Raw genomic sequence first — 57,671 nt, forward strand, 5'->3', positions numbered from 1 at the left:
TAGAATCCTGTATTGGCGCCGCAGACCGTATGGTTCATGTAACACCACTGGGCCGGGGTATCATTGTCCAGCATACCCGGTTCCGGAAAATAGCTTTTTATATAATAGGGCGTTCCCAGTCCGCCCGGCCCACGGGCCACATAGACCACGCATCTCTCCCCGGCAGCCTGGTACAGGCTTTTGATGCCATGGTATACAATATTCTCCAGACCGGACAGGGTCAGGTAACCGCTGCTGATTTTGAGAAGGGCTTCCATCCGGTTCTCATTCCTTTGTGCCAGCTTAACCTGCTCCCCCAGGCGTGAGACAAGAAGTCCCGTGATTGCGGACACACCCATGAAAATCCCCATGGCCACCACGTAGTTGGGGTCGTTGACCCGCAGGGTGAACCTTGGTTCTGTAAACAGGAAGTTAAAGGTCAGGATACATACCACGGTATAAGCCGTCCCCCAGATAAATTCCTGTATTTCAATCATCATCACAATCACGCTGATAAGGTAAATCATGATGATATTCTCAGCCCTCATATGGATTCCCCAAAGCCCGGACGCCAGCAGGGTCGCAAGTCCGTATATGACCGCGGCAGCCAGCATCTTCCTCCTGAATCCCTTTACAGCCATTCTGTCACCTGGCATACTTTTTCCATCTCCTTCCCCGTTTCTGCGCTCCATGCTTTATCTCCCTGCCCAGCTGCACCGCTGCAACAAATACCACATATATCTCCAGACGCCCCACAAACATGCCCGCGGTTTCAGTCCAGAGCACTGCCGGCGATGCGTCATAGGAAGTAATGCCCACGGATAATCCCACGGTGCCAAGGGCGGACGCGAACTCAAACATGGAATCCCCGATATCAAACCCGCACATGCACAGCACCATGGTACCCAGCATGAATACGGAAAGGTAGACACCGATGAATTCCAGCGTATCCAGCCTGCCCCGGGCTGTAAGGAACTCCTTGCCGTCCAGCTTCTGGATGCTGTCCGAATAAACCGTCCTCTTCCTGGATATCCTGCTCCTCATGCTCCAGTACAGGCTTTTAAGGGCAATCCAGACACGGATCTGTTTGATGCCTCCGGCCGTGGAACCCGTCCCCCCGCCCACCAGCATCAGCAGCGTCATTACCAGAAGCAGCGGGCTGCTGAATGCCGCAAAGCTGTCCACGGTCTGGAATCCGGTGGTGGTCAGGGCTGTCACCACCTGGAACAGCCCGTCCCTGAATCCCTGGCCCACATTGCCTGAAAGGCCTGCATAGAGCAGCAGCACTGCCATGACCGGCGTGAAAAACCCGCAGATCATCAGCATGAACCTGACCTCGCAGTAACGGAAGAAGGTCTTTAACTTTCCTCTTATGAGAAAGAGATGGGCCAGGAAATTGGTACAGCCTAAAAGCATCAGCACAATTGTCACAAGTTCAATCCCCAAACTGTCATAATACCCAATGCTCTCCGCCTTTGTGGAAAATCCTCCGGTAGAAAGGGCTGCTATGGAGTGGTTCAGCCCGTCAAACCAGTCCATCCCAAAAAACATATATAAAAGCGTGCCGGACAGGATATAACCCATATAGATGGCTATGATCATCCTGGCAGACTTCACAAGATTGGGAAGAAGGCGGTCCGAGTGCCCTTCTGCGCTGTAGAGCCGCATCCCGTGCCGGTCGGACAGCACGGACACCATCACAAGTACCAGCCCCACCCCGCCGAAAAACAGCATGATGCTTCTGTATAGAAGAAAAATCCTGGGGCACCGGGTCACATCCACAACGGAAAGCCCGGTGGTACTCCATCCGCTGGTGCACTCAAACACGGCCTGGGTAAAATCATAATTGCCTGTCATCATGAAGGGGACCGCGCAGAACACAATGGCCAGCACCCAGGACAGCACCACGATCAGGGCATCCTGATGTCCCGTAAGCCGCAGCGCCTCCCTTCCTTTTATTGGAAGGTACATTACATATCCTGCGAAAACAGCCGCCACACCGGGAACCGTAAAATACCGCGCCATGGAAACCTCATCCCAAAAAGCAGGCAGGGCTGCCAGCGGCAGAAGGATAATCCCGCCGATAAGCATCAGGACCACGCCCAGGTACCCGGCAACCAGCTGCCGGCCGCCGATTTCATTCCTGCCATTCTCCATCACGCCTGCTCCCTTCCCATGATCAGGCCAATGACACGGTTCTGGCTATCCGGCGTGGAAAGGACCAGCAGCTTGTCATTGGCCTGTATGCCGGTCTGCCCCTTTGGCACGATGATCTTTGATCCCCGCACAATGCAGCAGATGATTGCATCCTCCCCCAATTCCATGTCGCAGAGTTTCCTGCCGGCCACAGGACTGTTCTGGTTAATCATCAGCTCATTGATGACAATATTTCCCTGGTCCAGCGGAAGGCTGTTGACCAGGCTTTCCACCGTGGACATCTGTTCAATGTACCCGGCTATCATGTAGGTTGCGCTGATTGCAGTGCTTACCCCCAGGCGCTTAAAGATGTCCACGCTCTTAGGATTTCCCACAACCGCCACCGTCTTCCTGATATGGTAAATCCGTTTGGCGGTCTGGCAGATTGCCAGGTTATCCGCATCACTGGGCTTTAATGCAATCATGATGTCAAACCCGTCAATGCCAGCTTCATCCATCACATAAAGTTTGCACGGGTCGCCGTGTATGACCGGTATCCTGTGTGTCTGGCACAGATACGTGCAGTACTCCCTGTCGTCATTAATCACTACAAGCTCATGTCCCTTGCTGAGCAGCATCCTTATAAGGTAATCTGCTTTTGTCTTTCCTCCTGCCACTGCTATCCTCATCCAATCACTCCCCTGTCCCGGATCCTGTCCGGATCCTGTCCGGATTCTGACTAAAATGCAATGGAGCTCAGCTCCTTAAATTTCTCGATGGAAAGGCGGGCCGGATAAATGGCCTTGATATTCAGCCCGCCGATCAGATGTTCCTTGTCCGTATCATTAAGCCTGGCAAACACTTCCCCCACATCATAGATGCGCCTTGCCATCTGTGCCAGCATGCAGTTTATATTATCATCATCCGTGGCAGCCACCACCACGGACGCATTCCCAATGCCCGCATCCTCCAGCAGGTCAGGGTCCGTGACATTCCCCACAATCTGAAATCCGCTGAAGTTAGGCGGCAGCTTGCGGAATGCATCATTATCCTTATCAATGATGATGACATCGTCCCCATGTTCTGAAAGTTCGCCTGCCAGCCCGGCGCCGAACCGGCTGCACCCTGCGATGATGATTGTCTTTTTCCTGTTCCACATCCCCATCCCCTCCTTTTTCCATTCTTTCATGTACGGATAGCGCCATTATATACAATGGATTTTCAGAAAGCAATTATCTTGATATCTTATTTATACGTGTGAAGGAATCTTTATAAAAGCTTGACAGGAACCCGCCTGTACCAGGCAGGAACCCGTCCGGGCGGAACAGCCCGCGCCGCCTGTCACACAAAAAAAGGCTGCCCGGAACCATCTCTTCCCGGCAGCCCTTACTTCCATGCAGGACCATATGTTATCTATATGTTATCCATATCTCATCCATATCTCAGATTCACATAACCCCAAACAACTTGTAAAACGCCCAGATAACGGTTCCTCCCGCGCATGCAATGGAGGCAACCACGCCAACCATGAAAATCGCGGCGGCCAGTTGAAGCACAATACTAGACAACACCGGAAAATGCCGGCATGCGCGGTCTATTTCCTGCTCCATCGGACTTTTGAGTTTTAGGATCATTTTAGCAATCATTGCATGCACCTCCTTTTGATATCTTAAGGATACTGCATATTGCCGTAAAGATTCCATGCATCTCTCAGCCAATCCCATAAATTCCGTGCAAATATCATCTGTGTCCCATGTCCCCCAGCCTGTAGGAGGTTTCCTCCGCAATGATGTTAAGGACGTTCTTGTCATTGGGGTTTATCATGTCGCCTCCTTCCAGTTCCACGCCGATGACCGCGTATACCTTATCGTTTTTATAGACCGGGGTATAACGGGCCCTGGCGCCTGGAAGGGTGTCCGTGGTGGCGCCCGCCTTATGGCGGTTCTTCCTGACCCATGCAGCTACCGCCATCTCATCCGGGGATTTGAACAGGCCGGTGAGACGGGCGGAATCTTCGGATTCAGATGCAGGATAAATCTTCATCTGGTCCATTTTCCCGTTCCTTGTGTCATATATGACAATATTGCGCTTTAAAAGCGTACGCACCAGGCGCCCGCATATGTCCAGGATTTCCTCCCCCGTGGAACCCTTCCTCAGGTTCCTGTTAATATCAAAAAGAATCTGCATATACCTGGACTCGGACTCTCCCTTGGCAGCCTCACGCTTGAGCCTGGCTGCCAGGGAGCTGGTCACCAGGGCGCATACCAGCATGGCTGCAAATGTAAACGGGTAAATGGAGGCATCTGCCTGAAAGGTCAGGCGCGGATCCGTAAAAAAGTAATTGAACAGCAGCACCGACAGTACCGAGGCCAGCAGCCCGCACCACCCGGCCCTTGTCATATATGCCACCAGCATGGTTCCCATCATGTAAATCATGGCCGCATTGATGACCCCCAGCCCATAGTAATCCAGCACCAGGGAACATACGGTGCAGAGCGCCATGACCGCGCCGGTCTTAAAGACATCCGCCCATACCTTGCGTTTCTGGTCCGTGCTTACTTTATACCTGCGCTCCTCTGCCGTTGCGTCGGGAATCACATAGACATCCATATTGGGAACTGCCTTAATCAGACGGTCTATGATGGTGGGACGCATATACAGTATGTGGCGTTTCCTTACGGAGCGCCCTATCACTATTTTGGAAATGCCGTTCTGCCTTGCATAGGAAGCCACCTGTTCCACTATATCATCCCCGTACAGTGTAATGACATTGGCCCTGAACTGCTTGGCCAGGCTGATATTCGCCTCCATGCTCCTGCTGATTTTGCTGTGCTCCCGTTTTAAATGCTCTGTCTCTACCAGCACCGCCGTAAAGTCGGCATGGAACGCGCCCGCCATCCTGGCAGCGGTCCGTATGACCTTGGCGTTGGTAGGGGAAGGGGACAGGCAGACCAGCACATGTTCATTTGTAAAATATTCCTTTCCCGCAGCATCCCGCTCCCGGATTACTTCCCGGTTCACCCGGTCCGCGGTGCGCCTTAACGCGATTTCCCGCAGGGCCGAAAGGTTCTCCAATGTAAAGAAACTGATTTTCGCCTTATCCGCCTGGTTTTTGTGGTATATCTTGCCCTCCTCCAGGCGCTGGCGCAGTTCCTCCGGCGAAATATCCACCAGTTCCACCTGGCTGGCATTGTCAAACACGGAGTCCGGGATGCGCTCGCTGACGCGCACATGGGTAATGGATGCAACAATATCATGAAGGCTCTCCAGATGCTGCACATTAACTGTTGTATACACGTTTATGCCTGCATCCAGAAGCTCCGTCACATCCTGGCAGCGTTTCCTGTGGCGGCTGCCCTGGGCATTGGTATGGGCCAGCTCATCCACCAGGATCAGGTCCGGCCTGCGTATCAGGGCCGCATCCAGGTCAAACTCCCGCAGCACGATTCCCTTATATCCCACGGTCCTGGGGGGCAGGAACTCCAGCCCGTCAAGAAGAGCCATGGTATCCGGCCTGTCATGGGGTTCAATATAACCTGCCACCACGTCCCTTCCCGCTTCTTTTTCCTGGCGCGCCGCGTCCAGCATGGCATATGTCTTGCCTACGCCGGCAGCATATCCGAAGAATATCTTTAATTTTCCTTTCCCATCTGATTCACCTTCCGGGAAATTCTGCCTGAGCAGAAGTTCCGGGTCGGGCCTGCCGTCCCATTCCTTGTCCATATGGTCCCTCCTTACAAACAGCTTAAGAGCTGCCGCATCCGCGGCAACTCCCGGTACTGCGCTGCATCAGGCAGCACGTTTCATCCAATCCTTAAATCAGGCCGTCCAGGGCAAGATTTACCTTCAGCACGTTCACCCTGGGTTCTCCCATGACCCCTAAAAACTTTCCAGTGGTATATTTCCTTATTACGGACTCCACATCCTTAACGGACATCCCCCTTGCGGCGGCAATCCGCTCAGCCTGGTACTCTGCCGCTGCCGGCGAAATCTCTGGGTCAAGTCCGCTGCCTGAACAGGTAACCAGGTCCACGGGAATCGGTTCATCCCCCTTTTCAGGATGGGCTTCCCTGATTTTCTCCACGCGCTCAGCCACCATGGCCTCCAGCTCTTCACCTGCCGGGGTCTTGTTGGATGCCCATGAATACATCAGCGGCTCCCCGTTTTCATCGGTAAATGTAGATGTATCCACATTCATGATCCTGCCCCACAGATACTGGCTGCCTGTAAATTCCTGAGCCAGCAGGGCGCTTCCGTATTTCTTTCCGTCATTGCCTGTAATGATGGAACCTTGGGCCTTACTGCCGAATGCCACATTGGCTGCCGCGGTAATGACCGCCGGGTATATGACGCTTGTAATCACCATCATGATCAGGAAAAATCCTATCATTTTAGGTAAGACTGATTTTATTGTTTTCATAGCTATCCTCTCCTCATTGTGGACACTTTTATGTTACTTAACAGGGTCCGCCCTAGCCGACGAATCCCAAAGCCGTAATCAGCACATCAATGACCTTAATGGCAACAAAGGGTATGACGATTCCTCCAAGTCCATATACCAGAAGGTTACCGCGAAGCATCTGCGCCGCCGACACCTCCCTGTAGCGGACGCCCTTAAGGGCCAGCGGGATCAGGGCCACGATAATCAGGGCATTGTATATGATGGCTGAGAATACCGCGCTGTCAGCGCTGTGCAGGCCCATGATGTTAAGCGCCCCCAGTCCGGGGTATAGCCCCATGAACAGAGCGGGGATGATTGCAAAATACTTGGCAACATCATTGGCAATGCTGAACGTGGTCAGGGACCCCCTTGTCATCAGCAGCTGTTTCCCGATCTTCACAATCTCAATCAGCTTGGTGGGCGAGGAATCCAGGTCCACCATATTGCCAGCCTCCTTGGCTGCCTGGGTGCCTGTATTCATGGCCACCGCCACATCTGCCTGGGCCAGGGCCGGCGCATCATTGGTACCGTCGCCTGTCATGGCTACCAGATGCCCTTTGGACTGGTAATCGCGTATCATCTCAAGCTTTGCCTCCGGGGTGGCCTCTGCCAGGAAGTCATCCACGCCTGCCTCAGCCGCAATGGAAGCAGCGGTCAGGGGATTATCGCCTGTGATCATGATGGTCCTGATTCCCATCTTGCGCAGGTCGGCAAACTTTTCCTTTACGCCCTGCTTGACAATATCCTTTAATTCAACCACGCCCATGACCCGGCCGTTCCTGGCAACCACCAGGGGTGTGCCGCCCTGACCCGCAATCCTGGTCACGGTCTGTGTACACTCACTGCTAAAGGTTCCGCCGTGTTCCTCCACGTACCGCTTCACGGCATCGGCAGCGCCCTTCCTGATTTCATTTCCATTATAATCAATGCCGCTCATCCTGGTCTTGGCCGTAAAGGGTACGAATCTTGCCTGGAGCTCTTCCATGTTCCTTCCCCTGATCCCAAACCGTTCCTTTGCCAGGATCACGATGCTGCGGCCCTCAGGCGTCTCATCTGCCAGGGACGACAGCTGGGCTGCGTCTGCCAGGTCCTTCTCGTCATTGCCGTCAACCGGGATAAATGCATCCGCCTGCCTGTTTCCCAATGTAATGGTGCCCGTCTTATCCAGCAGCAGCGTATCCACATCCCCCGCGGCCTCGATTGCGCGGCCGCTCATGGCCAGTACATTGGCCTGGTTCAGGCGGCTCATGCCCGCAATGCCGATGGCGGAAAGCAGGGCCCCGATGGTGGTGGGGGCCAGACAGATTAAAAGGGCCACCAGGTTTGTTACGGATGTGGGGTCGGCCATGCCTGCCTCCCTGGATGAGAACAGGGAATAGGAATAAAGGGACATGGTAACCAGCAGGAAGATGATGGACAATGCCACCAGGAAAATCTGGAGCGCCAGCTCATTGGGGGTTTTCTTACGGGAAGCGCCTTCTACCATGGCAATCATCTTATCCATGAAGCCCTCGCCCGGATTGCTGCTTATCTCCACCACGATCCAGTCCGATATGACGGTTGTACCGCCTGTTACCGCGCTTCTGTCACCGCCGCTTTCCCGGATTACGGGGGCGGATTCACCGGTAATCGCGCTCTCGTCCACCGAGGCAGCGCCTTCTATTACATCGCCGTCCGCCGGTATCTGCTCGCCGGCCTTTATATATACAATATCACCTTTTTTCAGTTCTGTGGATTTAACCTGCGTTATTTTATCTTTCTGGCCCGGGGATGGTATCCTGGACGCCATGGTATCCCTTCTGCCGGCCCTCAGCGCATCTGCCTGGGCCTTGCCCCTGCCTTCTGCGATTGCCTCGGCAAAGTTGCCGAACAGTACGGTGAACCAGAGGATGACTGATATGGCAAGTATGTACCCGGGATCTGCATCCCTGACCCCAGCCAGGGCAAAGCCGAACATGGCCAGGGTCAGGATGGCTGATACAAACACCATGAACATGACCGGGTTCTTTACCTGGGTCCGGGGATTCAGCTTCAGGAAGGAATCCTTTATGGCCCGGCTTACTATCTTTTTATCGGAAAATATATTCTTTTTACGTTCACTCATGTCTCATTGACCTCCCTAAGCTATCATCTGGAAGAACTCAGCAACCGGTCCCAGTGACAATGCCGGGAAAAAGCTGAGAGCGCCTACTAACAGCACAACAAATATCAGTAAGAATATAAACATGGCATTGTGCGTGGGAAGGGTGCCGGAGCTTACCGCTACCTTCTTCTTGCCCACCAGGCTGCCTGCGATAGCCAGTGTTGCGAACATGGGCAGGAATCTTACAAAAAGCATGACCAGTCCAATGCTCACATTAAGGAATGGGGTATTTGCATTGAATCCAGCAAACGCCGAACCATTATTGCCGCCCGCGGATGAATAAGCGTACAGCACCTCGGACAGTCCATGGGCGCCCGGATTGTTCAGGCTGTCATGGGTGGAAGGAAGCAGGGCCGCAATCCCGCTGCCCACCAGGATGGCAATGGGGGTTGCCAGACACACAAGGACCGCCATCTTCATCTCAAAAGGCTCTATCTTCTTGCACAGATATTCCGGCGTACGCCCCACCATCAGTCCTGCTATGAACACGGTCATGATGGCAAACCCGATCATGCCGTACAGCCCGCAGCCCGTTCCTCCGAACACCACCTCGCCCAGCTGCATCAAAAGCATTGGGACCAGTCCGCCAAGGGGCGTGTAGCTGTCATGCATGGAGTTGACGGAACCATTGGAAGCAGCGGTTGTAAAGGCTGCCCAGGTGGCGGAGGTGGCAATGCCGAACCTTGTCTCCTTGCCTTCCATGTTGCCTCCGGCCTGTCCCTCGGTCCCCATGTATACGGCGCCGTCCTGGGCCAGCTGCGGCGTGCCCGCCTGCTCATTATAACCCACCACCGCAAGGGCCGCTGCCAGCATGATGAACATGGCAAGGAAGATGGCGGTTCCCTGGCGCTTATCCTTTACATTGCGCCCAAAGGTAAAGCAGAGTCCTGCGGGAATCAGCAGCAGGGAAATCATTTCAAATAAATTGGAAAGGGGCGTGGGATTCTCGAACGGATGGGCCGAGTTATTGCCCCAGAACCCGCCTCCGTTGGTCCCCAGCTGCTTGATGGCAATCTGGCTTGCGCCAGGACCCAGGGGAACCACTGCCTTGGTCACTTCCGTGGCGGTGCCATCCTCATTTTCCACTACCACCGGCTCCAACAGCTGTACTTCATCGTATTGCTTAAAGGTCTGCGGCACTCCCTGTGACGCAATGGTAAGGGACACCACCATTGACAGGGGAATCAGTATGTAAAGCACGGTCTTTGTCATATCCGTATAAAAGTTTCCGATGCCTGTTTTCTTTACCCTTACAAATCCCCTGATCAGGGCAAACAGGACCGCAATCCCGATTGCTGCCGAAACAAAGTTCTGGAAATTCAGTCCCAGCATCTGGCTGAAATAGCTCAGGGTGGATTCTCCTGAGTAAGCCTGCCAGTTGGTATTGGTGGTAAAGCTTGCGGCCGTGTTAAAGCCCAGGTGCCAGCTTGTGCCCTCAATCCCTTCCGGATTCAGCGGAAGGAACTTCTGGAAGCAGAGGATGGCCCACAGGACAAACAGGCTCAGCACACTGAACACCCCTGCGCAGACCGAATACTTCTTCCAGTCCATATCCTCTTCGGGGTCTATTTTAAGCACCCTGTAAATCACACGCTCAACGGGCTGCAATACGCCTGAGAGGAAAACATGTTCCCCATTCATCACCTTACCCATATAACTTCCAAGGGGTATTGCCAGCAGTACGAGTATTACGCAGTATACAACCATCTGTACCGTTACATTCATCATTGTTTATCACCTCTCAATAGTATAATGACCAGATAGGCCAATAGGAAAACCGCGGTTACGCCTATGATACCCAACAGTACTGACATAGATTTTTCCTCCTCGTTTTAAGATAGGGGTATGGTATCACACGTGGGAATAAAGATTCCATACCATAGCCGGGCCCTTTTTATAAATAATCTATAAATATGGGGAGGAACAGGGAGGTCTTAATGATAACTTAATGCCGCATCCAAAACTGTATATGGAATCTTTAAGCCTTAAGGACTAGACTGAAGGTATCTCAAAGGAGGTGACCATATATGATGAAAGAACTAAAAAAGGACCTGGGCTGCCTGTGCATAATGACCGTGGTCTCCGCGTTAGCCATTGGGTTAAGGTTCCTTATATGGATGTACTAAAATAGATATAAGTTGAATGTGTAAGTAAGTTTAAGGCAGAGTCCATACAGTACATGCAGTATTGACTGCAGTTACATGGCCTCTGCCTTATTCAGTCCTTATCCATCCCTGATTCAGTCCCAGTCCCGCTTTAACCATCCTCCGCCATCCTCCGGGGCGCCATTGCTATTCATCCGCAAACCTGTACCCCACGCCGATTTCCGTCCTGATGAACCTGGGATGTCCGGCCTGGTCCCCTATCTTTTTCCTGACATTCGCCATGAATACCCGGAGCCTTCTGTAATCCCCCGTATTATCATTTCCCCAGATTTCATGCTGGATGTAGCTGTTTGTCAGGACCTTTCCCCTGTTTGCCACCAGAAGGATCAGGATTTTATACTCCACCGGCGTCAGGTGCACCGGTTTCCCATGGACATAAACCTTCCTTTTTTCAAAATCCATCTCCAGGTAATCCATCCGGAATGTGTCATCCTTTACCGGTCTTTGGTCCTCCCTGTGCCGCAGGGCGGCCCTGATACGTGCCAGAAGTTCCTCTGCATTGCAGGATTTTGCGACAAAGTCATCGGCCCCGCAGTCCAGGGCCTTCACCATGGCGGCTTCATCTGTTTTGGATGTCACGATGATAACCGGGATCCCGGATTCCTGGCGGATCAGCTTCAGCACCTCCATTCCATCCATGTCAGGAAGGACCAGGTCAAGCAGCACCATATCCGGATGCCCTGCATAGAAAAGCGACAGCCCCCCCAGACCGTTCCCAGCCTGGCAGAACCGGTAATTCTCCGTACCTGTGGTATGTTCCATAAGTTTCTGCATGATTTCATCATTATGGATGATAAGGACCGTGTATTGATTCATATTCCTCCCACCTCCTGGATACCTCTTTCTTAAGGTGCGCCCGGACATTCATTCTGCTGTCCCCTGTGTCCGGCCACCCGGCCATCGGGCCCGCGCCAGCCGGCCTGTTTCTATAAAATACCAGAACTGTGTATTAAAAAGCCATATGCCATTTTTCCTATGATATAAATATCCTGTGAATACTTTTCTGCAAAATAAAAAAAGCCGGCCCCGGATGATTTAACAAGGCTAAATCATTCCGGAGCCAGCTTTAATTTTATTATGTCTGACCTGCTGCGGCCATCCCTATTCAATCCCCACAAACCTGGTCTGGTTCATCAGCGGATGCCTCAGATGTATGGCCCCCTTGACCGGGCAGGCCATGACGCAGGAGCCGCAGTAATAACATTCTCCCGGATACAGCACAACAGGATGTTTTCCCTGTTCCGGGGAAGGAACCATGATATCCACCTGGCACACGGACGCGCACCGGTTGCAGCCAATGCACAGCGCATCATCAAAGGACAGGGGGTTCACGCTGCATGACACCGGCCCTGCCTGAAATTCAATTTTCTTCATACAACCCGGCCTCCTCCTTTATATAGTCCTGGTTACAGGCCTCATACTGTGTCTTTACATCCCCATAATACCGCTTTGGTATCCTTCTGCTGCGGATCTCCCCGTCTTCCTGGTAAATGGTGATGAAGCACCGGTCTTCTTCGGGGTCTGTCTGCGGATAATCGCTGCGCTCAAAACAGAGGGGCACGGAGCTGGATTTGCGCAGCAGGCAGGAATGGATGATCAGCCTGCATACCTCTAAGATATCCGTCACCTCATGGGCGCGCATCAGCTCATGGGGGTTTTGGCAGGAAAGGGCGGGGACATATTCCCTTTCATAGCTTTCCAGCAGTTCCAGTCCCTGGGTCAGCAGCATGTCATTCTTCACGCCCCCGCAGTAATTCTGCATGGCCTTGGAAACCGCCTTGTTAAGCTCCCTCCAGTCCATGCCGTCCTTTACGAAAAGCGGGGCATAAAGCCGTTCCTTTTCCCGGTCCACATCCGTCCGGTCCGGTTCCTCCAGTGTAAGGTCCCGGCAGGCCGCCGCTGCCTTCCTTCCCGCATAATAACCGGTTGCCGCCGCGAATCCGCAGCAGTCCGATGCATACAGCTGGTCACCGGCAGCGTAAAGCCCCTCAATATTGGTCTTTAAGTCCCAGTCATGGAAAATGCCTCCGGGCGCACCGAACAGCTGGCGCTCCTGGGCCAGGAAAGCCGCTGACTGCCAGCCCGTCCCATAGGACTGAAGGCGGTGCTTTGCAGGGTCGAACCCGCGCTCCGTAAAGTTATTAAGGACCGGGATCTTGGTCTTTCCTTCCTCGCCCACCATCATGCCCCAGATGACCCGGCGCTCTTCGTCCGGCATCCTGCTTAAATCAGCATAGAACGGCAGCTGGTATCCGCGCCTCATCAGCTCCTCAAATTCCAGTGTCTCAGGCCCGCGGTACTCATACTTGGGATTGTCAATCACCCCGCCCTTCAGGAAAAACTTCTGCCCCTTAGCCGGATAATACCGTTCTTTTACAGTCTTAAGCTCATTTCCATCCCGGTCCACGTATGGGATTTCCCGGCCCGTGGCATCCACCATGGTGGCCGCGTACCAGGTATTGTGGTTATTTCCCGTGCTGTAGGGCGGAAAACTCCTGCCTGCGGCTGAAAATTCCCCCCGCACGGATTTTTCCATCATAGTAAACTCAACCCCTGCCCGGTAGCCCATGGCATGACCGCTGCCAATGCTCTGGGTGGGCCGGAATTCACTTAACCCCACCTGGTCCGAATCAAAGAGCCAGATCCTGGCAGGCCTTGACATGGCAAGGATTGTTGTCCTGGAACAAAACACCAGGAACCTGCCCGTATGTACGTCCATCCCCATGGCGCCGATGCAGCGTTTGCTGCCCTTTTCCTGTTTTACCAGTAATGCCGTTGCCTCGGTCCTGTCATGGATTTCCACGCCCAGACGCTTTAACTCCTTATAAAGAGCCGGTTTAAAGGTGCTTCCCCAGACGCGGACCGTGAATTTATTCTCATAGTCATAGGCAAACATCAGCCCGGTCTTTTCATCCCGGAAATCCGCCCCTGCAAACTCACCCTGGGTATCCCTGATCTTGCCTCCAAAGGACTCCATGTCCTTAAGCCTGTGCCAGCCCTCCTGACATTCTATGTAATGGGCAATCCCATTGCTGTATCCGTCCTGTTCATCTATGTAGGCATTGGCAATCTCCTCTGCCGTCACCTTGGAGCAGGGGTTGGTGCAGGCCGACTCCCAATGGTCAAAACCGCTTCCCGCTGCGCCGCTCCGGATTGTGGCTCCTTTTTCTACTAATACTACCTTTTTTCCCTTCCTGGCCGCTGCAATGGCCGCATAGCAGCCCGCCATGCCGCCGCCCAGGACCAGGACATCCCCTGATACCTGTTCTTCCTGGTCCATTTCATTGGGATAAGGCCATTTCATATCTGACATATTACCTCTTTTCCGTGTTCAAATACACTGACATCCAACCCGTTTTATAATCTAGTGCTCCATCCGTTCAGAAACTACAGTGACAGTGCTGTATATTTTGTCAGTCTGCAAGGCGGAGGAGGGAAGCGGAGTGGTTCCTCCGCTGACTGACGACAACGCGGCAGATGGCAAAATAGGCAGTGCTGTCGCTGTAGTTTCTGGCCGGATGGATCACTAGTGCTTTCCCTTCCTGTCAGCCATGCTGAACAGAATCAGGAATACGGCTGAAACCGTATATGCAATCAAAAGCGAAAGGTCTGTGTTCATTTTCCCATACAAAGGTCCTGGTATGCCGAACAGGAAGGACACTACCCCCACGACGCCGCCCGCAATGGCTGCTGCAAACGCACCCTTTCTTGTGGCCCCTTTCCATACAAGCCCGCCCAGCAGCGGGATCAGAAGGCTGCCCATGTACGGATAATTGAAAATGATCATGGCATCCAGGATGTCGGTCATATGGAAGGCAAAGAAAATGCCTGCCAGGCTGCCCAGGAACACCGCTGCCTGTGAAATCAGTTTTGATTTTGGAAGCTTATCCAGGTCCTCCACCTCCGGATGAAGGAATTTATTATAAAAATCCCTTGCAAAGGACGCGCCCATGGACAGGATCACACAGTTGGCGCTGGACATGGCTGCTGCCAGTATGGCTGCAATCACGATCCCTGCCAGCACAGGAGGCAGTACGCCGGTGGCAGCTATGGTGAAAATACCGTCTGTCACGCCCGGGAAAAGGCTCCTTGCCGCCACGCCGATGGTGGAACAGAACCCGCCTATGATGATGACCAGGATACCGCCTATGATACAGCCGATTCTTGCTGTCCTTGCGTCTTTGGATGACTGTATGCGCGAATAGGCGTCATAGGACACGGATATGGACAGCAGGAACGGCAGTACCAGGTATATGAACCTGGATCCCATTCCGGCCGGAATGAAGGGTGTTGCAAAAATCTCCCCAATGTTTCCCCCAGCCCCCACATAACGGATCAGGATGGCCACTGCCAGGATCGGCACGCCCACTGCGATGATGGCTGTCTGGGCCACATCGGTGAGCACGACGCCCCACATGCCGCCCACGGTGCAGTAGATAAGGATTACGACTGCCGTAACCACCACCCCTGTTTTAAAGGGGATGCCGAAACCAGCCAGGATACCGCCGGATGCCAGCAGCTGCGCAATGAAAATCCCAAGAAGGCTGGGCACATTGCTGATCCAGGCCCACAGGCGGATTGCCTTGCTCTCCCCATAACGCTGTGCAAAATAATCCAGGGGCACATAACCCTCCTGCTCCCTGAGCTTTTTTGTGGTTACAAGACCCGCTATAATCAGCCCGCCGCCGCACCCGAATGCATAATACATACCCGGCCATACGCCCAGGTCATAACCATTGGTGGCGCTGCTTAACACAATCCCCACCCCAATTTGTACCGCTGCCAGCGTAATGGCGGTCATGGTCACGTTCAGCCTCCTTCCCGCCACCAGATAATCAGAAGTCGCCTTATTCCTTCTTGCAGCGATTATCCCAATCAGGATCATTGCTGCAAAGTAAATGACGCAAACCACTACCACGATTTTTTCCTTTTCCATACCATAATTCCTTTCTTTTTCACTTTAAACCATTAAAGCCCACGTGTATTTTACCACCAAAGGCGTAATTTGGCAATATGCATTTTGCAAAATGTCAAATAAATCGGATGCTGCTTCTTTTCCATTGCATTCTGATATTTTTCTGTGATAATATAGAAGCTGTTACAAGGAGGTTTTGACCTACCCATCCAACCTGAAAGGCAGCTTACCATGGATTTAAAAAAGACCTTGTCTGAACAGATTTATGAGATATTAAGAAATGATATCGTAACCCAGGCCATTCCCTGCGGCTCCAAGCTTACCCTTAAGATACTCCAGGAACGCTTCCATGTGAGTTCCACCCCTATCAGGGAAGCCCTGACCCGCCTGGCAGAAGAGCAGCTTGCCTCCTATTATTCCAATATAGGCGTGTCCGTTGTCAGCCTGGACGAGACTGACGTAAGGGAAATCTACCAGTTCATGGGCGACCTTGACAGCCTGGCTGTGAACTACGCCTCCCTCTGCCCGGACCAGAAGCCCATCCTAAGGGAACTGGCAGGGAATCTTGCGGGGATGGATGCCTGCGCCCTGTCCTCCCCTGACTGGCAGGATTACTCGGACCGTTTCCACCTGATATTTTATGACTACTGCCAGAACAGCCGCCTGGTCCATTCTGCTGAACGCATGCGCAGCCAGATGTCCATCCTGGCCTACCAGTATGAAAAACAGGCCCCTAAGCAGGACCTGATTTCAAAAGAACACCATATGATTTTTGCCCTGTATGAAGCAGGACAGTATGGGAAGGCCGTGGCTATGATGAAAGAGCATCTGGGCCACTCCCTGGAGTTTGCAATGGAAATCTGCCGAAACCAGCCGGACTGACGCGCAGCGCCCTTTTTTGCGCGCTCCGCCTAACCGTGGTTTTCCAACTGCACCGGCACCCGGAACGCCTCATGCCACACATACCCCGGGCCTTCGAACCGCAGGTCCAGGTCCTTATCCCCTTCTTCATAAAAAGCATAGATTCCAACCAGCTCACCATTCTGGTATACACAGCGCCCCCATCTGTCACGGGTTGGGTCCTGGGGATCTTCCTCCTCCTGGACCGCCCTCACATGCTTAAGATGCATATCCTTCTGTCCATCCATGGTAACCTTGGTGCCGAGATAGACACAGGGGCGGTAGTGTTCCTCTGCATCCTCCATAATGGTCCCATATTTTTGGAGCCAGGCCTGCCTGTCAATCTTCTCAGCGGAAACAATCTGAATCGTGCAGTCACTTAATTCCACGGACTGGTTTAATTCCTCCTTCCCCTCCGGGACCGGGATACTCATCCATCCAGACTTCTCCTGGCGGGCCAGACTGACCGAACCGCATTCCAGGAAAAAGCTTCCTTCATCAAACCGCTCCGGAATCTCGTAGAAAAAGGTGGTCCACTCCCTGCCTTCTATGCGCTTCATAAACTCGGATGAAGAGCCGTAGAAGTTGCGGTTGGCCTGGAAACCGGTTTTCCTTCCCCTTCCTTTTTCCGCTGCCGTCTCACAGACCAGCCCGTATACCTCAGGCGTTGCGCCGTATGTCCCGTCCGTCCAGATATAGGCCGTCACACTAAGGCCATTGTCTGTCTTCTCCCCTGTCGCCATGATGCCCACGCCCTCTTTGATGACCATGCCCGGTATGTCCCCTATCCCGGGATATTGGCCGGCCTTGACAAATTCAATGGAAAAGCCGTCCTCAAAACCCGGGATATGGATCTGATAACTTCCCTCCGGCCCGGGGATTTCCAATTTCATCTTATCCGAATAATAGGTAAGATAGGCAGTCACATATCCATTCCTTAAAAACCCCTGATAATTCCCAATCCTTGCCGTCCTGTCCGCTGAAAAGCTGCCACCTGGAATTCCTGCCCCTGATATGGAATTCGTAAAATGCTCTTTCTGGTATTCTCCCTGTACGCCCTCCTCCGCGCTCCGGTATCCCGCCCTGGCCTCAAAGCTGCTGCGCCCATAAATCCCCTGTTCCCTGTCAATGGGAAAATAATCCAGGTTCTTATAAAGCTGGTCCCCTTCTTCTACAAGTCCAGGATTTTCCTCCTGCTGCTCCAGAAGCGCTTCGGCCTCTTGTTTTGGGATTTCAGTAACCGAATAATCCTTCAGTTCCACCAGGAAATAGAGCGTCCCGTCATGATAAACGGATGACAGCAGCCTGGCCTCCGCCCCTTGCGTCCTTATGGGCCCAGGCTCCTGCTTCAGGACATAAACCGGGGCCTGACCGGCTGAAAAAATGCCATACCCCTTTGCCAGCTGGACGCCATTTACAGCTTCCTCCTGCTGCTCTTGCTGCTTCTGCTTCCCTTGCTGCTCCTGCTTCCCTTGCTGCTCCTGCCGTATGCCATCGGTTTCCCCTATCCCTTCTGCTCCACCTGCGCCAGTAATCCCGGCCCCATTTCCCTGCGCACAGGAAGTAAGCCACAGGACGGCTGCCAGCCACAGGCCCTTGGCCAGGATTCTTTTTCCTGGGCGGATAAGGCCGCCCTTCCCCATTTTTCCCATAAGCAGTATCCTCCTCTTGTTTCTTCTTCCATTATAATCAATCCCCGCCTTTGCTGCAAGAAAATCCATCTGCCCCACAGCTGGCTGGCAAATGAAACAGGCAGGGGCCGCGCAACTTACGCCGCGCGCCTCTGCCTTGTATCGTATGGCCTTATAACAATTTCCAGATGGCAATTAAAATGGAAAATACCGCAATTCCTTTTTTCAGCAGGTTCTGGTTAATCCTTACCGCGTTCCTGCTTCCATAAACCACCCCGATTCCGTGGAATACAAGGGCTGCACCCATCACCGGCAGGATTGAGTTTACATCGCACTGCATCATATAACCGATGCATGCGGGAATCCCGATGAATACCGAGTTAAACAGCGCCACCCCCACCGCTGTCCTGATGCCGATTCCCAGCACCACCAGAAGGGGCATCACAAGGACCGGGCCGCCTGCGCCGGACAGGGCGCACACAGCGCCTGTGACAAATCCCAGCACCAGGGTGGCTGCCAGGTGTTCCGATATCACATAGCCCTTTTTATCATCCCCGTCCTTCTTATCCTTTCTGAGAAGGATGGAAATACCCGACAGCAGGACCACCACATAGAGGATGACCTTGACAATGGATTCCGGTATGACCAGATTCAGCTTCACCCCCAGGATGGCGCCTGCCAGGCTTCCTATACTGAGACGGATGCCAAAGGGGATATCCAGGTTCCCTGCCTTTTTATAGTTCACCGAGCCAAGGGCGCCTGATACGATGAAGGCCGCAAAGCTTAAGGCCAGCCCCTCCGTCACCCCCATGGCCAGCGGCCCCGTATATACAATGGGCAGAAGAAACCCCGCCACTCCCGTAAGTCCTACAAATGCGCCTACCACCAGGTTCGCTGCCACAACAATCAGCCAGAATACCATGCCCCAGTCATCCTCCTTGTCCTGTCTTTCTACTATGTTCTGTCCTTCTACTATGTCCTGTCTTTCTACTATAATCCATTTGTCTCCATATATTTTCCTGACTCATACAGGATGCGCTCCTCATCCATGGAAAGCACTTCCCTGTCCTTCATCAGCAGCCTGCCGCCCACAACCATGTCCGCCACATCTCCCGCGCCCACGCACTCAAACAAGGTGCGAAGCTTATTGCCGGTGGGGCACAGATGGGCCTGGTTCATATTGATGCTGATGAAGTCCGCCTTATATCCGGCCTCCAGCCGCCCCAGGTCCCCTTCCTCATCAAGGGCAGCTGCCCCGCCTTCCAGGATTATCTTGAAAATAGTCTCCGCAGGCATGACCTTCGGGTCATGATTGGGTACGCCATGGAAAATGTTCATGACGGAGCGGAATATCTTCATCTCATTCCACAGGCTTAAGCCCCCATGGGCAGCCCCGTCCGTTCCCATCCCAACCGGAATCCCCATCTTAAGAAGCTTCGGCGTATCCGGCACCGCCTTGCCGCAGTTGCTGAATGGGCAGTGGCAGGTCTTTACCCCGCGCTCCTTTAAAAGGGCCATCTCCTCATCAGAAAGGATCAGGCTGTGCGCTCCCAGGAAATGACTGTCCAGCACCTGCATTTTCTCCAGGTATTCATATGGGCGCATGCCCTCCCGCTTAATGATTCCATTGACCTCGCCCATGTACTCGTTCATATGGGCCTGAAGCATGGTGCCCCGTTCCCTTGCGTGTCCTGCTTCCAGTTCAACCAGCCGGCTGGAACAGGAGTTGAGGGCGCGCAGGGAATAGTATACCTTCAGGTTCCCATTACCATGGAACCCATCATACAGGGAATCCGTGCGCCTGACCGCCTCCTGCGCATCCATTGCAATGGACTGGGGAAGTCCTTCCTCATCCATGGTGGAATAGGACAGGGCGCCCCTGAGCCCGCTTTCTGCATAGACCCGGGCCGCGTCTTCCATATAATAGCTTCCTGCGTCAATAAAGCCGGTTGTTCCTGATTTAATCATCTCCAGTGCGGCTGCCTGGGCGCTAAGGCGCATTTTCCCAGGTGTCAGCGTGCTTTCAAAGGGAAGCATGACCCTGGTCCAGATAATGGGCTTTGCATCTAGTACCAGACCCTTTAACAGCTGCTGGCCCGTATGCATATGGCTGTCTATGAGCCCAGGCATGAAAAGCTTTCCTTTTCCACTGATTGTCTCAGCCGCCTGGTATTTTTTCCACAAATCCGTTCCTGTCTCCACAATACGGCCATCCTGGACCGCGATATCCACATGTTCGCTTAAAACATCGGATTTTATCAACACAGTTCCATCCTTAATCAACAAATCGCATGTCTGCATCCTATCTTCTCCTCACTTTTTATGAAAATCCGGTCCAGACCATTCCATCAGATCACGCCTGCCAGTGTCAAAAGCATCTGGTCCCAGAGGCATGAACCCAAAAACGTTCCTGTCATGACAAATATCCCGACAATCAGTATCTTCCAGCCCTGGCTGATGAATGTCTTTAGCTGGTCGCTGATAGCCAGGCCGGCAAATGCGCCAACCATTGTAAACGGAGCCGTAAAATTGATATTGGCCGCTGCCTGAATCACAAAATCCCGCACCGGGGAAATGGGGGAAGCGGAAATCAGTCCGATAATGGAGCAGTAGGCCACGATGGGAAGCTTTAAAGGAAGGATCTTGGTAAGCACCACCGCTGCCATGGAAATCACGATCAGCACCACCAGCCCGGGAATGGAATCACCAAATCCCACTCCATAGCCAATCAGGTTGGCCAGCCCGGTCCCGCATGCCGCAATTACAAATAATACAAGCCATTCTATGTACCTCATACCGTCCCCTCCTTCATCTCAACATTTTCACTGCCCTTTAAGGCAAATTTCCCAAGCTTTGGCTCCAGGATCCTGTACAGCTTATCTGTCATGGGAATTGCAATGAACATGGTTATGTACATGCCGGTGATTCCCGCAATGGTCTCGCCCACGCTGGCCATGGCTGAAATGGTCTCTGCCCAGGAAGGATAGATGGCGCACAGGCTGGCGCTGGAGCTGGCCATCATGATGCCCGCGCCCACGCCTGAGGCAAGGCCAAGGGCCTGTGGATGGAACCATCCGGTCATACCTACCACGGAGGCCATCAGTCCAAAGTAAATGGTTCCCACCATGCCGCCCACAATGTAGATGGACAGGCTGCCCCTGGCCTCAGCTGATTCCGGCCCGTAGATATTGTTCACCAGCGCCATATGGTATTCCCTGTTAATGGAATGGCAGGCGCCGATGGCCTCCCGTTTCATTCCTAAAAGGATTGCAACCGGCAGCGCCAGCAGCGGTCCTAGCAGGTTCCCGAAGCCGTGGAGCAGAAGCACGGGCCCGGACTGGAGGATGGTATCGATGTTGGCTCCGGCCGTGATGCCCAGCTTGGCGATAAAGGGACAGATGCCCACCACAACCAGCTTGGAGGCCGCCTTCACATGCTTGTTATCCACGATCTTAAGCACCTGGGGACCGCTTAACACACCCAGGATAATCGCATAAAATATGGGGAACAGGATGAACATGCCCTTTCCCACCGGAATCTTGATCTGCCCGATATTATCTGCAATCAGGATAAATCCGAATGCCAGGGCATAAATCTTCCATTCCACTGCAAACCGTTCCTTTAGGGAACCATACACATATGTTTCTTTCTTTTTGCCGCTCATAAGAGCCCCTCCTTTCCAGCCGGCTTTTTTTCACCCCGCCGGCTGTTACAATCACCTTGTATTGAGTATTTTAGACAAAACCCATTCCTAAAAAAAGGACAAATGAGCACTTTTAACGGAAATCTTCATTGATTTTGTTTTTTATATGATGGTATACTTATAAAAAGGCAAAATACAGAAATACAGGAATAGAGGGAATACCAATGACACTGACTGAACTGGAAGAAAAGGTTCCTGCCCTGAAGGAATATACAAAGACCATGCCTCCGGAAATACGGAGCCGCTGCACGGTAAGGACCCACGCCGCAGGCTCCATCATCCATCAGAAAGACATGGAGCTTAATTACTTCGGTATTGTGGCCGCCGGGGAGAACCGGGTAATCAATGAGTTTGAAAATGGAAATGTCTACATGATTGAGGGCAACAAGGCCATTGACTTCATCGGCGAGGTCACCATCCTGGCTGGCATGCCCCGCACCTCCGTGACCATTGAGGCGGTGACCGACAACGTGGTGGCCTATATCAGCCGCAGGGATGCACAGCAGTGGCTGTCAGAGGACATGAACATCCTGCGCCTGACAGCCAGGCACACGGCCTTTAAACTCTACCGTTCCTCCTACACCAATGGGGCCAAGCTCTTTTACCCGCCCTCCTATCTGCTGCTGGATTACCTGGTGCGCTATGGCAGGCAGAACGGCATGGAAAGCGCCCGTCCCCCAAAAACCATAACCGTGGGCCGGACCCGCCAGATGCTCCAGGAGGAAATCGGCGTCAATGTCAAGACACTGAACAGGACCATCCGCCAGCTGAGGGAGGAAGGCTTCTTTGATATCTGCAAAGGTAAGCTCTCCTTTACAGGGGAGCAGTACAGGGCGGCCATGGACTGGCTGGAGTCAGCCAAAGATAAGTAGGATTCCTGTGATTTAATCCCAGGAAATCAGTCAATGTTTCTTCCGGGGTTTTGATATAATGGCAATACTAACTTTTTAGGAGTGTTGCCATATGAATCCCAATGCAGGTTTGACAGAAGATAATAGAGAAGATTGCGCTGTGGAAAGTCCGGATTACGGCGCTGCCGGAAGCCAAGACTACAGCGCTGGCCTAAGCCAAGACTACAGCTCCGCTGGAAGCCAAGACTACAGCTCCGCCGGAAGCCAAGACTACGACGCCGCCCAGATACAGATTCTCGAGGGCCTGGAAGCCGTCCGCAAACGGCCCAGCATGTATATTGGAAATACATCTGCCCAGGGGCTGCACCACATGGTCTATGAAATCGTGGACAACGCGGTGGACGAAGCCCTGGCCGGATACTGTACTGAAATTGAGGTTTATCTGAATCCGGATAACTCCGTCACCGTACACGACAACGGCCGGGGTATCCCTGCCGGAATCCAGTCCAAAACAGGCCTGTCGGCCATACAGGTGGTATTTACCGTGCTCCACGCAGGCGGTAAGTTTGATAACAGCAGCTATAAGGTATCAGGAGGCCTCCACGGTGTTGGGGCCTCTGTTGTCAATGCCCTTTCCAGCCGCCTGGAAGTAAAGGTGGACCAGGATGGGTATTCTTATGTCCAAAGCTATGAGCGGGGCATTCCCCTTGGCCCTGTCCGTGTTAAGAGTACCTGTGCCAGCCAGGAACACGGCACCACCGTGACCTTCTGGCCGGACAGGGAAATATTTAAGGACTGCTGTTTTCACCCCGGGACCCTGATGCAGCATATGCAGGAAACCGCCTTCCTTATGAGCGGGCTTACAATCACATTATATAATCGGTCCGCGTCCCGGGACCAGGACAGCCATTGCGATGCCCCGGTCTGGCGTTTCTGTTATCAGGATGGACTCAAGGACTTTGTCAGATCCATCAATGGCCCTGAGCCAACCCTTTATCAGGATATCCTTTACGGCCAGTCCGGCACGGATGAGGTCCTGGCTGAATTTGCACTGATACACAACACGGGGTTTGATGAAAAGCTCCGCAGCTTTGCCAACAACATTTCCACCCCGGAAGGCGGCACCCATGTAACCGGATTCCGCCAGGCGCTTACACGGGCCATCAATGATTATGCCAGAAAACAGGGCATGTTAAAAGAGTCAGACCCATCCATCTCCCGGGAAGAACTGTCCGAAGGCATGACCGCCGTCATCAGCGTGCGCCTGAAAGAACCGCAGTTTGAAGGGCAGACCAAACAGAAGCTGGGAAGCAGCAGTGCCCGCCCCGTGATGGACCACCTTGTATACACAAAAATCACCCTGTTCCTGGAGCAGAATCCGCTGGCGGCCAAGGCCATCATCAACAAAGCGGTCCTTGCCAAGAAAGCCAGGGCTGCCGCAAGAAGCGCAAGGGAGATGGCCCGCCGAAAGACAGCCCTTGCGGGTCTGTCCCTGCCCGGCAAGCTGGCCGACTGTTCAGGCCGCATCCCAAAGGACTGTGAACTCTTCATCGTGGAAGGGGACTCCGCCGGCGGCTCCGCCAAGATGGCGCGCTGCCGTGAGAACCAGGCGGTGCTTCCCCTGCGGGGCAAAATACTGAACGTGGAAAAAACCAGCCTGGACAAGGTCTGTGCCAATGCGGAAATCAAGGCCATGATTTCCGCATTCGGTACCGGTATCATGGATGGGTTTTCATTGGACGGCCTGCGCTATCACAAAATCATCCTGATGACGGATGCGGACGTGGACGGCGCCCACATCACCACCCTGCTTCTCACCTTCCTGTTCCGGTACATGCCCCAGCTCATTGAGGCCGGTCATGTGTATCTGGCACAGCCGCCCCTTTTCAGGGTGGAAAAAGGCAGGAATCTCTGGTATGCTTACAGTGACAGCGAACTTTCGCAGATACTGGAGGACATGGGACGCGATGGGAACTACAAAATCCAGCGCTACAAGGGCCTTGGGGAAATGGACGCCAAACAGCTATGGGAAACCACCATGGACCCGGCCCGCCGCACCCTGCTGCGGGTGGGGACCGCAGACGCCCATGACGCCTTTGGCAAGGACAGCAGTGAAAGCGGGACCAGCCGGATTTTCCGTATCCTTATGGGGGATGACGTGGAACCAAGGAGGAATTATATCCTGGAGCACGCCCAATATACCACCATGCTGGATGTATGAAGGGAAAATAGATGACCCAGGATCTTTTGTGGTCCAGGATCCTTAGTGGGTCAGAATCCTTAGTGGGTCAGGATATGCAGGTAAAGCGCAGGTGCGCACAGAAAGGGGGGATATGCTTGAACCGTGGGGATTTACAGTTATTCATGACCATCCTGGAAGAAAATAATCTCATAAAGGCCGCCGAACTTCTCTATCTGTCCCCATCCACGGCCGGAGCCAGACTGCGCGCCATGGAAGATGAACTTGGTTTTGAGCTTTTTGAGCGGAAACGCGGGGTAAAGACCGCCCTGCCCACACCCAAGGGACAGGACTTTGCCCGTCTTGCGTCCCAGATGCTTGCACTGTGGAATGAAGCGGACCAGATTACCCGCAGCCAGGAAAAACCCGCGCTTTCCATAGCAACCGTGGACAGCTTCCTGGACCATAACCTGTCGCCCCTTTACAGGGAACTGGTATCAGACCACGGCTTTTCCCTGGATATCAAATGCTATCCCGCCGATATGATATACTCCCTGGTAAGCAGCAAACAGGCGGATGTAGGGTTTGCACTGTATCACACCAGCTGTCCCCATGTGGACGTGGTTCCCATCATGGAGGACGAAATGGTTCTGGTGCTGCCGCACAGGAAGGATGCCAGCCAGGAAGCCGTCCACCCGTCTTCCCTGCCACCGGAAAAAGAACTGCTGACCGGGTCCAGGTTCAACAGCAACCTGGGCTGGGGCCCTGAATTCAAGCTATGGCATGACCGGTATATCAATCCACAGGCCAGACCCCTGGTAACCGCCTCCAGCATCTCCATACTGACCGGATTCCTGGAAGGCAGGGATTACTGGACCATCATGCCGGCCACAACCGCCAACGGCCTGAAGGCCCACTATCCCATTACCGTCCTGCCGCTGTCCCCTGCCCCGCCGGGACGCACCCTCTATATGCTCACCCATGAATCCCCGTCCTGCCTGTCAGCCAAGAACACGGATATCTTTTCCCGGTATCTCAGGGATTATCTGAACATACACTGTCCGCAGGGGTGTCTGATGGAATAAGCGGCGATGGAATAAGACCTCTTCCCGATATTGCCGCGGCATTTAATATGGGTTATAATAGCAGTACAGATCATGGCAGCCGTGAACCACAGTCAGCGCCAGAAGCAAAGGAGGATTCCCAAATGGTCACAATTAATCAAGACGCCTGTACCGGCTGCGGCCGCTGTATCAAAGACTGTATTGCAGGCACCATCTCCCTTCAGGATCATAAAGCCCGGTCAGCAGGAAGCTGTCTTCTCTGCGGCCACTGCGTGGCTGTCTGTCCAACCGGCGCAGTCTCCATCCCGGAGTATGACATGGAGGACGTGGAGGAATTAGCCCCGGAAGAAGCCGCGCTGGAAACCGGACGCCTGTTAAAGGCAATCAAATCCCGCCGGAGTATACGCAGCTATAAACAGATGCCCGTGTCCAGAAGCTATATGGAACTGCTGTTACAGGCCGGCCGGTATACGGCCACTGCCAGGAATACACAGGGATGCCGTTTTATTTTTGTGCAGGAAGGGCTTGGTCTGTTCAAGTCCATGATATGGGAAGGAATCGGACGGATCCTCAACAGTCCGGACCCCGGCCCGGCAGAACCCTACCGGAATTTTTACAATGCCCGTCAGGCCGACCCCCAGGATGATTATCTTTTCCGCAACGCACCATGCGTCCTTTTCATAGCTGCCCCCAGCGCCATTGACGCCGGGCTGGCCGCCCAGAACATGGAGCTTACCGGAACCTCCCTGGGCCTTGGCTTCCTTTATAACGGTTACCTGCGAAGGGCCGCGCAGATGATTCCCGAAGCCAGGGAATGGCTGGAAACCGGCGGCAAGCCCTTAGAAGCCTGCGCCCTGCTTGGATTTCCCGATGTTACATACAAAAGGACTGCCCCCAGACGGGCTGCGGACGTTGTCTTCCACTAGAGCGTGTTTGAAAATTGCCTTCCGTTGGCTGTGCGTCCCACTTTGTGGGAGATTTGGTCCCGATGATGGAGGCGTAGCGAACTACGCTGACTGAATCGGGGCCAAATATACCGCGAAGTGGGGCGTGCAGACGGCGGGAATGAATTTTCAAACAGGCTCTAGTGAACAGCTGTTTCGGGATATCTGATTCCTGCCAGATGATATCCAGCCCAAGCCAGATGACACTCATTTCCAGCCAGATGATACCCATTTCCAACCATACGATTCTCCGGGGGACGCCATGAAATTTGACATCTACAAATTAGCCGATAAATACAAACTGACGGAAACCGAGGTGCAGGTGCTGCGCTACATCCTGGATAACCATGAACAGTCCATGAACATGGCTGTCCGGGACGTTGCCAACTTAAACTATACCTCTGCCGCCACGGTCATCAAGCTGTCCAAGAAAATGGGATATACCGGTTATATCGACATGGTATACCGTCTTAATTTCATGATTAAGAACCGGCAGATGGACCAAAACCACACCTCGGACCTGACCAGTTTCATGAACAATATACCCAGCGATTGTCTGGAACATTTCATTGAACAGATCCGGGTCCACAGAAACCACCTGATTCTTGTCTCTGCCACCGGCTTCTCCACCCCCCTGGCCGAATATATTGAACGCAAGCTGCTGGTAACCGGATTCCGGTGCATTAAAACCAATGCCTACGAAGTCTACGACAGCAACAAACTGGGGGCTTCCCTTATGATTGCCGTGTCCAGAAGCGGCGAGACCGACACCATTGTACGGGTGGCTGATTCTGCCCATGAAAACCAGATGGATATCATCTCCTTCACAGGAGAACAGATGAACCATATTGCCGGCATTTCCACGGTCAACATCCCAATCCTGGATGATAAGGCGCTGGATGACCGGAACCTCCAGGCCAACTACTTTTATGCACGGGTCATCATCGTATTTGAGCATCTGATGGACCGGGCGCTGGAGCAGCTGGAGAAAACGGAGAAACTAGATAAACTGGAGAAACCGGAAAACGGATGACAAACCATACGATATCATATCCATACAACATCTTATCCGTACAATATCTTATCCATACAATATCTTATCCATCACAGGAACTGCCTGCAGGGATGACCGGATCTCCCTGCAGGCAGTTTTTTCGTGCTTATTCCGTGTTCCCTTATCCCCGGCTGATGATTCACGGCCCCATTGGGCGTTTTTGGAAATCCATTCCTGTAAACCTGTTTACATCTTGGTCAACCTGTTGACAAGTGCCTTGAATCTATTCCCTTTTCTGTGCAGTTATGATAAATTATGTCCACAAGGTAATTACCAGGAAAACACACAATGTTTTGAGGAGGATAAATTAATGAAAGACAAAGTAGTGGGCGGGATGCAGAACTTCTCCAAAGCCATGATCGGACCGGTCCTGTTTCTCCCTGTAGTGGGAATGCTGATTGCATTAACCGCAATCGCCACCAACACGGCAATCGTCACAGACGGCGGCTTCATATGGACAGCCGGTAAATTTTTCAATGGAATGCTGAATCCCATCATGGGAAACTTAAGCATCCTGTTCTGCGTAGGTATTGCAATGGGCATGTCCAAAAAAAAGAAAGCAGACGCTGCCTTCGTTGCCCTGATGTGCTACATCCTGTTCTTAGGCGCCAACAGCAGATGGCTGGAGCTGTCCGGTAAACTGGTGGAAGGCGCAACAGCAGGCGACCTTTACGGTACCGGCCAGACCATCCAGCTGGGCTTCCATGTGACGGATATGGGCGTGTTCCTGGGAATGATCATCGGCGTACTCACTGCCTGGGTACATAACAGACACTGCGACACGGAATTCAAAGGCGGATTTGCCCCTTACGGCAACAGCAAGCTGGTCTTCATCCTGATGATTCCGGTAACCGCAGTCCTAAGCATTGGCGTGACCTATGTATGGCCAACGGTTGCAAACGGAATTTCCGCCCTTACCGGGTTCATGAGTACCGCAGGCGCCCTGGGAGTCTTTGTATACGGTTTCCTTAACCGCTTCCTGATTCCTACCGGCCTCCATCATTTAATCTGGTCCCCGTTCCTGTATTCAGCGGTGGGCGGCCAGTCCATTATCAACAATGAAAATGTCATCGGCGCAAAACCCATTTTCCTGGCGCTTTTAAGTGACCAGTCCGGCGCCATGATGCCTGACACCTGCCGTTTCCTGACCTATGGCCTGGTTAAGACCTTTGGCGTGATCGGCGTGGCCCTGGCATTCTATGTGACTGCCAAAAAGGTGAAAAAAGCCAACTTAAAAGCGCAGCTTATCCCATCCACCCTGACCGCTGTCATTGCCGGCATCACGGAACCGCTGGAGTTCACCTTCATTTTCGCTGCTCCCGTGCTTTGGCTTGTGTACTCCATCCTGGACGGATTCTTCCAGATGGTTACCTACATTGTGGGGGTCCGCGTCTGCGCCACCAACGGCATCCTGGACTTCCTGGTGCTGAACCTCCCGGCAGGCCCGGGGAGGACCATGTGGCCCATGTACATTGTCATCGGCCTTGTGGAAATCCTGGTCATGTTCGTGGTATTTAAGTTCATGATTGAAAAGCTGAACCTGAAAACACCCGGACGTGAAGATGATGACTCCGAACAGGCCATTGACCTGAACGCCAATGCCTCAGTGGTCAAGAAGGAACTGAAAGCAAAACAGTCAGGCAGTGCCTCAGGCTCCCCTGACCCGGCAGACCCCCTTGCAGCAGGCCGCATCATTGTCAATGCACTGGGCGGCAAAGACAATATACTGTCCCTTGAAAACTGCTTCTCCAGACTGCGGGTGGAGGTAAAGGACATCCAGCTCATTGATGAGCCTACCCTTAAGGCCACGGGCGCTGCCGGAATCATGAAAAAAGGCAATGCGGTCCAGGTGGTATACGGGCTCAGTGTAAACAAGATGCGCACCATGGTGGATGACGCGTTGGAACAGATGTAGCAATTTAAAGCAGAAGAAATGGTTTGGCAGCAGGAACATGTATGGGAAAAATGGGTTAGCTGCAGGAACATGTATGGAAAAATGGATTAGCCGCAGGAACATATAAGGAAAATACATGCGGCGTCAGAAACATATCTCAAAAATCAGGAGGAAACACCATGAACAAAACATTTAAACTAGTCATTGTAGGCGGCGGCAGCACCTATACCCCGGGCATTGTCAAAAGCCTGCTGGACAAAAAGGATTCATTTAAGCTCTCTGAGCTGAGACTGTATGATAACCTGAAGGAACGCCAGGACAAGGTGGGCGTCCTGGTACAGAAAGTAATTGAAATGTTTGACCCGGACCTTAAGCTGGTCCTGACAACGGATCCAAAGGAAGCATTTGAGGACGCGGACTTCATCTTTGCCCAGATGCGCGTAGGGCTGTACCACATGAGGGAACTGGATGAGAAAATCCCGTTAAAATACGATGTGGTTGGCCAGGAAACCTGCGGTCCGGGCGGGCTTGCCTATGGACTGCGCACCATTTACCCCATGGTGGATATCATTGATTACTGTGAGCAGTATGCCAGCAGAAATTACTGGATTGTCAACTACTCCAACCCAGCCGCCATTGTGGCAAAGGCAATGCACAGGCTGCGCCCCAATGCCCGTATCCTGAACATCTGCGATATGCCGGTTGCCATCATGAGGAACATGGCTAACATCCTTGACTGTGACCGCCATGATATTGTTCCTGATTACTTTGGACTTAACCATTTTGGCTGGTTTACTAAAATCCGTGTGGGGGATGTGGACCGCACCGAGGAATTAAAGGCATACGTAAAGGAACACGGCTATATGCCTCCGGACGAAAGAAGCGAGGTCCGGCACAACGATGCATCCTGGAAGCACACATTCGACAATGCCAAGAACCTGCTGCGCATGTTCCCGGACTATCTGCCCAACACCTATATGCAGTACTATCTGCTGGGAGACCAGATTGTAAAGGATTCCGACAAGAACCATACCAGGGCCAATGAGGTCATGGAAGGCAGGGAAAAACGGATTTTCCAGGCCGTGGACACATACATGGAAACCGGAGAAATTGATATGGCCCCCTTCTTCACCGGTGTACACGGCGAATTCATTGTGGAAGTTGCCATGAGCCTTGCATTCAACCTTAGGAAACGCCACCTTGTCATGGTCATGAACAACGGAGCCATCAGGAACCTTCCGGATGACGCCATGGTGGAAATCCCCTGCTACATCACCAGCGAAGGCCCGGAACCCACCCGCGTGGGCGAAATCCCCACCTTCTTCAAGGGCATGATAGAACAGCAGGAAGCCTGCGAAAAGCTGATTGTGGAAGCTGCCGTGGAAGGCTCCTACGAAAAGGCGCTGATGGCATTTACCCTGAATAAGACCATTCCTTCTGCCGCCGTTGCAAAGCAGATCCTGGATGAGATGATAGAGGCCAATAAGGAGTATTGGCCGGAACTGAAATAAACGTGGGGATTTCTGTTTGAAACCGATTTTATAATCCTCAGAGGATGGTTTATGGCCCCCTTGGATGAGATCAAGGATACGGAGGACTGCAATCTCACTTTCAGTCCCAAAACCATAGAAAGGGGTGTCACACCTGAGTTATCTGGTTCTCAGTGCGGCACCCTGCGTTGAAAGTACTTCGGGGCAAATCATGCCCGGAAGTGCGGAATTAAATCATAGACCGGCAAAATTATATAATCTGGATGTTATCATTTCTGTTGGATATCGTGTGAAGTCAAAACGTGGCATTGCTTTTAGAAAATGGGCAGATTCGGTATTAAAGGATTACATAATTAAAGGATATGCAGTGAACACTACTCATATTAACCAGCCAAACAAGGTGATACGAATTATGAAGCGTGCGCAAAACGATTTGGATACCCAACAAGTATTGTCTGTGATAAAACGTTATAACCGGCATTGGAATTGCTGGATGGCGCTGTCCCCTTTTGATACCCCCACAAGAAATAACGATACACTCCCCCTTAACGGGGAGCATACCGCCGTTTCCTGTTATCAGCCATGTGGGCTGTATCGCCACAGGTAAGGTAAGCATGAGCTGCGGTTTCATACCTTAACCATGGGAAACGCCCCATCCGTATCATCTATACAACAATAAGCTTCTTACCCAATCCTTCATACCGGTCAATCACATCCTGGTCCAGCCCGCTGTCAGTAACAAAAGTATCCACATCATCCAGCCGCGCCACCTTTGTAAAGGCTGTCCTTTCAAATTTAGAGGAGTCTGCCAGGCATATAACCTGGTCAGCGGCATCAATGAACGCTCTCTTGGTAAAATTATCGCCATAATTAAAAATCATCAGGCCTTCCTTTGTATCAACGGTACTGGTTCCCAAAAACAACTTACTTACCCTGTATTTTTTCAGGAACTGGATTGCATCCTCACCTGTAACAATATAAGAATCGCTGTCACGGCGCACCAGCCCCCCTATAATGTAAAGTGTGACATTCGGCTTATACATAAGTTCATTTACTATAAGCAGGTCATTGGTCAGGACCGTAACCCTGAAATCCCCCAGAAGATTTGCCAGTTCCTGGGTGGTGCTTCCATCATCCAAAAGAATCACATCATCTTCCCTGATAAGCGTCAGGGCCCTTCTGGCGATTCTCTGCTTCTGCTCCAGATGGGATAACCTTCGGGAGGATTTCCTGCTGCTCAGTGACATTGTCTGGATTTTAAGAACAGCTCCCCCATGAACACGTTCCACAAGATTCTGGTTTTCCAGCTCTTTAAGATCCAGCCTGACTGTCTTTTCCGTGACCTCAAGCCTCTGGCTCAATGTCTTTACATCCACCATGCCTTCATCTTTTAATATGCCCATAATTGTATCCAGGCGTCTCTTCTGTATCATCCAGAATCCTCCCCTCTGCCATCAATATACCATATGCCAAAGCCCTAATCAACCGCTTTCTTTATGAAACCCTGGTGTGTACATACTGTGTATAATCGTCATTTGCCTCACGGTTAGGGTCATATCCCACGGCTTCAGGAATAAAAACTGACAGGACCTGTAAGGCCATGGTAAACACCAGGACTGACTGGGTGAGAGGATAGTAATCCAGTTTCAGCACCTTATCCCCACAGATACAGCCATTTCCCGCATAGAGCATCAAGACCCTGTCTGTTATTTTCATAAGATAGGAAAATGTAGACGACATTAGTTCTGTATACAAGCTATCCGTGTTAATCAGGATTACGCTGGATGTTTCATTGATGGAACGGTGCATACCATGGGAAAACTCCTCGATATCATTAAACATGGAGGGAATACACATGGTTTCCATTAACTTCAGCTGTCCTTCCATAGCAGTACCATAATTCATCCCTGCCCCTAATACGTACAGGTTTTCCAACCGGCTTGTAAAGCCGCCTTTTTTACACCAGTTTACTACCTGATCCATAGCGGCATCCAGCCGGTTGATACATTGTTCCAGTTCCTGCAGCACGGCCTGATAAATCCTCAGTTCCAGCTTTCCATGGGAAAAACCATATTTTAAACCAAATAACATTAATGCCAGAAGGGTGCTGCTGTAGCCTTTTGTTTTTGCATTACTTTCTTCACTTCCACATTCCAGGTAAAGGCAGCGGTCTGCCAGATGGCTTAAGGGGGAGTCCTTTACCTGTGTAATGCCAAGCACTGCAAATCCCATATCCTTTGCCAGCCCCGCTGCCTCCAGAAGACCTCTGCTGGTTCCTGTCTGGCTGATTGCCACAACCATACACCGTTCCTGATTTTCACATTTTATGGAACTACAGTTATGCATAAAATTTGCAGGTGTGTACCCATATACCCGGACGCTCATATAACGTGAGAGGAAATCCGCCATTACGACCGATGCATTGTAGGAACTGCCATGGGCCACAATATAGACAGATTCCAATTCCGGGACATCTGAAGCGGTCTCAAACAGCGCTTTATCGCACAGCATCCGCCCCAGCACTTCCTGTTCCTCCATGATATAGTTCCACATGACACTTGTTCCTTTCATATGCCACCTCGCCCTATTTACCATCCATATTCATAATCCTGGCTGAATTTTTCCCCAGCATCAGTTCCAGATGTCCTTCATTCTTTGTTACATAGCGGATTTTGTCCATTTCCTGTTTCTGGTCACAGAATGGAGCGTCTGATGAAAAGAGTATTTTCTCCGGACCAACCTTCTCATATGCCATCTGTATGACAGGAACATATGCGCCTGCCGTACTGAGATAAAAGTTGGGGATCTCTTTTGCCAGCTCCATGGCCCTTTCATACATCAGCGGAACCCCCATATGATATAATACCACCGGTACATCCGGAAAACTCCTGGCCATCTGTGCCCACTTATCCGGTATGGAGAACATATCCGACTGTCCGTGGACCACAACACATTTTCCATATGCCCTGCACAGTTCAAAATATGGGGATAGGAGGCTATGGCGGTCTGCAGAATATCCGAACCGGATTGCGTTCATTTTAAGTCCATAAAAATGATAATCCCGGAAACATTTCTCCAGCTGTTCTTCACCGTTAATATCCCAAGGATTTACCACTGCAAACCCAAATGTCCTCTCCGGGAATTTCTGCACGGACTCATATATGTATTCGTTGTTGACGGTCTCCAGTTGGGAACATATCATGCATTTATCCACACCGGACTGATTCATGATTTCAATCAGGGATTCCACATGGTAATCCTCTCCTTTTTTCACACCAATGTGCGCAAGCATATCAATAATCATCTAACATCCCTCCTCAAGCCCGAATATCCTGGCCGCGTTTTTCCAGAGGACTTTTTCCTCGCCTTCAGGGAAATTTGCCGCAGCCTTCCTCACCTTAACCAATTCCAGTTCATAGTAACCTGCATCCGGTGTCCCTGTCCCCAGTAACACCTGATCTATCCCTGCTGTCTTCATGGCCCGTAACGTATTAAAATCCATACTGGAGGATGTCTCAAGATATACATTTTTATGCCGTTTTCCTACCGCCACCGCGCTGGCATTATCATACTGCAGCCCCATGCGTCCCATAATAATATTGACATCCGGATAGTCCTCAGCTATTTTCTCAAAAAACACAGGATTGGAAAATACCTCCGCGGCGCCATAACACCATACCGGAACCTGATATTTCCTGCACAGATCCAGCAGTGGATAAAATACCTCCCTTTCGCAAAGCATATACCCATGGCGGACAGGATCCATGTAAAGCCCTTTAAACCCATCTTCTGCCAATGCCTTCTCGAATTGTGCCGGACTGTCCTCATACCATGGATTTACTGTATAAAGCCCGATAAAACGTTGGGGATGATTTGCCACAGCCTGAAATACAGACCTGTTATCCATGCTTTCTGCATAGCTATGGATGACAGCTATATCAATATGGTTCCTATCCATCTCCTTTAACAAATCCCCTGCTTTGATTTCCGGCTTAAACCGATGGCGCCCTAATGTATTGGAAACGTCAATAATCATACAATCCTCCTCATCATCAATGGTCCTTTATCCAATCAGGACCGTATAACATTCCAAGAAACGTTTCTGCCGCAATACTTTCAATCAGAGGCATAAGGGATGGGCGTACCTGCGGCAGCCGTACCACAAACATATTTTCCTGGGGCCTGATAGCAGAACAGGTATAAAGCATTACCCTGCCTCCATGCTCCAATATATAATCCTTCATCTTCATTTCCTTGGTCCCATCCTCAAATGCAGGAAAAAACATCTGCGCCAGATATTGTCTGCCTAGCTTTGAACTGTGGTACTGTCCATGGGCATAGTCCGCGCACTCCCATACAGCCGTGCAGTTATGCAGTCCCTCCCTGTAGGCCAGTGACAATTGCCCTGCCGTTGCCAGAGAGGAGCCATTAGCCAATAAATCATATAGAAGCACACCTTCGGCAAATTCAAACATCGGCCTGCTGTTTTCCTCCCAATGCTCCAGCCATGTGCATGTCCAATCCGCTGCACACCAACATTCCTGCATAAAGTTCCCATCCAGACCTCCTGTAAGGCGATGGGCAATCAGGTTTAAAATCAACATAGTCAGCTCATATGTCTTATTCGTCACAGAGAATTCCTTATCCCCATGAATCTGAAGCATGAAATCACATACGGCCTCCAAAGGGCTTTCCTCATAATTATGGATACCAACCACAACCGTAACCTTCCTGGCCTTGTCTGCCAGTTCAACTACCTCCTGGCTTTTACCAGACTGTGATATGGCAATGACAAGGCACCTGCTGTCAATCTGATTGAACTGGAACCGTGAAAGTTCAAATGAACTAAATACCAAGGCTGGAATTCCGTGTCCAGTCAGATAGCCCTGCACACAGCGGGCTGCATACAGCGAACTTCCCATACCGGTAAGGATCACACGGTTCATGGCTTTCTCCTTATAACATGCGGCTATCCTGCCCACAATCTCCCGGTCCACAGGCCAGTACTCCTTTAAATACCGTTTTAATAGGATTCCCTGGGTACAGACCTCTTCCATAAAACCATTCATGTCCTGCCTCCTGCCTTTTTTATTTTTGCTTTGACAATTGCCTTAACCATGTCCTTTTCCGCAGTACTGGTCATGAGTATATCCATGGCGTGAAGCAGCAGCATACTGCAGGGTATCTCATCTCCCCTGGCCTGCACACTCATCAGTTTCAGGAACTGTATTTCATGCGCCTTAGACAGGTTAGCCTCTGCCTCCTCTATTTTACCCATAGCCGCCTGATAATCCTCCTCTACCATCAGCCCTGCCGCTTCATACACCAGGGATCTCCCCTCCCCTGTATAGCCAATCATTTCCATACAATTGGCTGTCACTTCATCCATTGTAAGCGCCATCTGCATCAACCTCCTCTGTTACTTTTTATTTTGCTCCAGTACTTCCAGCGCCTGTTTCAGAATTGCGCCGCCTTTTACCAGCCCGTATTCCCTCATCTGTATATTCATGTAGGGGATATCCAGTCCCAGTCCCTTTATGTATTCCATGATATCCCCGGTAGAACTTTTTACCTGCGGGGCAATCAGGATAATATCCAACCCATTATAATCCAGTTCCCTGTAACGCAGGCTTGGCGAACAGTGGACATCCACCTCCACCCCATATTCAGGGGCATGTTCAATTATGCTGTCTACCACCAGACCGCTTGACATACCTGATGCACACAGGACCATTATCTTTATCTTTCCTTCCATATCACCAGACTCCTTCCAATCTATTACTTACGCTTTTTCTTCTTCAATCATCCTTGCTTCCCATATCTTTGCAAATGGGTAATAAATGATGAACAGTATGACCAACAATGCCACTTGGGCAATCACACAGCGGACATCCCCTCCAGATGACAGGTATGGATTAATCAGAAGCGGCGTTGTCCACGGTGTCGGAACATAGGCAGCAGTGATTATACTGGCTCTCGTGAGGAAATATGCAAACATGGATCCAACAATCCCAGACAGCATGAACGGTACGAACATAATGGGGTTAAATGCAATTGGCGCCCCAAAAATAATTGGTTCATTAATATTAAAAATCCCGCAGGGAAGTGCCAGATGGGCTACCTCCCGCAAGGTGGCTGATTTGGATTTCCACCATATCAGGCATAATGGGAGGGTGCTTCCTACACCGCCAATCATAATCCAGGTATATACAAAAGGCTCTGTAAACACATGGGGCAACGGCTGTCCAAGGATGGATGCCGCTGTATTTTCAGCAATATTGGTTATTAAAAGCGGATAGCATACTCCCCACACGGTAAATGAGCCGCCATGTATTCCTACAAACCACAAAAGCTGAAGCAGCAGTACACACACCAATACACCAAACCATGTATCCTGAAGAACCAGGAGCGGGCTGATGATGATATTCAGGAACTGCGTTAAATCGAATCCAATTATCACACGTACAGCCCAGAAAAAAGTAGCAAGGATTGACATCGGTATCAAGGCGCCAAAACTTGTGGCGATATTAGCCGGCACCCCTTTTGGCATACGGATTGTCAGGTTCTTATCATGGGCGAACTTCATGAATTCCGCTGCAATTACGCTCACGATAATAATAGAAAACATCCCTTTGACTGAAAGACCGGTACAGTCCAGGGTATTCCCCGATAAGTCGATGGGTGATACCACAATCAGGGAACATGCCACCGTGACAATACTTCCTATGTTCTGATCCAGGCCATACATCTTCGCCATCTCAGCGCCAAGACTGATTGCAAGCCATAATCCAATAAAATTAAATGTCATGGAATACAGTACATTCAGCTTATCCGCATAAGGCGCGAATAAATTTGCCAGCGAAGGGATTGGCAGGTTCGTGAGAATCAGCGGCACCGAACCCACAATTATAAATGGAATGATCCTGATATATGCAGTCCTGATTGCCGCCATATGTCTTTGATTTCCAAACTTTACAAGAGGCGGCGCCACATATTTTTCAACCCATGTGCCAAAGTTTTCCATATTTCTTTCAAACCTGCTCACCTTTCTTTCTGCCATCTCTTTTCCTCCTCTCAAGGTGCACTTAACGCTGTCAGCCTTGCGTCTTGTGCTGTAACTACTACATTCTTCTTTACCCGTGATTCCTTAATACCATCTTTCGGATTCTTCCTACCCACCTTTCTTTTTATTTGTTCGTTTAAGTTCGTTTCAAACCTTGAATATTACCTGGAACACCAGTCATCCATACTGTGGCCTGATTCTTTTCATAAAAAAAATAGCCATGGTTTGTTATATCACAAACCACAACTATTAATCTTTATAGCCACAATCCCCTATCTTATGACTGGTCATGAATGTCTCTTCCGATGCCCTCCACTATTCACGCCCTTCCCGCCATCCAGTATGGCAGACATAATAACGCCCATCTCCATAAGTCCAGCTTATAGCCCTTTCCTCATCTCCTGTGCCAGCTCCTCCCCATACTCCCGGGCAAGCTGGATAAAATAGCGGGATGCTTCGCTTAAATGGGTATTTTTGCGGTAAGCGATATAGGTGGTCCAGCTAAGGGAAGGTGAAAGCCTGAACCAGGCCAGCCCACTCCTGTCAGGGCTGCACAGCGCCCTTGAATGGGGAAGTATGGTGCAGCACAGGCCGGTGGTGGCCAGTTTAATCAGGGCATGGTTCATACCTGTTTCTATTAAGATTTTCGGCTTAAACCCGGCGGCCTTAAATGCAGGGTCTATGATACCGCGCATGGTGGAATTGGGAAACATCAACGCGAATGTATCATTACTGAACCGTTTTAAGTCAATAAAAGGCAGGGGGCTGTCAGGAGCCGCTCCCAAACCCGCATACGGATGCCCCAACGGTATGCCCAACAACATGTCTTCCTCATACAATGGAATGTATTCCAGGTTTACCTTATCCTGCTCACCTAGCATGACCAGGCCAAAATCCAAATGTCCGGCTCCGATAAGACTGTGCTGCTGTGCCACATACCTTTCCTGCAGGTGGAAGTTAATGCCTGGAAAACGCCGGTTAAATTTAGGGAACACAAACGTAAAGAGATCAATACCGTGTTCAAGGGTCAGCCCCAGGGTGATTTCCCCCACCGTATTATTCTTCATATCTGAAAGGATATTATAGGTATTCTTTTTAATGTTCATGATTTCCCTTGCATTCTCCACATACACTTTTCCAGCCGCAGTCATCTGCAGATGGTGCTTATCCCTGTAAAACAGCTGAATCCCCAGTTCCTGCTCCAATTTAATCAGCTGCTGGTTCAGACCGGACTGCGTGATGAAAAGGGATTCGGCTGCTTTGGTTATGTTTCCTTGGTCAGCAATGGCTACAATGTATTCCAACTGCCTTAATTCCATAAATCCTCCTCGTATTTTTACTTATAACCGATATCATTATTCTTAAGTTCACTTCTTACTATATTGCCATTATAATAAAATTGCACTTAAAAGTCAGTACAAATTCATGAAAATGTACAAATAAAACAAAAAGGAGTATATTATGGTAGGTATTGTGGGGTTAATCTGTGCTGTGGTGGCTGTTATTTTCCTGATTTGGAAAAACTGGCATATGGCCATCGTATCTTTAATCGGCGCACTCATTGTAATTGCATTTAATGGTATGGATCCTGTCTCAGCCATAACAGATAATTTCATGACAGGTATGAGCGGTTTTGCAGGCAGTTGGTTTTTATTGTTTATGCTTGGCTCAATCTTTGGTAAAATAATGGGGGAGAGCGGCGCATCCGTCGGCATCGCCAACAGCCTCTTAAAGCTCTTGGGTGAAAAGTCCGTTGTGTTGGTGGTCATGATTACCGGCCTGGTATTATCCTATGGCGGTATCGGTACATTCATCATTGCGTTTTCGGTTTATCCCATTGCAGTTGCCCTGTTCCAAAAAGCGGATATTCCAAAGAAACTGATTGTGGCAACCATCATGGTATGTCCTGTAACCGTATGCATGGCCATGCTTCCCGGTTCTCCTTCCACCCAGAATCTGCTGCCCACTACTTATTTTAACACAACGGCTTACGCAGGAGCCAGGATTGGTATTATCTGTTCCGTTCTGATGTTCCTTGGGGCCTACCTGTATCTGAACTGGCAGATTAAGGCCGCCAGGGCAAACGGAGAGCACTTCGCGGCAAGTCCCGGGGAAGACATCATGGATCTGCAGTCAGTGGAAATGGGAAAAACACCCCAAATATGGCAGTGTTACGTTCCCATTGCAGTGCTTCTTGCAGCCATGTTCGGGTTCCAGAAGCTGACCGCCATGCCTTCCACCTATGCCGTGGCCTGCGCCATGACCCTGGCCATTCTGATTGGATGTATTTTGTTCCGGGATAAACTGGACATCCGGTCTGCTGTCAATGACGGGGCGGCAGGCGGACTGGGAGCGCTGATTGCAACGTCCTCCATCATGGGTTTTGGCAGCGTGGTTTCTGCATCTCCGGCTTATGGGATTGTTACGGATGCCCTGGTCAACATGAACATAGGGCCTCTGGCAACCGCCCTTATTTCCATTAATGTGATTGCCGCCATCACCGGTTCATCGGCAGGCGGATTAAACATCTTCCTATCCAGCATGGGGGGATACCTGGCCTCCACCGGGCTGAACACGGCCATGCTGCACCGGGTGGTGTGCATTGCATCCTCAGGCTTTGACGCCATGCCCCATGCCTCCGGTATGGTGGTCTGTAACCAGATTGCAAAAACTTCCCAGAGGGATACATATAAGCATGTGTTCATCACCTGTGCAATCATGCCGTTCTGCTGCGCCATACTGGCCTGCATCATCGGCACTATGGGAATCATTTAGAGGTATAATATGAGAGCTGATTTTATAATTCGCGGCGGGCGGGTCATGGATCCGTATACAGGCGCAGATGAGATTAAGGATATTGTGGTCCGTAATACCAGAATCGCGGACCCGGAAGGGGAATATGTGGAATGCGGACATATCATCCATGCCGACGGCTGTATCGTTGCGCCGGGACTGATTGATTTCCATACCCACATATTCCATGAGGGAAGCGGTTCCGCCATAAGACCGGATTTCATGATATCCCAGGGAACAACTGCTGCCGTGGACGCAGGTACTGCGGGTACGGTTACGTACGAGTCATTTTATAAATCCGTAATCGCCCAATCCACAGTAAGGATTAAGGGTTTTCTGACCACATATTCCGGAGGGCAGCTGGATTTTAAGCTCTGTGAGGATTTTAACCCGGAACTCATCAACCTTGCCAGGATGGAGCGGGTGATTGACAAATACAGGGACAACATCCTGGGGCTTAAAATCCGTCTCTCCAAAGGCGTTGTGCCGGATGACAAGGCGCTGGATTATCTGAAACGTGTCATAGAACTGGCTGATGAACTGGATGAAAGGCTCGGGACATCCCTCAGGGTATGCGTACATACCACCAATTCCCCCATTCCTGCCAGCGAACTGGCAGACTGCCTGAGACCAGGGGATATCTTCTGCCACTGCTTCCAGGGGGCCGGCAATACCATTATCATGGAAAATGGGCAGATTTGGCCCGGCATACTGGAAGCACGGAAACGGGGGGTGATTTTTGACGCGGCCAATGGCCGTGGAAATTTTGGGGCTGCAACAGCCAAACAGGCCCTGAAGGCAGGATTCCTGCCTGATATCATCAGCACGGACCTGACCATTGATAAATTCAACATCCCTCCCTATACCAAAAACCTTCCATCTGTCATGGCAAAGTATATGACCATGGGCATGAATCTCATGGATGTGCTGAATACCGTAACCGCCGCGCCTGCAAAAATCATGGGAATGGAAGGCAAAATCGGTACGCTGCAGCCGGGAGCTGATGCAGATATTGTTATTTTGAAAGAAAAACAGCTTTCTTTTATCCAGAAGGATTTCAAGGATGAAGAACTGGTAAGCAATGCCCTGCTGGTACCGCAGCTGACAATGTGCGCAGGGGAAATCAATTTCTGCCAGGCGGATTTCTTCTTATGACTTTCTAGTGCTATGTGATATATCTAAAAAGGAGGACGGGATACAGATACCCCTGCCCTCCTTTTTAACTGACAGATATTCCTATAACGGGGCCTGGAGCAGCGCCGCATCTTCCTTCTGAAAAATCCCGGCTGCCTCACAAAGCCAGCACCTCTTCCCCGCTTGCCAGGCTTTCCAGTTTACCAAAATCCGTCACCACAAACAGCCCGTTGACCTTTTCCAGGATTCCCTCATCTGCAAACAGGGAGAATACATTGCTGACCGTGACCCTGCTGGTATTAATCATGCTGGACACATCCTGGTGCGTAAAACGTATGTCGATGCGGACAGCCCCCGTTTCCTCCTTTACGCCGTACTGATTACACAGATGGACAACCAGCTGCGCAACCCTCTGGACGGACTGGGTAAAGCTCAGTTCCAGGACCTGGTTAAATGAAATGCTGTTTTTACGGCACATCATCCCCATCACGGTCCGGGTCAGCTCCCAGTCAGCTTTCATCGCCGCCTCCAGTTCCACGTGAGGGATACAATAAACCTCCGTATCCACAATCGCCACCGCCGAGGTGCTGTGGGGATGTCCCAGGATGCAGGATGCCTCGCCTATGAGACATCCTTTTTCTGCAATATAAAACTGCTTTTCTTCCCCATCAATCTGATAAGAGGTGATACGGATCCGGCCTGAAAGGACAATGTATACGGCTTCCGCCGGATCGCCCTGATGGAATAAAAAAGCCTTTTTACGGAACATGACAGGTTTGCGGCCCTTAATCAGGGCATTCCAGCATGAAATATTCATATTAATCCAAGGGGATGTTTCTTCAGCCCAGGTCTTCTGCATATCGTTTCTCCTTTCGTTGATGGTTAAGTGTCTAAAAAATTCAAATTTAAATCAAATTATACTATGAACAGGACATAAAATCAAATTAAAGCGGAAATTTGTAAAGCGCTTTATAGAATTTGTCTAAAAAAAGGGCTAAGATTGGAACTACAAAAACAAAGTTCAGAACACAAAGCAGGAGGTGAGTCAAAAATCTGCATGGGCTGCAACCGATGGCAGATTACGCTGTTCTACAGCAAAACAAATCATATTAAACAAATCAGGAGGATTGTAACATGGGTGTTAATTGGGAACAGATACGTAAAGAGGAATGGCCGGTCCTGGAAACCATGACGTTTTTAGACGCTGCCTGCGTAAGCTTTGCGCCGCAGAGGACGGTCAGGGCCGTGAAGGCGTTTGCGGATATGACCGCCCGCCAGGATGAGGCCAATTCCAGTGCACATCATATTGCCATGGATTCCCTGCGGCACAAGGCCTATGTGGAGGCATGCAGGCTGTTAAACGCAGATGAAGAGGAAATCGCACTGGTGGAGAGCACGTCCCATGGTCTCAATATTGCCGCCCAGGGAATTGATCTGGCTAAAGGTGACAATATCATTACAACGAATCTGGAATTTATCCAGGTAGCGCTTCCATGGTGTGTGATGAGGGAAGAAAAGGGATTTGAGATCCGCGTATGCAAGACCCCGGACAGCCGCTTCACGGCAAAGGATTTTGCCGCCCTTGCAGATGAACACACGAAAATCATTGTCATCTCCACCCTGGAATGGTGTAACGGATGGCAGATGGATTTAAAAGATATCGGGGATTTCTGCAAAGAAAAGGGCATCATGCTGGTTGTGGATGCAGTGCAGCAGCTGGGCGTTACCAGAATCGATACAAAGGCATGCCACATTGATATCCTCACGGCAGGAGGCCATAAATGGCTGAACTCACCGTATGGGACCGGCGTGCTCTATGTCAACAAAGAGACCCTGCCAAAATTAAAACAGAGCTACGCAGGATATCTGAATACAACGGTCCCGGAAGGCGGCTGGGGCGCTTACTGGGAGAATCCCAGCGCGCCGTCCGTCAACAACTGGACCTTTGACCAGACGGCCCGCAAGTTTGAAATAGGCGGGACATCCAACTATACGGGCGCCATTGCACTTGGCGAGTCCCTGGGGCTTGTCAATGAAATCGGGATTGAGAACATAGAAGCGCGCATACGCGAGATCAGCACCTACTGCATGGACCGTATTGAGGAAATCGGAGGCACCCTCATCACCCACAGGGACCCCGGGCATTTTGGCGGAATCGTGATTGCAAGGCTGTATGACGACCTGGATGTGGACCGCATGATATTAAAGAAACTCCATGGGAAGAAAATCTTCATTGCACAGCGTTTCACCGACTATATCGGCGGTTTCCGCATTTCCTGCCAGTATTTCAACAACAAAGAGGATATTGATAACATGATTTCAGGAATGAAGGAACTGATTGCTGAAATCGGACGGGAACCAGATTATAAAAAGTAAACGGATAAATGAATACCGGATCTGGTAAATAAAAACAGATACGGTCAATGAAACAGAGTCACATACGCGTACCCCAGGCAGGGACGGACAGCTCAGGCTGTCCCGTCCCTGTTTTTATTCTGCTCCCAACTTACAAACATCGCCCGATTTTGTAAGTTAGTTTACAGAAAATCATCCGTGTGTTTGCTATAATAATCCTAATGGTTGCAGCCCATGAAATTATTTTATTGAATTTTGTTTTTCTGTCTTTCAGTTTTGGGGAACTTAGTGTTGTAATACTCAGCAATGAGATTACCAGAAGGGGGTAAGTTATGTTTACGAAGACAAATGAAGATAAAATACAGTTTCGGGGTGGAATGTTTGGTTTAGTGTCTCCATTTATTGTATTATTCATAGGCATCATACTGCTGTCTATTTCAGGAAAGGCCATGCCCATGGCGTTCTGGGCGCCTACACTGGCCGCGGTCCTGACAGCGCTTCTCATGTCTAAAAATGCAACCCAGTGCGCCGAAACCCTGATACAGGGAATGTCCTCAGAAATGGTCTCCATCATGTTGATGGCATGGTTCCTGGCAGGTATCGTGGCACAGCTCATGAAAGAGACAGGGCTGATCCAGGGTCTGATCTGGTTAAGCATCAATGCAGGCCTTAAGGGAAGGTTCTTCCCGTTAATAACCTTTATATGCGGAAGCCTGCTTTCCACTGCAACCGGCACGGCCCTGGGAACGGTGATTGCGCTGGCTCCCATCTTATATCCGGTGGGCGTTGCCCTGGGCGCCAATCCCCCGGTCATGGCAGCTGCCATTGTCAGTGCGGCTTACTTTGGCGATAACATCGCCCCTGTATCCGATACCACCATTGCTTCAGCCTACACCCAGGGAATCGATGTTTCGGACGTGGTCCGTTCCAGGTTAAAATACGCCCTGACCGCAGCGGCCATTGCCATGGTCCTGTTTGTCATCTTTGGAGGGATCGGAAGTTCCGGCGAGCCTGATTTATCCTTTATCGGCGACATTGCGCCAAACGGGCTTATCATGCTGCTGGTGCCGGCCCTGCTGATTGTTTTAATGTACCGCAACGTCCATCTGATTGTTGCCCTTATGACAGCCGGTTCCTTTGGAATCATCCTCGGCCTTGTCACAGGACTGCTTCCTCTGTCCAGGCTGTTAGTTGTTGATATGAATGAATTCGTGGTCAGCGGAATCCTGGTGGAAGGAATCCAGAGCCTTATTGATATTGCGGTATTCGCCATGCTGCTGATGGGACTTATCAATCTTTTAGACAAAGGCGGTTTCTTTGAGTGGATGATCAACGCCCTTTCCAAATATACAAAAGATGACCGCTCCTCTGAACTTGTAATTGCACTGATTGATATCATCCTCTGCCTGCTGACAGTGGCAAACAGCGTGGTTATCGTCATGGAAGGCCCCATTGCCAAGAAACTGCTGGTGGAAACCCATAACATCTCCCCTGATCGCAGCGCCAACATCCTGGATGCGGTGTCCTGTGTGTCCATGTGCCTGATTCCATATAGTTTTGCACCCCTCCTTACCTTTATGTTCGCCAATGGTTCAGGTGCGCCTGTTAATTTCTCAGTAAACTACATGGTCCTGTTTTCCTTCCACGGCTGGGCGCTGGGCGCCGTCATGCTGTTTTCCATCCTGACCGGCTGGGGACGTACCCATGGCCCGGTAAAGAAAAGGGCGGTTAAGGGGGATTGAGGATGAAGCTTGAGACAGGTCAGGCCTTTTACGGCCAGAAAGTCGGGATCCTTGTATTTTCCACAAAGACCCCAAGGATTCCGGGGGACGCAGGACACGGCGAATCCTTTCCATACCAGGTGCGGTATGAAATTGTAGAAGGCGGTTTTGCTGATTTGATTACCGGTTCTGCCGGGATAAAGGATGCTATACTTAAAGCAGGACAGAACCTGACCCGGCTGGGAATCCGGGCCATCATAGGAGACTGCGGCATGATGTCACTTTATCAGGATTGTCTTGGAAAAGAGCTGGGCGTGCTGTTTGCCGGCTCCTCCCTCTGCCTGATACCAACAGTATGGCAGCTGATCGGGCGCCATGGAACCATCGGCATCATTACCGGCCACTCCAAACTACTAGGCAGACAGCATCTGAAACATTCAGGATGGGATGAGGACATGGATATCTCCATACAGGGAATGGAGGACCAGAAGCATTTCCGTGAAATCGTCATTGAAGGCGGCCTGCACCTAAACAGGGAGGCAATGCTTAAGGATGTGCTGGAGGCCGGGAAAAAGCTGCGGGAAAAAACACCGGGGCTGCGGGCAGTCATATTTGAATGCAGCAACCTGGCCACCTATTCATCCGCACTTGCAGAAGAACTGGAGCTTCCGGTATTTGATACCATCTCCGCCGCCAACCTGTTGGAATACGGCGTCCATCCACCCAGGTACTGAACCAGAAACGGAGGAACCATGTATTGGATTGATTTAAGGAGCGATACGGTAACACAGCCCACCATGGCCATGCGGCAGGCCATGAAGGATGCCATTGTGGGGGATGATGTATATGGCGATGACCCAACCGTCAACCAGCTGGAAGCAATGGCTGCCCGGAGGATGGGCAAGGAAGCCGCGCTGTTTGTGGTATCCGGCACAATGGGCAACCAGCTTGCAGTCATGACGCATACCACGCCCGGGCAGGAAATCATTTCCAACAGGAACTGCCACATCATACATTATGAATGCGGCTCGCCCGCCAGGCTGTCCGGCGTGGGGTACGCGCTGACAGACCGTGACGACGGGACCGTGACAGCAGAAGATGTCATACGCTTAAAACGTCCGGAACACGATGCGCATTTCCCTGCAACAGGATTGGTATGTGTGGAAAATGCACTCTGCAACGGGACCGTTGTTCCCATGGACCTGCTCCGCCGCACCTGCGGCACAGCCCATGACAACCATATCCCGGTCCATCTGGACGGCGCCAGGATTTTCAACGCTGCCCTGGCCCTTGGGGTCGATGCCGCTGAAATTGCCGCCTGTGCGGATTCCGTCATGTTCTGTATCTCAAAAGGCCTGTGCGCCCCTGTTGGCTCACTGCTGTGCGGGACAAAAGAATTCATAGAAAAGGCGCGGGCAAACAGGAAAGCCCTGGGCGGCGGGATGCGCCAGGCCGGAGTCATAGCTGCCTGCGGGGTTGTGGCCCTTGAGGACATGGTGGAACGGCTTAAGGAAGACCATGATAACGCAAAATATCTGGGTGGACGTCTAAATGAAATACCCGGCATCTACGCGGACATGGACAGGATACAGATTAACATGGTATTCTGGAAAACAGATATAAAAGGATTCACTTCCCCTGGATTCGTGGATTTCATGGATAAAAAAGGCGCGAAGGTCTACGGGATACTTGCAGATGAATACCGCTTTGTCACAAGCCATGATACGCCGCGGCGTTCACTGGACCAGGTGGTTCAGTTAATCAGGGAGTATATCCATACCTTATGAATGTGATACTATAAAATGTAACTGCCGGTTAACGGATCTGCTATTTTTTTAAAGCAGATTGCTTAACCGGCAGTTATTGTTTTATTTCCTTAGAAAAGATTGGGGAACAGCGCCGTCGGTATTGCCAGGAACACATCCGAGAACACCATCATCAGCACCAGTACTGCCAGCGAAGATAAGAAGTAAGGAAGAACTCCCTTAAATGAATCCTCGATGCTGATCCCGCTGATGGAACCCGCCAAAAGCAGGCACAGGCCGTAAGGCGGCGTCACCAGCCCAAGGGCCAGGGTAACCACCACAATCAATCCAAGGATGATGGGGCTGATCCCAAGGGCTGCTGCAGACGGCAGGATAATCGGCACAAACAGGATCATGGCCGGTACCGCGTCCATAAAAGTTCCTACAAACATGAAGAACAGCACAACCACCACAAGGAATAACAGCTTTCCTCCGGGCATTCCCACAAAAAAACCCTGTACAGCTGCATTCAGCTGATAATAGCTCAGCAGTTCTCCCAATGCATTGGCTGTTGCCAGGGCAAACAGGGACAGGGAGGACAGCTTCATGGTCTCAACCAGGATGGCCGGAATCCGCCTGATCTTAATTGTCTTGTAGAAGAAAATGCCGATTATCAGCGCGTAGACACAGGCCACTGCCGCGGACTCCGTGGGGGTGAACCAGCCGGTCACGATACCTCCGATCAGGATTACAGGCGTCATCAGGGCGGGAAGGGAACTCCATACCTGGCCCAGGATTTCTCCTGTTGGGATGCGCTCACCCTTAGGGAAATTCTTTTTCTTGGAATAAAACATAACCACCCCCATCATGGCAAGCCCCAGCATGATCCCGGGAATCAGCCCGGTCATGAACAGGGCGCCTGTCCCCACATTGGCAATGCCTGCAAATACCACCATGGTGATACTGGGCGGTATGATGGAGCCCAGGGTGGAGGAGGCCGCTGTCACGCCTACCGCGGTCTGCTTGTCATATCCCTGCTTTTCCATGGCCGGAATCAGGATTTTTCCCACGCCGGCCGTATCTGCCTGTGAGGAGCCGGATATGCCCGCAAAAATCATGGACACAAGGATGTTGGCATGGGCCAGTCCGCCCCGCACATGGCCCACGCAGGCAGAGCATACGTCAATGAGCCGGTCTGAAATGGCGCCTTCATTCATCAGGTTGGCGGCCAGGATGAAAAGAGGGACCGCAAGCAGGGTAAAGCTGTTAAGGCCGTTAAACATTTTCGTAAACACAACACTGTTGGGAATGATTGGAAGCGCGGCAATCCCGGCAAAGGAAACAAATCCAAGTGCAAAGGAAATCGGTACTCCCAGCACCACAAATGCTATGAATATGACCACCAGTAATATCTGCATGATTTATTTTCCTCCTATCAATGATTTCACATCATCCACAATCTGCCCAGCCAGATAAAGGGCGGATGTGGCGCCGCACACAGGGATGCACAGCCATGTGGGACCTCTCTTAAAATCCGGTATGCTGACCCAGCGGTAATTCCAGAACTGCTTTGTGATCTTACAGCCGTACCAGAACATCAATACTGCAAATGTCAGCATCACAGCTGCAATCCCCAGGGAAATCACCCTCTTTACCCTGTCATTCTTCATCATGTCGCTGACAGACGTAAATGCGAAATGCCTCTTCTCATAAACCATGGCACCTGCCCCCATAAAGGCCGCCCATATAAACGCATACATGGAAACGTCCTCTGTCCAGATAGCCGCTATGCCTGCATAACGGCATCCCATCTGAATCACTACACTCATAAGGAATATACTCAAAAATACCCCTCCTGCTGCAATCTGCACCTTCTGCAGATAACCCAACATCTTACTCATGGTTCTTAACCCTCCTTGTCATGGCCTTTATTCAAAACATTCCAGCCAGCCTTTGCTACCTGTCCTGAAGCCGTTCTCCTTCATCCCGGATCATTGCCAGATAATCCTCCATATGGTTTTCAGCAGCAAACCTGTCCTGGATAGGGATGGCGATTGCCTTAAACGCATCAATATCCACGTCCGCGAAATCAGTGACCTGCGCCCCATCCTCCATGACCTTTTTCTTGGATTCCTCAAACATGTCATAGGTGACCCGGCGGTTTTCCTCAGTGGCAATGCGGCAGGCCTCGTCAAACCACCCCCTCTGCTCCTCGGTCAGCGCATTGTAGAACTGGCCCGTGGTAAGGAAAAGCCTGGTTGTATAGTCATGATGGGTCTCGCTTATGTATCTGCCGTTCTCTGTCTTGTGGTGTTCTTTTAAGCGGAAACTGGTATAATCGTTTTCAGCGGAATCCACCACGCCCTGGCTTAAGGCCTGGTAAAGCTCGCCCCAGGCAACAGAGGTGGGGATGGCGCCGCAGCTTTTAAAGAATTCCTGGACAACGGGCGTGCTCTGGGTACGGATGGTCATGCCCTTTAAGTCGCCTGGGGCCGTGACTGCCTTCTTTCCATAGTAATCCCTGACCGAGCTGGTCCAATAGCCCATGATACGGAAACGGTCATCGGTCTTCTCTGCCAGAAGACGGTTCATATCCTGGCCGAACCGGCCGTCCACACATGCCTCCCAGTGGTCAAAGCTGTCAAACAGGTAAAGAAGGGAGAACATGTCGATTTCCTTAACCCCCAGAAGCGTCATGAAACCAGGGGATGCCACGGTCAGATGGACGGCTCCCATTTCCAGCTTTTCCACCAGCTCGGATTCATTTTCACCTAACGTGCCATGGTGGAGGGTTGCGGTGGCCCTTCCCCCCGACACCTCCTCCAGCGCTTCTTTAAACCGGATTGCAGCCTTTGTGTAGGGGTTCTCCATCGAAGTCTGGTTGTGGGCAACAATGATATTCAATTCAGGCTTTGGCTTTCCATCCTCTGATGCCGGTGAGGACGAGCAGCCAGTAAATGCCATGACCATCATGGCCGCTGCCAGCAGTAATGCTAATTTCCTTTTCATATCCATACCTTCCCTTCTCCATGCGTGATTACATAACGGATGCGGTTTCCGCTTATGGCCATTACATTGCCAGTACCTGCTCCCACTTCTCCTCAATGACCGGTATTCCGTTTGCCAGGTTATCCTGGATGGACAGGGATTCCGGCTCACCTGGGTAAAGTACCTTCCCGCCCTCAACCGCCGGTTCAGAGGACTGGATATCCGCAACAATCCGGTCCACAATCCCATCTGTCAGTTCTACGCCATTGGCCTTTGCCGGATCAATGGCAATCATGATCTGCGTCAACCCAACCTCATCGCCAAATGTTCCAATCTGCTGCACGGAATTGCCGTTGGTCAGCACAGTGGCAATCAGATCCAGCGCAATGGAAATCCCGCTTCCTTTCCAGTAACCCATGGGAAGCACCCTCCAGGTCTTTTCAATCTCAGCCGGGTCCGTGGTCAGGTTTCCATTGGTGTCGTATCCCCCTGGCACGGGAAGCTGGACTCCCTTTAACCTGCAGTCCTCAATCTTGCCATAGGAAAACTGGGAAACAGCACAGTCAATCACGACATGCTGCCCATTGCTCCTTGGAACCGCGAAAATGATTGGATTGTTGCCGATTTTCCGGTCCCTGCCGCCCCATGCAGGCATGTTGGGACATGTATTGGACCAGCAGATTCCGATGCATCCCTTATCCGCTGCCTGGAAGCCATAGCTTCCGCCCCTCATCCAGTGGTTGTTATTGCCAAGTGCAACCAGGCCGATTCCATACTCCTTAGCCAGTTCACACGCCCTGTCCATTGCCAGCCTGGCATTCAGCGGTCCAAACCCCCTGTGGCCATTCCACCGCTCAAATGCCCCCATCTGCAGTTCGCATTCAGCTACAATATCCGGGTCAATCTCCCCTTTGTCCAGATATTCCACCACTCTTGGGAAACGGTTCAGGCCGTGGGAGTAAACACCTGCAAGGCTGTTCTGTGCGAAAATCACAGCCGCGGCCTCTGCCCTGTCCTCAGTAAACCCTTTCTTTACAAGAACCCTCTTAAATTCATTTACCATTGTCTCATAGGGAACCCTCTTCATCTTCATATCCTCCTGATTTTATGATTTTGTGACTGCCTTTTATTATTGCAATCGATTGCTAAAATGTTCTTAATAATAGGGCCTGCCTCCTGATGGTTATACATGCCCTGTGGTTGTTATACTTGTTTACTGTTGGCTGCATATTGTTTATTATCTAATATTGGTTGATTATTGTCTATTGTCCATGGTTATTGCATGTTGCTTATTGCTTATTGATAATTGCTTATTACTCATTACCTATTGCTCACTGCTCACTGCTCACCGCTCATTACCTGTTGCCTGTTGCTTACCACTCACTAATCACTGCTCATTGCCTATTGCCTATTGCCCACTACTCACTACTTATTTCCTATTTCCTATTGCTATTACTTATTTTCCATTGTTCACTGCCTACTAATCATTTCTCATACCAAATACCCATGATACCGATATTCATTATAAGTTTATACTCAAATGATATTGACAAAATATCTGTCACGAAGCACTCAGCCGTATTCCTGCAGCGCCAAATGTACCCTATGGCCCTTTGTATCTGTTCCAGGCAGTCATCCCCAAATTCCCCGGCCCGAACTGCCTTAATATTATGTATTCCTTCTCTCTTTTCCGTCAAATCAAAATTCTCTATTAGTTTTGCAATCGATTGCTATTCATGTATTAATGATAGCATATGCCTTTACTGATTTCAAGTGCCTTTTCATCGTCTAATTTTACGTATTTTGTTGGGAATTTTTGTGCAATATTACTTTATTGGATGGTTTACGGTTATTTCAGGCATTTCTTCTTATAAATAAATTGCAATCGATATTCATTGATTGCATATGTTTACCCGGCACCCTGATTGATACATTTATCCCCTATATGTATTTGGGGTATAGGGCAATGTAGATAATTAATGGCTTATATACCATCGTTTATATCTAACCGCCCACATCCCATCGACCACATCCCACCGCCCATATCCCATGACTCACATCCCATCACCCATATTCCATGACTCACATCCTACCGCCCATATACCACGGTCCATAATCAGATTCCAGCTATTTTGCCATAGAAAAAAACAGGAGCAGCGCTGTCAGCACGCATACCCCTGTCCATTCCCCATGATTCCTGAATTGCCAGCCATTTCGCTTCTGTCTTCATCCGTGGTTCCCATTTACGTCCGCTACTCCATCTCGGGTCCGCAGTTTCATCTCCAATCCGCTATTCCGTCTCCGGTCCGCAGTTCCATCTCCAATCCGCTGCTCCGTCTCCGGTCCGCAGTTCTATCTCCAATCCGTTACGCCATCTCCGGTCCGCAGTTCCATCTCCAATCCGTTACGCCGTCTCCGGTCCGCAGTTCTATCTCCAATCCGCTATTCCGTCTCCGGTCCGCTACTCCATCTCCATTCCCCATCTCCTGCATATGCCCCGGCCTGCGCATCATGTGCTCTCACGCTCCACAATACGTGAAAACAACATAATCCGGTCAGGATTCTCCCTTCCCTCCAGACTGTCAAGAAGAATCCTGGCTGCTTCCAGGCTCATTTCCACCAGACGGTTATTAAGGGAGGTAAGCTTAGGGTAGCAGATATCACAATACTTGGAATTATCCACGCCCATGACCGCCACCCGTCCAGGCACCGCTATCTTCCTGTCATGCAGGACGCGGATTGCACTGACCGCGGATAAGTCTTCCCCGAAGATAACTCCCTCCACATCCGGATGTTCCTCCAGGATCCGCTCCATCATGGCATACCCGTCTTCAAGGGTGGTAGGGCATTCATAAAGCCACATCCCCTCCCTTTCCCATCCTTTTTTTTCCATTGCCTGTATGAATCCCTGCTGTTTGGAAAGGTTGCTTGGGGTATGGTTTGGCAGGACGAATGCCAGCTTTTCATGGCCCTTGGAGTGGAGCATTTCCACGCAGCGCCCCACTCCCTCCCTCTCGTCCACCAATACCCCCTTTACATTGGGGAGGTCCAGGTAGCCATTGGTAATCACCACCGGAACCTTTGAAAGGCCGCTCTCCACAGCCCGCTTTACTGCATCGCATTGAAAGGTGGACCCCACCAGTATGACCCCGTCCACACGTCTCTGCTCCAGCACCTTCACAGCATCCACTTTCTTGTCATCCGTAAGCCCTGTGTTGAGGATCAGGCTGCAGTATCCATGCTTTCCCATCTCCTCTTCAATATAATAGGCAATATCCACATGATGTGCATACCGGATATCCGCAATCAGTATCCCTATCATCCGGCTGGCCTTGTTCACAAGTCCCCTTGCAGTCTCGTTGGGGCTATAGTCGTATTGTTCCAGCAAGGCCAGTATCTGCTTCCTGGTTTCCTCCTTAATCCCCGGCTTATTGTTCACAACCCGTGAAACCGTGCTGGCAGAAACCCCGGCCATCCTGGCTATATCGTATATGGTCATACTTCCCTGCCCCTTCCATGCAGCAATATTTTGCAATCGATTTTATACTAAAAATATTGTAGCATGAGGGCTGTTTTCCTGCAAGTGTAAAGTTGGGAGCGGGTTTCCTGCCAAATCCGGCGCTGATTTGGGCCTGATGCCGTCCCGCCTTATGACTTATCTGCCTGAATCCAATGGCTGGCACACAGGGCAATAGTACACAGTCCCGCCCAGATAAGCCTCCTTCACAACCTCCTGTCCGCAGACAGGGCATCCCCTGCCCAGTGTGTTCCTGGACATAAGCGTCCTGTATCCTCCTGCATTGCCCAGCAGGTCCTTTTCCGTGTCGCGGCCGCCCTGTTCCGTCATGTCTGCCATCACATCCTTGATTGCATGAAAAACCTTATCCCCGTCCCGGTCAGACCAATCTTCCAGTTTCTTCCTGGGATTCAACCCGGCCCGGAACAGGATATCCTGCAGGCATCCGTTACCCAATCCCGGAATCCTCTGTTCTGTGGCAAGGAACGCCTTTGCGCTGGCCGACGGCTTCACGCCGCTTATCAGTCCCTGAAAATATTCCCTGTCAAACAGACTGCTCAGAGGCGAAACGCTTTCCCGGCTTTTAACATAGTATTCGTTATCATAATTCCCGCTGTGACATATAATCCCGCCATACATGGACACGGAAAACACCAGGGTATATCCGTCCGTAAAATCCACCATTAGCTGGTATCTGGCAGGCCGCCTGTCCTTTGGTCCCATCAGCCGCACGCTGACCCCATCGTTAAACGCCAGGCGCACCCCATCCTCTAATTCAAGTTCAGCATATATCCCAAAGGCCCCGGCCCCGCATACACGCCTGCCGGCCATGTGTTCATGATAACAAGCCGGTTCCCCATTGAACCAGCAGAATTTATGGGGCGAGGACGGCCCAAGAACCTTATCCACTACTTTGCCCACAGTAAATTCCTCCAGTTCACGCTTATAAGTCAATGCCTCCGGTAACTCAATCATGCTGCAGCCTCCTTTTTCCACCTGTACTGTCTTGCTCTCCCACAATGCAGGGCACGCACCTGACAGAACGGATTCCTTAAACACGTCCCAAAAATATCATAGCCTTTTAATCATGACATAATTGATAAGGACCACTCCCCTGCGCTCCACCTGCTGCTCCTTTACCACATGATATCCTCTTTTCTCAAAAAAGGGTCTGGCTGTAATGGACGCATGGGTTGTGACCACAAGTTCCCCTTTTCCCTTTCCCTGCCCGCGTATCCATTGCTCCATGCGTCCGCACAGGGCGGAGGCAATCCCTTTTCCCTGATAATCCCTGTGCACGTAAAGCCGGTCCAGATACCCATCCGCGCTCATGTCACCGAATCCGGTTATCCGGCCCTCTGCCTGTGCAATCACGGTAAAATGTTCCTCAAAGGACCGGTTCCATGTTTCCATATCCACCAAACCGCAGGCCCAGGCATCCAGCTGTTCTTTTGTATAGTCCCGGCAGTTAACACCGTGCACCGTATTGTAAAACAATTCCGCCAGTTCCCTGCAGTCCCCGGATTGATATCTCCTTATAAACACAACTTCCCTCACCCCCTCATATCCGCCCTCTCAAAGGCAGCGCCGCAGACACCGCCGGATCCATTTCCTCTATTTTTTCTTTCTCATCCGCACCCCAATCATTTCCTTTACATCCTCCAATGTCTCCTTATCCCTTACTTCTATCATGAGCCATCTTCCCCCATTAAAAGGAACCGTCTTTTCATACAGTCCCTGCAGATAAGGCGAGCATCCCTTCATTACTAATTCCGCCTCAGCCGCCTCCTTGGCGCCAATGGAAACCATGCAGATAAAATACCCCTTATCCGGGTAAAGAGTGCAGATGGCCCTGGAACCCTTCTTATACTTTACATTCCAGCCTGTCTGCATGGAACATCTGCTGTATTCAATACTGGGCGATGTGACGTATGTCTTTTGCAGATAACTGCACAACTGCTCCCAATACGGGCTATCTACAAATTCCCGGATCTGCTTCATATCCGGCTGGCAATGCGCCGGATAAGTTTCATGCCAAACCATATCCAATTCCCCACTTTCATCTGTTTTACCAATCTTATCAGAGCAAAGATGACATCTGTGTGTCATTATTGTGTGCTGTTTCTGTATGCCTTTTCTATATGCTGTTTCTGTATACTGCTTCTGCATACCGTTTCTGTATACCGTTTCTTTATGCTACTTTTGTATACCAATATGTGTACCAGCATAACAGACAGCATCGGCCTCAGCCGCCACCCCCTTCATCCGCCTGCCAGAAGCAGTGTATCTCATGCTGGGTAAGTCCGTCCACGAAATCCCGTTTTAATACCAGGAATTGTTCTAATTCCAGCAGGACCTGGAACAGGACCGCCCTGGCCTCAAATTCCTCCCTGGTCACAGGCAGGGGCTGGAGCCTCATCTGCTGCTTTACATCTTCCAGCTCCTCCAACAGTCCGCGGGCATTATTATATTCATGGAAGGAACTGCTGACCGACATAAAAAGCCTGGCCAGATACCGCGCCTGCTTTGGAAATGAATCAGGCCATTCCAGGTACGTCTGAATCCTGCGCAGGATCAACAGCTGGTTTTTCCGAAGCCCCATATAGGCCAGATAGTATTTCGTCTCTGCCAGCAGCCGGTTTTCCATTTCCTTATACGCATCCTCTTCCCCCTGTGTCAGCATTTCCTTCAGATTGGAAAATACGGTTTCAGTTTGTAATTCCGGAAGTCTGCTGCCACACGGTCCATCCCCATTCAGGATATCGCCCATATGAGCCAGGACACACCTAAACTGCGACTCAATCTGGTGCTGCTTCTGCCGTATTACCCCGGTCCTTCCGGGCATATACAGGTTCATCCCAACCCC

The 57,671-nt window shown here is 51.1% G+C and carries 51 protein-coding genes and 3 pseudogenes (2 of these 54 cut by a window edge); 16 read left to right on the plus strand and 38 right to left on the minus strand.

Annotation, left to right across the window (positions count from 1 at the left end; all coding sequences use genetic code 11):
- From DWX59_RS05830 to DWX59_RS05890, 13 genes are all read right to left on the minus strand, one after another.
- Nucleotides 1-635, minus strand: the 5' portion of a protein-coding gene (locus DWX59_RS05830; protein WP_117556918.1) for a DUF4118 domain-containing protein. The gene continues 829 nt to the left of window position 1, outside the view; 635 of the gene's 1,464 nt are visible here — the first part of the coding sequence; its start codon is at nt 633-635; the stop codon falls past the left edge of the window.
- Nucleotides 625-2,136, minus strand: coding sequence for a TrkH family potassium uptake protein (locus DWX59_RS05835; RefSeq protein WP_117556920.1), 1,512 nt, complete (start codon nt 2,134-2,136; stop codon nt 625-627). The genes DWX59_RS05830 and DWX59_RS05835 overlap by 11 nt, the downstream gene beginning before the upstream one ends.
- A complete protein-coding gene (locus DWX59_RS05840) occupies nt 2,136-2,804 on the minus strand; it encodes a potassium channel family protein (protein ID WP_117556922.1) in 669 nt (222 codons plus the stop codon). The genes DWX59_RS05835 and DWX59_RS05840 overlap by 1 nt, the downstream gene beginning before the upstream one ends.
- Nucleotides 2,805-2,854: 50 nt before the next feature.
- Nucleotides 2,855-3,274, minus strand: coding sequence for a potassium channel family protein (locus DWX59_RS05845; protein ID WP_117556924.1), 420 nt, complete (start codon nt 3,272-3,274; stop codon nt 2,855-2,857).
- A gap of 289 nt (nt 3,275-3,563) precedes the next feature.
- Nucleotides 3,564-3,761 carry a hypothetical protein gene (locus DWX59_RS05850; protein ID WP_117556926.1) on the minus strand — a complete coding sequence of 66 codons (198 nt, stop codon included), beginning with the start codon at nt 3,759-3,761 and terminating at the stop codon, nt 3,564-3,566.
- Nucleotides 3,762-3,855: 94 nt separating this feature from the next.
- Nucleotides 3,856-5,838: a DUF4118 domain-containing protein gene (locus tag DWX59_RS05855; RefSeq protein WP_117556928.1), complete on the minus strand. Its 1,983-nt coding sequence runs from the start codon at nt 5,836-5,838 to the stop codon at nt 3,856-3,858.
- A gap of 91 nt (nt 5,839-5,929) precedes the next feature.
- Nucleotides 5,930-6,535, minus strand: a complete 606-nt coding sequence (gene kdpC, locus DWX59_RS05860) for a potassium-transporting ATPase subunit KdpC (protein WP_117556930.1) — start codon at nt 6,533-6,535, stop codon at nt 5,930-5,932.
- A 52-nt stretch (nt 6,536-6,587) separates the two neighbouring features.
- Nucleotides 6,588-8,660, minus strand: a complete 2,073-nt coding sequence (gene kdpB, locus DWX59_RS05865; protein WP_117556932.1) for a potassium-transporting ATPase subunit KdpB — start codon at nt 8,658-8,660, stop codon at nt 6,588-6,590.
- A 15-nt stretch (nt 8,661-8,675) separates the two neighbouring features.
- Nucleotides 8,676-10,427, minus strand: coding sequence for a potassium-transporting ATPase subunit KdpA (gene kdpA / locus DWX59_RS05870; protein ID WP_117556934.1), 1,752 nt, complete (start codon nt 10,425-10,427; stop codon nt 8,676-8,678).
- 563 nt (nt 10,428-10,990) lie between these two features.
- Entirely contained in the window at nt 10,991-11,680 is a 690-nt protein-coding gene (locus DWX59_RS05875; protein WP_117556936.1) for a response regulator transcription factor, read from the minus strand.
- Between the two features lie 285 nt (nt 11,681-11,965).
- Complete coding sequence (locus tag DWX59_RS05880; RefSeq protein ID WP_117556938.1) at nt 11,966-12,238, minus strand: 4Fe-4S dicluster domain-containing protein; 273 nt, start codon at nt 12,236-12,238, stop codon at nt 11,966-11,968.
- Nucleotides 12,225-14,177 carry an FAD-dependent oxidoreductase gene (locus DWX59_RS05885; RefSeq protein ID WP_117556940.1) on the minus strand — a complete coding sequence of 651 codons (1,953 nt, stop codon included), beginning with the start codon at nt 14,175-14,177 and terminating at the stop codon, nt 12,225-12,227. Before DWX59_RS05885 ends, DWX59_RS05880 begins: the two co-directional genes overlap by 14 nt.
- 213 nt (nt 14,178-14,390) lie before the next feature.
- A complete protein-coding gene (locus DWX59_RS05890) occupies nt 14,391-15,800 on the minus strand; it encodes a sodium:solute symporter family protein (RefSeq protein WP_117556942.1) in 1,410 nt (469 codons plus the stop codon).
- A gap of 210 nt (nt 15,801-16,010) precedes the next feature.
- Here DWX59_RS05890 and DWX59_RS05895 point away from each other — a divergent pair, with 210 nt between their 5' ends.
- Nucleotides 16,011-16,661, plus strand: coding sequence for a GntR family transcriptional regulator (locus tag DWX59_RS05895; RefSeq protein ID WP_117556944.1), 651 nt, complete (start codon nt 16,011-16,013; stop codon nt 16,659-16,661).
- Nucleotides 16,662-16,690: 29 nt separating this feature from the next.
- On the opposite strand, the gene DWX59_RS05900 is transcribed toward DWX59_RS05895, so the two are convergent.
- The 5 genes from DWX59_RS05900 to DWX59_RS05925 all read right to left on the minus strand — a co-directional run bounded on the left by DWX59_RS05900 (nt 16,691) and on the right by DWX59_RS05925 (nt 21,974).
- Nucleotides 16,691-18,331 (minus strand): hypothetical protein, encoded by a 1,641-nt coding sequence (locus DWX59_RS05900; protein ID WP_147325761.1) that lies wholly within the window; start codon nt 18,329-18,331, stop codon nt 16,691-16,693.
- A gap of 151 nt (nt 18,332-18,482) precedes the next feature.
- Nucleotides 18,483-19,232: a sulfite exporter TauE/SafE family protein gene (locus DWX59_RS05910; RefSeq protein ID WP_117556950.1), complete on the minus strand. Its 750-nt coding sequence runs from the start codon at nt 19,230-19,232 to the stop codon at nt 18,483-18,485.
- Nucleotides 19,233-19,300: 68 nt separating this feature from the next.
- Nucleotides 19,301-20,611 (minus strand): amidohydrolase family protein, encoded by a 1,311-nt coding sequence (locus DWX59_RS05915; protein ID WP_117556952.1) that lies wholly within the window; start codon nt 20,609-20,611, stop codon nt 19,301-19,303.
- A 47-nt stretch (nt 20,612-20,658) separates the two neighbouring features.
- Entirely contained in the window at nt 20,659-21,105 is a 447-nt protein-coding gene (locus tag DWX59_RS05920; RefSeq protein ID WP_117556954.1) for a hypothetical protein, read from the minus strand.
- Nucleotides 21,102-21,974: a DUF3100 domain-containing protein gene (locus tag DWX59_RS05925; RefSeq protein ID WP_117556956.1), complete on the minus strand. Its 873-nt coding sequence runs from the start codon at nt 21,972-21,974 to the stop codon at nt 21,102-21,104. The genes DWX59_RS05920 and DWX59_RS05925 overlap by 4 nt, the downstream gene beginning before the upstream one ends.
- Nucleotides 21,975-22,177: 203 nt before the next feature.
- Here DWX59_RS05925 and DWX59_RS05930 point away from each other — a divergent pair, with 203 nt between their 5' ends.
- The 4 genes from DWX59_RS05930 (at nt 22,178) to DWX59_RS05945 (ending at nt 27,033) form a co-directional block, all read left to right on the plus strand.
- Entirely contained in the window at nt 22,178-22,885 is a 708-nt protein-coding gene (locus DWX59_RS05930; RefSeq protein WP_117556958.1) for a Crp/Fnr family transcriptional regulator, read from the plus strand.
- 91 nt (nt 22,886-22,976) lie between these two features.
- Nucleotides 22,977-25,085: a DNA gyrase/topoisomerase IV subunit B gene (locus DWX59_RS05935; protein WP_227115799.1), complete on the plus strand. Its 2,109-nt coding sequence runs from the start codon at nt 22,977-22,979 to the stop codon at nt 25,083-25,085.
- A 116-nt stretch (nt 25,086-25,201) separates the two neighbouring features.
- Nucleotides 25,202-26,128 carry a LysR family transcriptional regulator gene (locus tag DWX59_RS05940; RefSeq protein WP_117557300.1) on the plus strand — a complete coding sequence of 309 codons (927 nt, stop codon included), beginning with the start codon at nt 25,202-25,204 and terminating at the stop codon, nt 26,126-26,128.
- 122 nt (nt 26,129-26,250) lie between these two features.
- Complete coding sequence (locus DWX59_RS05945) at nt 26,251-27,033, plus strand: nitroreductase family protein (RefSeq protein ID WP_117556960.1); 783 nt, start codon at nt 26,251-26,253, stop codon at nt 27,031-27,033.
- On the opposite strand, the pseudogene DWX59_RS29810 reads toward DWX59_RS05945, so the two are convergent.
- Nucleotides 26,981-27,124 (minus strand): annotated as a pseudogene (locus DWX59_RS29810) (DUF6783 domain-containing protein); the annotation flags it as partial. The gene DWX59_RS05945 and the pseudogene DWX59_RS29810 sit on opposite strands and share 53 nt — an antisense overlap.
- Between DWX59_RS29810 and DWX59_RS29815 the strand changes: the two are divergent.
- From DWX59_RS29815 to rhuM, 5 genes and pseudogenes are all read left to right on the plus strand, one after another.
- Nucleotides 27,062-27,220: pseudogene (locus DWX59_RS29815) on the plus strand (DUF6783 domain-containing protein). The pseudogenes DWX59_RS29810 and DWX59_RS29815 sit on opposite strands and share 63 nt — an antisense overlap.
- 93 nt (nt 27,221-27,313) lie before the next feature.
- Nucleotides 27,314-28,084, plus strand: coding sequence for a MurR/RpiR family transcriptional regulator (locus DWX59_RS05955; RefSeq protein ID WP_117556962.1), 771 nt, complete (start codon nt 27,314-27,316; stop codon nt 28,082-28,084).
- A gap of 331 nt (nt 28,085-28,415) precedes the next feature.
- Nucleotides 28,416-30,020, plus strand: coding sequence for a PTS transporter subunit EIIC (locus DWX59_RS05960; protein WP_117556964.1), 1,605 nt, complete (start codon nt 28,416-28,418; stop codon nt 30,018-30,020).
- Between the two features lie 158 nt (nt 30,021-30,178).
- On the plus strand, nt 30,179-31,510 hold the full coding sequence (locus tag DWX59_RS05965) for a 6-phospho-alpha-glucosidase (RefSeq protein ID WP_117556966.1): 1,332 nt from the start codon (nt 30,179-30,181) through the stop codon (nt 31,508-31,510).
- Nucleotides 31,511-31,742: 232 nt separating this feature from the next.
- Nucleotides 31,743-31,862: pseudogene (gene rhuM / locus DWX59_RS30320) on the plus strand (RhuM family protein); the annotation flags it as partial.
- A gap of 292 nt (nt 31,863-32,154) precedes the next feature.
- Here rhuM and DWX59_RS05975 read toward each other — a convergent pair.
- The 9 genes from DWX59_RS05975 to DWX59_RS06015 all read right to left on the minus strand — a co-directional run bounded on the left by DWX59_RS05975 (nt 32,155) and on the right by DWX59_RS06015 (nt 39,871).
- The gene (locus tag DWX59_RS05975) at nt 32,155-32,922 is read right to left on the minus strand and encodes a DeoR/GlpR family DNA-binding transcription regulator (protein ID WP_117556970.1); all 768 of its coding nucleotides are present in this window, start codon (nt 32,920-32,922) and stop codon (nt 32,155-32,157) included.
- A gap of 61 nt (nt 32,923-32,983) precedes the next feature.
- The gene (locus DWX59_RS05980) at nt 32,984-34,060 is read right to left on the minus strand and encodes an SIS domain-containing protein (protein WP_235844921.1); all 1,077 of its coding nucleotides are present in this window, start codon (nt 34,058-34,060) and stop codon (nt 32,984-32,986) included.
- A 13-nt stretch (nt 34,061-34,073) separates the two neighbouring features.
- A complete protein-coding gene (locus DWX59_RS05985) occupies nt 34,074-34,793 on the minus strand; it encodes an amidohydrolase family protein (RefSeq protein WP_117556974.1) in 720 nt (239 codons plus the stop codon).
- Nucleotides 34,794-35,525 (minus strand): amidohydrolase family protein, encoded by a 732-nt coding sequence (locus DWX59_RS05990; protein WP_117556976.1) that lies wholly within the window; start codon nt 35,523-35,525, stop codon nt 34,794-34,796. It lies immediately after the preceding gene.
- A 16-nt stretch (nt 35,526-35,541) separates the two neighbouring features.
- Nucleotides 35,542-36,558 carry an SIS domain-containing protein gene (locus DWX59_RS05995; protein WP_117556978.1) on the minus strand — a complete coding sequence of 339 codons (1,017 nt, stop codon included), beginning with the start codon at nt 36,556-36,558 and terminating at the stop codon, nt 35,542-35,544.
- Nucleotides 36,555-36,890 carry a PTS sugar transporter subunit IIA gene (locus tag DWX59_RS06000; RefSeq protein WP_165642334.1) on the minus strand — a complete coding sequence of 112 codons (336 nt, stop codon included), beginning with the start codon at nt 36,888-36,890 and terminating at the stop codon, nt 36,555-36,557. The genes DWX59_RS05995 and DWX59_RS06000 overlap by 4 nt, the downstream gene beginning before the upstream one ends.
- Before the next feature lie 18 nt (nt 36,891-36,908).
- Nucleotides 36,909-37,244 carry a PTS sugar transporter subunit IIB gene (locus tag DWX59_RS06005; protein ID WP_117556982.1) on the minus strand — a complete coding sequence of 112 codons (336 nt, stop codon included), beginning with the start codon at nt 37,242-37,244 and terminating at the stop codon, nt 36,909-36,911.
- Between the two features lie 27 nt (nt 37,245-37,271).
- On the minus strand, nt 37,272-38,549 hold the full coding sequence (locus DWX59_RS06010; protein ID WP_117556984.1) for a PTS sugar transporter subunit IIC: 1,278 nt from the start codon (nt 38,547-38,549) through the stop codon (nt 37,272-37,274).
- Nucleotides 38,550-38,932: 383 nt separating this feature from the next.
- Nucleotides 38,933-39,871: a LysR family transcriptional regulator gene (locus tag DWX59_RS06015; protein WP_117556985.1), complete on the minus strand. Its 939-nt coding sequence runs from the start codon at nt 39,869-39,871 to the stop codon at nt 38,933-38,935.
- A 142-nt stretch (nt 39,872-40,013) separates the two neighbouring features.
- Here DWX59_RS06015 and DWX59_RS06020 point away from each other — a divergent pair, with 142 nt between their 5' ends.
- Together DWX59_RS06020 and DWX59_RS06025 are read left to right on the plus strand one after the other, a co-directional pair.
- The gene (locus DWX59_RS06020; RefSeq protein WP_117556987.1) at nt 40,014-41,327 is read left to right on the plus strand and encodes a GntP family permease; all 1,314 of its coding nucleotides are present in this window, start codon (nt 40,014-40,016) and stop codon (nt 41,325-41,327) included.
- Between the two features lie 45 nt (nt 41,328-41,372).
- The gene (locus DWX59_RS06025) at nt 41,373-42,500 is read left to right on the plus strand and encodes an amidohydrolase family protein (protein ID WP_227115791.1); all 1,128 of its coding nucleotides are present in this window, start codon (nt 41,373-41,375) and stop codon (nt 42,498-42,500) included.
- 136 nt (nt 42,501-42,636) lie between these two features.
- On the opposite strand, the gene DWX59_RS06030 is transcribed toward DWX59_RS06025, so the two are convergent.
- Nucleotides 42,637-43,296 carry a Crp/Fnr family transcriptional regulator gene (locus DWX59_RS06030; RefSeq protein WP_207660399.1) on the minus strand — a complete coding sequence of 220 codons (660 nt, stop codon included), beginning with the start codon at nt 43,294-43,296 and terminating at the stop codon, nt 42,637-42,639.
- A 317-nt stretch (nt 43,297-43,613) separates the two neighbouring features.
- Between DWX59_RS06030 and DWX59_RS06035 the strand changes: the two genes are divergently transcribed.
- The 4 genes from DWX59_RS06035 (at nt 43,614) to DWX59_RS06050 (ending at nt 48,342) form a co-directional block, all read left to right on the plus strand.
- Nucleotides 43,614-44,855, plus strand: coding sequence for an aminotransferase class V-fold PLP-dependent enzyme (locus DWX59_RS06035; RefSeq protein ID WP_117556993.1), 1,242 nt, complete (start codon nt 43,614-43,616; stop codon nt 44,853-44,855).
- Between the two features lie 311 nt (nt 44,856-45,166).
- Complete coding sequence (locus DWX59_RS06040) at nt 45,167-46,576, plus strand: Na+/H+ antiporter NhaC family protein (RefSeq protein WP_117556995.1); 1,410 nt, start codon at nt 45,167-45,169, stop codon at nt 46,574-46,576.
- A 2-nt stretch (nt 46,577-46,578) separates the two neighbouring features.
- Complete coding sequence (locus DWX59_RS06045; protein WP_117556997.1) at nt 46,579-47,289, plus strand: aspartate/glutamate racemase family protein; 711 nt, start codon at nt 46,579-46,581, stop codon at nt 47,287-47,289.
- 18 nt (nt 47,290-47,307) lie between these two features.
- Nucleotides 47,308-48,342 (plus strand): threonine aldolase family protein, encoded by a 1,035-nt coding sequence (locus tag DWX59_RS06050; RefSeq protein WP_117556999.1) that lies wholly within the window; start codon nt 47,308-47,310, stop codon nt 48,340-48,342.
- 89 nt (nt 48,343-48,431) lie between these two features.
- On the opposite strand, the gene DWX59_RS06055 is transcribed toward DWX59_RS06050, so the two are convergent.
- From DWX59_RS06055 to DWX59_RS06100, 9 genes are all read right to left on the minus strand, one after another.
- On the minus strand, nt 48,432-49,718 hold the full coding sequence (locus DWX59_RS06055) for a TRAP transporter large permease (protein ID WP_117557001.1): 1,287 nt from the start codon (nt 49,716-49,718) through the stop codon (nt 48,432-48,434).
- A 3-nt stretch (nt 49,719-49,721) separates the two neighbouring features.
- Complete coding sequence (locus tag DWX59_RS06060) at nt 49,722-50,201, minus strand: TRAP transporter small permease (RefSeq protein ID WP_117557003.1); 480 nt, start codon at nt 50,199-50,201, stop codon at nt 49,722-49,724.
- A 55-nt stretch (nt 50,202-50,256) separates the two neighbouring features.
- Nucleotides 50,257-51,309: a TRAP transporter substrate-binding protein gene (locus DWX59_RS06065; protein ID WP_117557304.1), complete on the minus strand. Its 1,053-nt coding sequence runs from the start codon at nt 51,307-51,309 to the stop codon at nt 50,257-50,259.
- A gap of 61 nt (nt 51,310-51,370) precedes the next feature.
- A complete protein-coding gene (gene yiaK / locus DWX59_RS06070) occupies nt 51,371-52,381 on the minus strand; it encodes a 3-dehydro-L-gulonate 2-dehydrogenase (protein WP_202048808.1) in 1,011 nt (336 codons plus the stop codon).
- Nucleotides 52,382-53,797: 1,416 nt separating this feature from the next.
- Nucleotides 53,798-54,787, minus strand: coding sequence for a LacI family DNA-binding transcriptional regulator (locus tag DWX59_RS06080; protein WP_117557009.1), 990 nt, complete (start codon nt 54,785-54,787; stop codon nt 53,798-53,800).
- Between the two features lie 156 nt (nt 54,788-54,943).
- On the minus strand, nt 54,944-55,780 hold the full coding sequence (locus tag DWX59_RS06085; protein ID WP_117557011.1) for an endonuclease VIII: 837 nt from the start codon (nt 55,778-55,780) through the stop codon (nt 54,944-54,946).
- A 96-nt stretch (nt 55,781-55,876) separates the two neighbouring features.
- Nucleotides 55,877-56,350, minus strand: a complete 474-nt coding sequence (locus DWX59_RS06090) for a GNAT family N-acetyltransferase (protein WP_117557013.1) — start codon at nt 56,348-56,350, stop codon at nt 55,877-55,879.
- Between the two features lie 69 nt (nt 56,351-56,419).
- The gene (locus DWX59_RS06095) at nt 56,420-56,806 is read right to left on the minus strand and encodes a DUF3788 domain-containing protein (protein ID WP_330665944.1); all 387 of its coding nucleotides are present in this window, start codon (nt 56,804-56,806) and stop codon (nt 56,420-56,422) included.
- A 244-nt stretch (nt 56,807-57,050) separates the two neighbouring features.
- Nucleotides 57,051-57,671, minus strand: partial view of an aromatic acid exporter family protein gene (locus DWX59_RS06100; protein ID WP_117557017.1) — the 3' portion only. 408 nt of this gene lie beyond the right edge of the window; the window shows 621 of its 1,029 coding nt (coding positions 409-1,029); the start codon falls outside the window, past its right edge — the gene reads right to left on this strand; the stop codon is at nt 57,051-57,053.

Origin of the sequence: Enterocloster aldenensis (assembly GCF_003434055.1) — a bacterium.
Lineage (GTDB): Bacteria > Bacillota > Clostridia > Lachnospirales > Lachnospiraceae > Enterocloster > Enterocloster aldenensis.

Coding starts and splice junctions, on each gene's coding strand:
- DWX59_RS05835 (WP_117556920.1), bottom strand. CDS start 2,136: ATGGAGAATGGCAGGAATGAAATCGGCGGCCGGCAGCTGGTTGCCGGG.
- DWX59_RS05840 (WP_117556922.1), bottom strand. CDS start 2,804: ATGAGGATAGCAGTGGCAGGAGGAAAGACAAAAGCAGATTACCTTATA.
- DWX59_RS05845 (WP_117556924.1), bottom strand. CDS start 3,274: ATGTGGAACAGGAAAAAGACAATCATCATCGCAGGGTGCAGCCGGTTC.
- DWX59_RS05850 (WP_117556926.1), bottom strand. CDS start 3,761: ATGATTGCTAAAATGATCCTAAAACTCAAAAGTCCGATGGAGCAGGAA.
- DWX59_RS05855 (WP_117556928.1), bottom strand. CDS start 5,838: ATGGACAAGGAATGGGACGGCAGGCCCGACCCGGAACTTCTGCTCAGG.
- kdpC (WP_117556930.1), bottom strand. CDS start 6,535: ATGAAAACAATAAAATCAGTCTTACCTAAAATGATAGGATTTTTCCTG.
- kdpB (WP_117556932.1), bottom strand. CDS start 8,660: ATGAGTGAACGTAAAAAGAATATATTTTCCGATAAAAAGATAGTAAGC.
- kdpA (WP_117556934.1), bottom strand. CDS start 10,427: ATGATGAATGTAACGGTACAGATGGTTGTATACTGCGTAATACTCGTA.
- DWX59_RS05875 (WP_117556936.1), bottom strand. CDS start 11,680: ATGAATCAATACACGGTCCTTATCATCCATAATGATGAAATCATGCAG.
- DWX59_RS05880 (WP_117556938.1), bottom strand. CDS start 12,238: ATGAAGAAAATTGAATTTCAGGCAGGGCCGGTGTCATGCAGCGTGAAC.
- DWX59_RS05885 (WP_117556940.1), bottom strand. CDS start 14,177: ATGTCAGATATGAAATGGCCTTATCCCAATGAAATGGACCAGGAAGAA.
- DWX59_RS05890 (WP_117556942.1), bottom strand. CDS start 15,800: ATGGAAAAGGAAAAAATCGTGGTAGTGGTTTGCGTCATTTACTTTGCA.
- DWX59_RS05895 (WP_117556944.1), top strand. CDS start 16,011: ATGGATTTAAAAAAGACCTTGTCTGAACAGATTTATGAGATATTAAGA.
- DWX59_RS05900 (WP_147325761.1), bottom strand. CDS start 18,331: ATGGGAAAAATGGGGAAGGGCGGCCTTATCCGCCCAGGAAAAAGAATC.
- DWX59_RS05910 (WP_117556950.1), bottom strand. CDS start 19,232: ATGGTATTCTGGCTGATTGTTGTGGCAGCGAACCTGGTGGTAGGCGCA.
- DWX59_RS05915 (WP_117556952.1), bottom strand. CDS start 20,611: ATGCAGACATGCGATTTGTTGATTAAGGATGGAACTGTGTTGATAAAA.
- DWX59_RS05920 (WP_117556954.1), bottom strand. CDS start 21,105: ATGAGGTACATAGAATGGCTTGTATTATTTGTAATTGCGGCATGCGGG.
- DWX59_RS05925 (WP_117556956.1), bottom strand. CDS start 21,974: ATGAGCGGCAAAAAGAAAGAAACATATGTGTATGGTTCCCTAAAGGAA.
- DWX59_RS05930 (WP_117556958.1), top strand. CDS start 22,178: ATGACACTGACTGAACTGGAAGAAAAGGTTCCTGCCCTGAAGGAATAT.
- DWX59_RS05935 (WP_227115799.1), top strand. CDS start 22,977: ATGAATCCCAATGCAGGTTTGACAGAAGATAATAGAGAAGATTGCGCT.
- DWX59_RS05945 (WP_117556960.1), top strand. CDS start 26,251: ATGGTCACAATTAATCAAGACGCCTGTACCGGCTGCGGCCGCTGTATC.
- DWX59_RS05955 (WP_117556962.1), top strand. CDS start 27,314: ATGAAATTTGACATCTACAAATTAGCCGATAAATACAAACTGACGGAA.
- DWX59_RS05960 (WP_117556964.1), top strand. CDS start 28,416: ATGAAAGACAAAGTAGTGGGCGGGATGCAGAACTTCTCCAAAGCCATG.
- DWX59_RS05965 (WP_117556966.1), top strand. CDS start 30,179: ATGAACAAAACATTTAAACTAGTCATTGTAGGCGGCGGCAGCACCTAT.
- DWX59_RS05975 (WP_117556970.1), bottom strand. CDS start 32,922: ATGATACAGAAGAGACGCCTGGATACAATTATGGGCATATTAAAAGAT.
- DWX59_RS05980 (WP_235844921.1), bottom strand. CDS start 34,060: ATGAAAGGAACAAGTGTCATGTGGAACTATATCATGGAGGAACAGGAA.
- DWX59_RS05985 (WP_117556974.1), bottom strand. CDS start 34,793: ATGATTATTGATATGCTTGCGCACATTGGTGTGAAAAAAGGAGAGGAT.
- DWX59_RS05990 (WP_117556976.1), bottom strand. CDS start 35,525: ATGATTATTGACGTTTCCAATACATTAGGGCGCCATCGGTTTAAGCCG.
- DWX59_RS05995 (WP_117556978.1), bottom strand. CDS start 36,558: ATGAATGGTTTTATGGAAGAGGTCTGTACCCAGGGAATCCTATTAAAA.
- DWX59_RS06000 (WP_165642334.1), bottom strand. CDS start 36,890: ATGGCGCTTACAATGGATGAAGTGACAGCCAATTGTATGGAAATGATT.
- DWX59_RS06005 (WP_117556982.1), bottom strand. CDS start 37,244: ATGGAAGGAAAGATAAAGATAATGGTCCTGTGTGCATCAGGTATGTCA.
- DWX59_RS06010 (WP_117556984.1), bottom strand. CDS start 38,549: ATGGCAGAAAGAAAGGTGAGCAGGTTTGAAAGAAATATGGAAAACTTT.
- DWX59_RS06015 (WP_117556985.1), bottom strand. CDS start 39,871: ATGGAATTAAGGCAGTTGGAATACATTGTAGCCATTGCTGACCAAGGA.
- DWX59_RS06020 (WP_117556987.1), top strand. CDS start 40,014: ATGGTAGGTATTGTGGGGTTAATCTGTGCTGTGGTGGCTGTTATTTTC.
- DWX59_RS06025 (WP_227115791.1), top strand. CDS start 41,373: ATGGATCCGTATACAGGCGCAGATGAGATTAAGGATATTGTGGTCCGT.
- DWX59_RS06030 (WP_207660399.1), bottom strand. CDS start 43,296: ATGAATATTTCATGCTGGAATGCCCTGATTAAGGGCCGCAAACCTGTC.
- DWX59_RS06035 (WP_117556993.1), top strand. CDS start 43,614: ATGGGTGTTAATTGGGAACAGATACGTAAAGAGGAATGGCCGGTCCTG.
- DWX59_RS06040 (WP_117556995.1), top strand. CDS start 45,167: ATGTTTACGAAGACAAATGAAGATAAAATACAGTTTCGGGGTGGAATG.
- DWX59_RS06045 (WP_117556997.1), top strand. CDS start 46,579: ATGAAGCTTGAGACAGGTCAGGCCTTTTACGGCCAGAAAGTCGGGATC.
- DWX59_RS06050 (WP_117556999.1), top strand. CDS start 47,308: ATGTATTGGATTGATTTAAGGAGCGATACGGTAACACAGCCCACCATG.
- DWX59_RS06055 (WP_117557001.1), bottom strand. CDS start 49,718: ATGCAGATATTACTGGTGGTCATATTCATAGCATTTGTGGTGCTGGGA.
- DWX59_RS06060 (WP_117557003.1), bottom strand. CDS start 50,201: ATGAGTAAGATGTTGGGTTATCTGCAGAAGGTGCAGATTGCAGCAGGA.
- DWX59_RS06065 (WP_117557304.1), bottom strand. CDS start 51,309: ATGAAAAGGAAATTAGCATTACTGCTGGCAGCGGCCATGATGGTCATG.
- yiaK (WP_202048808.1), bottom strand. CDS start 52,381: ATGAAGATGAAGAGGGTTCCCTATGAGACAATGGTAAATGAATTTAAG.
- DWX59_RS06080 (WP_117557009.1), bottom strand. CDS start 54,787: ATGACCATATACGATATAGCCAGGATGGCCGGGGTTTCTGCCAGCACG.
- DWX59_RS06085 (WP_117557011.1), bottom strand. CDS start 55,780: ATGATTGAGTTACCGGAGGCATTGACTTATAAGCGTGAACTGGAGGAA.
- DWX59_RS06095 (WP_330665944.1), bottom strand. CDS start 56,806: ATGAAGCAGATCCGGGAATTTGTAGATAGCCCGTATTGGGAGCAGTTG.